A 56833-nucleotide genomic window follows, 5' to 3' on the forward strand; every position below is an offset into this window, starting at 1 on the left:
CCCTGTGCGAGGAACTGACCGCCACCGAGACCACCTATCCCGGCACCAACCTGACGATCGTCTACACCGTCAAAGACCACCCCGACCCTTCATGAACTATCCCTCTATGTCAGGAGATCAGAGACCCTAGCGGCCATCGGCGCGTTGTTCATCACCGCCGGGTCGGTCGCTATCGTCGTCGCGGTGCAGCTCAGCTCGCCCAGCCTGTGGCTCTTCCTGCTCGGTGGCGCCGTGCTCGGCTTCGGCGGGGGCTCCTACTTCAAGAGCTCCCTACGCACAGTCATCGCCACGGGCAATCCCGGCAGCCGCGCCGGCGCACTGACCCTGTTCTTCCTCGCCGGCTACCTGGGCCTCAGCATCCCCGCCGTCGGCCTCGGCCTGCTGGCCCAAGACGTGGCGGCCAAGACGGCGCTGCTGATCTTCGGCGCACTGCTCGTCGCCGGCGTTGCCGCCAGCGCCGGACTCCTGCTACGCCGCCCGCAGCAGGCCGCACCGGCCCACACGCTCTCGACTCCCGATTCACATTCAGTCCACGAAGGTAGGCACGCAGCATGAGCAACGTCAGCATCATCGGAGTGGGAAACATGGCCCGCGCCATCGGCGCCCGTGCACTCGAGGGCGGTAACTCCGTCGAGCTCATCGGCCGCGACCAGGCCAAGGCCGACGCGTTGGCTCGCGATCTCGGATCCGGCGCCACGACGCGAGCATTCGGCTCCGCGCCGAGCGGCGACATCGTGATCCTCGCCGTGCTCTACGCCAGCGCCGTTCCCATTGTCCGCCAGTACGGCGACGCACTGGCCGGCAAGATCATCGTCGACATGGCCAACGCGTTCGCGCCCGGCGCCACGGGCCTGCTGACCCCTGATGGCAGCTCCGCCGCCGAGCAGATCGCCGACGTCGCTCCCGCCGACGCGCACGTGGTCAAGGCGTTCAACACCCTCTTCGGCCATGTGCTGGAGGCCGGTTCGAACCAGCGCCGTCGGCTGGACGTCTTTCTCGCGGGGGACGACGCGCCGGCCAAGCAGGCCGTGTCGTCATTCATCGACAGCCTCGAGCTCCATCCGTTGGACGCCGGCCCGCTGACGATGGCGCGCAGCCTGGAGCACGCCGGGCTGCTGATGATGGGTCTGGCCGGCAACGGTGTGGGGCACTACAACTTCGCCCTCGCCATCACCGATCTGACCATCTAGCACGGGTGCAGCTGGGCGCAGTCCCATTCCCGTTCGAAACCCATCAAGGTGTGAAAGGAGTTTCTGATGGACAAGGTGACGCTGACGGATGAAGCCGCGACATTGACGGAATTCTGGTCACAGAAGGTCGTGGCGGCCGGCAATGGTCAACTCTTCAAGGTTGCCAAAGGTATCGGCTCGACCAGGTGGCACTCCCACGAAGACCAGGACGAGGCCTTCCTGATCATTCAGGGGCAACTACGCATTCAGCTCCGATCTCACGACGTGGACCTGGGCCCCGGCGACCTGTTCGTGGTCCCTCGCGGGGTGGAACACCGTCCCGTCGCTGCCGAAGAAACACGCTTCCTCATCATCGGACCAGAGGTCACCTCCACCGTCGCCGGCGGCAAACCGGAGTGGAGCTACGGCGGTGGCACACCGCCCGAGTCGTCCTGAACCTCCGGGCGGAGCGGTGAACGTGCCGACGGCGGTGAGCCCTGCAGGCCGCGACCGCGAGAGCCTGGCGCCCACGAAGGCAGCACGGCGGGCCACGAGCCCCGTGGCCGCTCCACACGTGGACGGCGACCCATCCGCCGCGGCCTATCTTGGGGTGATCGGCTCCAGCCTCACGGCGATCATGTTGACACCGCTGCTGTCCCACTTGGAGTCAACAACCACCAAATCCTCGATCGCGAGCTCCTGCTGCCCGACGCTGGACACCTGAAGCCTCCCGATCTCGCTGCGAATAACCTTCCAGTAGTGGAGGATCGGATAAGTCTCGTCGCCGTCTCGGTGCAGCGTGAACGGCTGCCGGTCAGCGCCCGCAACAAGGTTTCCCGTCATGCCATCGGCCCACCATTGCGGGTTGGCGTTGCTGAACGTCTCCTTGCTGAGCAGCACCACGCGGTAGTCGCCCGGCGTCGCCATGGTGAAGTTCCAGCGCACCGATCCGTCGCCGCCGGTTTCCCCTGTCCAAACATCAAGACGGAGGGCGCACCCGGGAATCTGGACCAGGTTCCGGGCGACTGTGGGTGCGTGGCGGAACGTGAGCTCGATGGTTCGCGGCAGCCCATCGGTGGGCGGTGGCAGTTCTAGGCTGACGACGGTGGCGGTGCCGTCTGTCGCAGCGTCGGCCACAGTGAAAGGCACCGGGGTTTCGGTGGCACGGTCCAGAACGGCCGTGGGCGCCGACGTGAGGCCGGGCAGGGACAGCTCGCGCGCTTCATGATCGGCGACGTGCAGGAAGAGCGAGGATCCGGCGGTGGTGACGTAGCCCCAGTCGAAGCTTCCCGGGAAGGGCGAGGCACCTGCGGCGCGGATGCCCGGTGCGGCTCGATCCATCCATGCACCGATACCGCCGAACTGGTCCAGCGTCTGTTGCGGCATCGAGCCGGTGGCGTCAGGTCCCGCGTTGAGCAACAGATTTCCGCCACGACTCACCGTGTAGGCCAGCGTTTCGCAGAGGCCTGCCACCGGCTTCCAGCCCGCGGCCCGCTGGGAGTACGCCCAGCTGTCGTTCGTGGTGGCGGCCGTTTCCCAGTACCGGGCCGGTAGAACGTTGTTGAAGTAGTTGTCATCCATGGAGTTGTAGTCGGCGTCCGCGCCGCCACCGAGACGACTGTTGATGACGGCACCCGGTTGCAGCTCTCTGACCAGGTCAAAGGCCTCGTGGGCGCATTCCTCCGGGATGCCACTGGGCATGTCGAACCACAACAGCCCGAGATCTCCGTAGTTGCTGAGGATTTCACGCAGCTGCGGCACCGCCTTGCGGCGCCAGTAGCGGTGAAAGTCCCCCTGCGCGGGATCGAAGTCCCAGTCATTGCACTGTGGCCCTACTGCATCCGGGTCCTCCCAGTCGATGGTCTGGGAGTAGTAGATCCCGAGCATGATCTCGTGCTCGGCACAAGCCTGCGCAATCTCGGCCAGCGGGTCGCGACCGAACGGCGTGGCATCCACGACGTTGTATGCCGACGCCTCCGAGTGAAACATGGCGAACCCGTCATGGTGTGTCGCCGTGTACACGAAATACTTGGCACCGGCCTCGGACGCCATGCGCACCCAGTCGCGCGCATTGAAGCCAGTCGGGTTGAAGGACTTTGCCAGATCACCGTATTCGGACAACGGAATCTTTGCCTTGAACTGGATCCATTCGGCCAGTCCTGCTATGTGCCGGCCGGCCCAAACTCCGGCCGGTATCGACGAAATACCCCAGTGCACGAAGACACCGAACTTTGCGTCTGACCACTCCTGGCGCCGCTGAATGTCCTGCGAGGTCTGCTGAACCACGGACGGGCCGTGAACTCCCTCGTCGGCGGTGGGCGCCTGAAATGCAGACTTACGGGAGGGCGTGGGGGTCGTCGGAGGCATGGCCACGATGTTACCTGCGCTGTCTTGGCCCATTGAGTTCACTCGTGTGAAGGCGCCTCTGGTGATGGGTCGTCTCAGGAGAGTGCGACACGAACCTTCTTCCTGAGGGCGGATGAAGCCAGCAGGAAGCTTCTGTCGTGTAGGACGACTCAAGAAGAGTGGCCGTTCGGACAAGGTCTTTGACAACTGCCTGATCTCGAACCTTGCAACAGGTCACGCAAAAGCGGCACGGGTCCAACCTGCGACACCTGGAGTGCAGTCGGCTGCGGCGATTGCGAATCCGACGGATCAGGCGCCAATGCCCGTGCTGCCGGTTTGTCTCGAAGGGTCGGTCGGCCGGACGGGCTGATCGGCCGGCGGCTGCGGACCAGCGGTCTGACCTGACGCGGTCTGACCGGACACTCCGCTCCTGGCTTGGTTCTCGGCCTTGAAGTCGTCAATCTCGGTCTTGAGGATGCGTGCTGACCGGCCCAGGCTACGTGCCGCGTCGGGAGCCGTTTCCAGCCGAAGAGGATAACGACGAGCAGCACAAGGATGACGATGTGCCACCCATCAAAAATGTTTCGTCCCACAAAGATGGTCCCTTCTTGTCATCCTGGTTGACGATGGGCTGGATCATGAGACCAGCCGAGGTGGAGTCAGCCGCGATCGGCGACTGACTCCACTCGGCTCACCTGCTGGTCAGGCCTTCGTCAGGTCCAGCTCGGTGGGCAGGCCGTCGGCGCACTGGACGGTGACCGACGTGGTGCCGTGGCCGGCCCGGGTGGTGACACCCTGGGTGGCACAGGTCCACCCGCCTTCCAGCTCCACGGTGATTGCGCTGCCCTGACCGGGCGAGTCTCGCCATGGCACGTCGTACGGTGAGGCGGTGGGTGCGGACTTGTCCGGGCCGGTGTAGAACCGCAGGTCCGGGTCGGTGACCGACAGGGCCAGCCCGTTCGAGGTCGGCTGCACGAGCACGACCGAGGGAGTGTCCACCGCCCGCACCAGCCTATCAGTCAGCCGGTGCGATCGCTCGAAGACCGCGCACCCGGTGATCCCGGTGGCCCGGTCACTGACCACGTGGGCGGTGGTGTCGTGCCGCAGCACCGCATACGGGGCCGTGGACCGATCCTGCATGTCCGCCGCGAACGTCGTCATCGTCTCCGCCGTCGCCCCGACCACCAGCGCGTACTCGTAGGAGCCTCCGCGCGGTTTGGTCCCGTGATCCAGCACCGCGGTCGCGTACGGCTGCGAGGCCGTGGTGGTGTTGCCCTGGTCCGGGGCGGTCTGCACCGCACGAGAGACCACCAGCTGCTGACCCTTGGGCACGTAGTACCCATTGCTCTGCGGGTCGATCAGCCAGACCGCGCTGCGGGTCTTGCTCGCGTTGCTGTACGGCAGCGTGCTGATCGACCCGTCGCGCGAGTCCACCGTCGGCACACTGGTGTCGGCCAGGTAGCACTGGAACAGTGTGGTCTCGGTGTGATGCGACCGGTCGTTGTTCACGATGCCCTCACCCAGGGCGATGACCCGGTTGTCGAAGAGGAACACCGACTTGCGGGCGTAGAACGACCCGTTGTACTCCGCGTTCTCGTGCAACGACATCAAGAACGCGCCGTTCTGCCCACCAATCGTGCCGCCACCACCAAGGCGCTGATCGGTCAGCAGCATCTCTTCACCCACGGGGGTGATGTTAGAGATCAGCTGGTCGTAGGGCAGGTTGATGGAGGTGGTGCCCGGGTAGCGATTCCAGTCCCATCCGGGCTGTACGAAACCCGAGCCTGCATTGCTGATCGGGTCTCCCCCGGCCATCACCTGCACATGACCATAGGTGACGTAGCGGCCATACATATTGCTGGCCCAATACATCTCGGTGGACCACAGGTAGCGGTTGTGGCCACGCACCGACACCAACCAGTTGTCCCGCCGGTGCGAGACCAACGGTGAGTGGTTCATCACCTGACACCCGGTCGGGGCCGGCTCGGCGACCACCCCAGCCTTGGCCAAGGCCGATTTCAGCTCCAGTTGCGCCGAGTATGCGTGGAAGTTCGGCAGCAGCCGCAGGAAGGCCGCACCCATCTGCGGGTCCAGCGCATGCTTGCCGTCGGGGCTACCCAGCTGAGTCATGGTCTGATATCCATTGAGCGAAAGGCCATCGACGCCCGTGGGGTGCCGGTTCGCCAGTGCGATCGGCCAGTTGATCTCATTGGCGTAGAAACGCATCGCCAGCAGCGCGTCGACCCACCGCTGGTGCGTCTCCTGGGACACCGCGAACCCGGTCCCGGACAACGCCAGCAGGGCCGGTGACCCGCCGCTGAAGCCGTCCCGCGAATAGGCCGGGTAGTGACCCATGTGGTGGAAGGTCGACAGGTCCGGCTTGAACCCGCCCTCGGTCCCGGCCGAGAACTTGCTCGCGTTGTCGATCCACTGCTGCACCAGCTTGACCCTGGCGACCTTTTCCGCGTCGCTGTCGGACAGCAGGGCACTGCCCAGCATGCCCATCAGCGTGGTGTTGATGATGTCCATGATGCCGTTGTAGAACTTGGCGACATCCCTCGTGCTCTGCCTCATGCGGCCCATCCCGACCATCCACGCCAGCATCGCCTTGGCATGCGATAGCAGATTGCGCTGAGCTAGCACGTCGCGCATCAGCCAGACTGAGGTGTAAAGTTCCCCGGCCTGGTAACCGAGGTGGTGGATCGTGCCTTGCACGCTGCCGTCGTCCCAACCCTCGTCCCACAAGTGCTGCAGCATCCGCACATACAGGTCGGCCAGCTGGCTCTGCAGGGTCGAGTCCGTGGTCGAGGTGTAGGCCGCCGCGATCGTCTGCATCTCCTTGGTGTACTTCTCCAACGGAGCCTCCGGCGCCAACCGGGCAAGGTCGGTGGCGATTGCCGCCGGCCAGATCGCATTCTGATGACCCAGGATCGGCCGGCCAGTGCCGCCCTTGCTTCCCGCGGCGGGCACACCGAAGCCGTCGACCGCCTTCGCGATGGCGGCGACCGACGCGGCAGTCACCGTCGTGTTGTGCTCCACCGCGACCGTGTAGGCCTGCTCGATCGTGGCCAGGTCCGCCAGCTGCGCGGTCGTCGGAGTGGGTGTCGGCAGTGGCTTGGCGTCCTGCTGCGAGAACCACAACAGGTCCAGCCAGTGCTCATTCGCCCCAGTGGACACTTCCGGATTGGCGAATGGCACCTGCCGGTCCCGAGTCGGGAAGTTCGATCGCACCGGCTGGTTGACGAGAATGTAGTCCAGATAGATCGTGCCGGCCCGGCGCGGCGCCACGAACCGCAGTGTGTCCATGTCGCCTCGCACCCGGCCGTTCATGTCCTCATACCGGATCCAGACGGTGCGCCACCCGGTGAAATCCAGATGTACGTCACACCACGCATCGGTGTGCGACCCGCGCCCCGCCTCGATCCGCATCGTGTCCGACGATGGCGTGAACTGGTACATCCAGAACGCCAGAGTGTCCACGTTTGCGCCGATGTCGGCGCCGTTGCCGCCGGTAGGAGGCCCGATCTCCAAGGGCGCGTTGATCACAAGCCGACCCCGTGAGCCGTAGTTCCATTGCAGGCTCGACGTCCCGGTGTGGTAGACGTCGCTGGTGATGCTCATCGTCGAAGCGGGGGACACGCTGAACTGCTTGGGAACCGTCGTCTCCAGCAGGAACACCGGTGGCTGGAGGGCCAGGGCCTGGGCCTCCAGCTCGGGCATGGTCGACGCCGTGGGGGGCGTGACCGCCAACGGCGCCCCGGTCGGTGGACTGACCGGGGCAGCATTCGCGCGTGGGGCCAGCAAAGCAGTCGCCGTACCCGCAGCGGCGACCGTCAGCAGCGTGCGACGACTGAAGTCGTGGGACGAGAGTGACATTGAGTCTTCTTCCTTGAAGGGGGCTTCTTCCGAAGTAAACTGCTGCTGCGCAAGACGATTCAAGAAGGATTGTGATCTATGCCATGAACTTGGGCAAACGCTTACCAACTTGGCGGAACCTTTACCATTGGTGCATTCAACTCAGAACGGAAGTGTGTCAGTGAAGTTCGCCTTGTCGACCCTTGGTTGCCCCGAACTGTCCGTGTCGGAGTCGGCGGCATTGGCTCACGCTCAGGGATATTCGGGCCTCGAGCTGCGGTCGGGGCCAGCTGCCACGGTTTCCTTCGAAGCAAAAGCGGAGGACCGCCGGGGCTGGCGCGCCCAGCTCGATCAACACCGCGTGCAGGCACTGTCCATCGCCTCATATGTGAAGCTTTGTGACACCAGCGTTGAGGATGCTGAGGTGATCGAAAGCGGTCTCGCCCAGGCCCGGCTCGCGCATGACCTCGGCGCGACCTGGTTGCGGATCTTCCCCGGTGGCACACGTGGCGTGCCATGCCCGCCCGACGTCGAAGAGCGCGCAGGTCGCCGACTCGCCGGAATCGTCTCGGCCTGCGAGGGGCTCAGCGTGCGGCTCGCAGTCGAAACGCACGACAGCCACCCGACGGCTCGTGACGTGCTTCGCCTGATCGACTCCGAGGGATGCGGTGACGTATGCGTCATCTGGGACATGCTGCACACCTGGCTCGGCAATGAGGCACCCGAGGAGACCGTTCGACTGCTCGCCGGTCGACTCGCCTATGCCCAGGTCAAGGATGTTGCCGGACACGACGAGCTAGCGCCACTGGCGCTCGGCGACGGGGTCCTTCCGCTGCAACGGGGTCTTGACCTGTTGCGCGACCACGACCTGACCGACTGGGTGTCGTGGGAGTACGAACGCGCATGGCACCCGGACGCGCCATCTCTTGCCGAGCTGGGCGAACCAGGCCGACGCTGGCTCACCCGGGCGCTGTCAGAGCGGAGGTGACCGCGAAGCTCAGTCGCGGGACTCGCCCGCAGTGCTGTCCCAGAGCGGCCCCTGGAAAGCGCCCGGCTGACCCGCCGGTGCGGCCTGTCCGGTGCCGATCACGGGCAGCCGCTGGCCGTCGTGCTCGGGCCGGATGTACTGACTGAACCAGTCCGCCAGCTCGTCGGAGAGCTGTCGACACCTGTCCTGCTGGCCGGCCTCTTCGACCAGATTGACCGTCTCGCCAGGGTCGTTCGCCAGGTCGTAGAGCTCATTCGGGCCGTCGGGCCACCGGTGGATGTACTTCCAGTCCTTACTGCGGATCATCCGCGCGGGCCCGTACTCGTCGAACACCACGACGCGGGCGGAGTCCGCATCTGCAGCCGACTGCCGATCACCCGAGGCAAGCAGCAGCGACGCAAATGAGCGGCCAGGACCGTTCTCCATCGGCGTGGGGTCGAGGCCGGCGAGCTCGAGCAGTGTGGCGCCCATGTCATACGCCGAGAGAAGCTCGCTGCGAACGACGCCCTCGGCGATCCGCCCGGGCTGGCTCACGATGGCCGGCACCTTGACCGAGCTGTCGTACATGTTGAGTGGCCAGGTGCCGTTGCCCTTGCCCCAGATGCCGTGGTGCCCGGCGTTGAATCCGTTGTCACTGCTGAAGACGATGACCGTGTTATCTCGCACGCCCGCATCTTCGAGGGCATCGACGACCCGGCCCAGTGCGCGGTCCATCGCGGTGACCGAGGCGAAGTACCCGATCAGCGCGGCACGGGTGTCGGGCTCACCGCCCAGGGGTGACCCGTCGCGCAACGTGGTCCACGGATGCAGCTCTCCCTGCGGGCAGCTGTCGAAAGGACAGTCGGCATACAGCGCCTCCACCTCGGGCGGGTGCTGTCCCTTCCACGGACTGTGCGGCGCGGTGAAGTTGAGGGAGAGGAAGAACGGGTCGTCCTGCGCCGCACTCTCGCGGATGAACTCGACGGCGTCGTCTGCGAGCGCGTCGGTCAGGTATCCGGGCGTCGACTCGCGCTCACCGCCACGGAACATCGGGGCATCGTGGTAGGCGCTACCGCCGGCCTCATGCGCATACCAGTGCGTGAACCCATGCCGGGGCGATCGCTGGCGCCGAGGTGCCACTTGCCCGACAGCCCGACCCGGTATCCCTGATCGGCGAGCACATCGGTCACCATCAGCTGACCCTCGAGATAGTCGGTGGCGGTGGGGCCGACATGCGTCCCCGTGAGGTAGTCGTGCACACCGTGGGCGGAGGGAACCTGCCCGGTCATCAGGCTGGCGCGGGCGGGCGAGCAGACCGGCGAGGTGCAGAAGAAGCTCTCCAGCCGCGTTCCCTTCTGCGCAAGCTGGTCGAGCACAGGCGTCTTGATCTCCTTGTTTCCGGCGCATCCCATGGCCCACGCGCCTTGATCGTCGGTCAGGACGAAGAGAATGTTCGGACGAGCCGGGTGTTCACTGGTCAAGAGCAGACTCCTTCGGGTTGTGGCCACTTCCCTCTGAGGATGCATTGGAAAGCGCTTGCTGGGTATGCTACCTGTGCCAGTCCGGCGTGCGGCACGAGTGATCGCAGAATGCTCGGGCGCCACGCAGCTCGAGCTCTACACTTCAGGTCACGTTGATCATCCCTGATCGCAGAGGAGACGTAGTGGTGCAATCGGGTGGGTCGGTGACGTTGAGCGATGTTGCCAGAGAAGCAGGAGTCTCGGTCGCTACGGCGTCGCGTGCCCTCAATGGCAGCTCGCGCACCGTGCGGCCCGACCTCAGTGCACGGGTGGCGGCTGCGGCAAGACGCCTTGATTACGCGCCCAACGCGCAGGCTCAGGCCATGGCCAGGGGCGCGACAACCATGGTAGGGCTGATCGTGCACGACATCGCCGACCCGTACTTCTCGGCGATAGCCGCTGGGGTCTCCCGTGCCGCCGACGATGCCGGTTTGCTGGTCATGCTGAGCAACACCCTCGGACGGCCGGAACAGGAGCTGCGCTACCTCAAGGCGCTTCGCGCCCAGCGCGGCCGGGCCGCGATCCTGGTCGGCAGCCAGCGCACCGATCGGGATCACTCTGCGGCAGTCAGCTCCGAGGTCGCCGCCTTCGAGCATGCAGGTGGTCGAGTGGTCGCGATAAGCCAGGCCCGACTACCCGTTGACACCATCGTCATAGAGAACGCCGCGGGGGCGGGCGCACTCGCACGCAAGTTGGCCGAGATGGGCCACTCACGCTTCGGGGTGCTGGCGGGACCGAGCGACCTGCTGACGGCTCGCGACCGCCACCGAGGTTTTCAGCGAGGAGCCGTCGATGCGGGTTGCGCACCGCCCATCGCGGTGCACGGAGCATTCACTCGTGATGGCGGGCACTCGGCCATGGCGCAACTTCTGGACAGCGGCTGCCAGATCGACTGCGTCTTCGCCGTCAACGACGTCATGGCGGTCGGAGCGATTGCTGCGTGCCGCGACCGCGGGTTACAGCTGCCCAAGGACCTGGCGATTGCGGGCTTCGACGACATCGCCACCCTGCGCGACATCACTCCCTCACTCACCACCGTCCGCCTGCCGCTCACCGAGCTGGGCAAGCAGGCGATGGAACTGGTCACCGCGCCGCCTGGAACCGCGCCCAAGAGATCGCGGGTCAAGGGCACCGTGGTCATCCGGGACTCGACCCCCGCCCATCGCTGACTGCAGCCCTCCTAATAAGTCTCAACATTGCATAATTAGTCCACCTCGGGCAGGCTAGTTTCCGTGACCGACACCAAAAACGCACGCCGCAACGGCTCCGAACAGCGGATCATCCGCGAGATTCGGCGCTCAGGCGCTCTCGGGCGAGGTGAACTGGTCCGCCGCACCGCGCTGCCCCGATCCTCCGTGTTCGCCATCGTCGGCGACCTCGTCGAGCGCGGTGTGCTGGTCGAGACCAGCCGTCCCGGCGATGCTCGCCGCGGTAGAGGCCGGCCAGGTGCCCTGGTCTCGCTCGATCCGGCCGCAGGTCTGATCGTCGGCGTCGATGTCGGTCGCGAAGCCACCCGCCTGGTGGTGGCCAATGCGGCTCACCAGATCGTCGCCGCCGGAGTGAGCGAGGAGCCCGCAGCGGAGGATGCGGGGGCCTGCGCGGTGCAGATCGAGACGTTGATTCACAGCGTTTGCGCGGTTGACGACATCGATCTCGATGCTCTGGAAGCGGTGGGCATCGGCGTCTACGGGCTCCCCGAGATCCATGAGTCGGCCACCCGGAGTCCGCGGGATCTGACCTCGGAGCTTTCGAACCGCCTGGAGGTGCCGGTGGCGCTCGGCAACAACACCCGGCTAGCCGCCCTTGCCGAGGCGACCTGGGGCGCCGGGCGGGGGGTGGATGACCAGGTCTATGTGCGCTGGTCCGTCGGCGTAGGCGGTGGCTGCCTCGTCGGTGGCCGCCTGCTCGTCGGAGCCAATGGGGCTGCCGGTGAGATCGGCCATGTGTGCCTCGACCCGAACGGGCCGCGTTGCGACTGTGGTGGACACGGCTGTCTCGAGACGCTTGTCGGCGGGCCGGCCCTCCTCGAAATCTGTCGGCAACGGGGCCTCGACCTGCGCAGTCTCGACGATCTCGTCGAGGCCGTGCAGGCACGCATCGCGGTGGCGAGTGATGTGGTCGTCCAGGCCGCCCGTCGACTGGGGGTCGTCCTCGCCGGAACAGTGGCCCTGCTCGACCCGCAGCGAGTGATCATCGGCGGCGAGCTCGGCCAGGTCGGCAGCCTGGTCCTCGAGGCGATCCACGAGAAGATCGACGCCCTGTCCATGCCCGGGCTCGGGCGAACCGTCGAGGTGGTGCGGGCCGACCTCGGGATGAATGACGGCGCACTGGGTGCCGTCGCACATGTCCTACGCAGCCGTCAGCCCACCACCACTGCCGGGTAGTCGAGTCTGCGTGCGCGCCTTGCGCTCGAGGTCCAGCTCACTCTATTGTCTTAAATTAGACTAATTACTGTAGTCCCACGAGAGGTGCTCGATCACCATGACTGAGCGTATGAACGTCCTGTTCCTGATGACCGACCAGCACCGGACGGACACGCTGCCGTGCTACGGCAACACGGTCATCCACACCCCCAATCTGGACCGCATTGCCCAGAGCGGCACGTGCTTCGAACGGTTCTTCACCCCCACCGCGATCTGCACCCCGGCGCGCGCATCGCTGTTCACCGGGCTCCACCCCTACCGCCACGGGCTGTTCGTCAACCCCGAGCGCAGCGGTGGCGCGCAGGTCGAGATCCCCGAGGACCTGACGGTGCTGTCCAATCCGTTGCAGGACGCGGGATACCGGGTGGGCCATGCGGGCAAGTGGCACATCGGCCGGGACCGTGGGCCCGAGTTCTACGGCATGGACGGTGTGCACCTGCCGGGTGCACTCAACCCGTTCGACCACCCCACCTACCAGCAGTGGCTGGCCGACAATGACTTCCCCCCGTTCTCCGCCAGTGACGCGATCTTCGGGGTCGCCGAGAACGGCAGCGGGCGCGGACACCTGCTGGCCGGACGTCTGAACCAGCCCGAGGAAGCGACGATGGAGCGATTCATCACCTCCCAGGCGCTGGATCTGCTGCGGCAGTATGCCGAGCGCGGGCGCACCGACGGTTCACCGTTCTGGCTGACCAGCAGCTGGTTCGGACCGCACCTGCCATACCTGATCCCGAGCAAGTACTTCGACATGTATGACCCCGCGCTGGTCGAGCTGCCGGCCTCGATGGCCGAGACCTTCGACGGCAAGCCACCGATTCAGCGTCGCTACAGCGAGTACTGGTCGACCGACGCCTTCGACGCCGACCAGTGGCGCAAGCTGATCGCCGTGTACTGGGGTTATGTCACGATGATCGACAACTGCATCGGCATCCTGCTCGACGAGCTGGAGACCCTCGGCATCGAAGACTCCACGGCAGTGATCTTCACTGCCGACCACGGGGAGTTCACCGGCGCACACCGGTTGAACGACAAGGGGCCGGCCATGTACGAGGACATCTACCGCATCCCGGGACTGATCCACGTGCCGGGAAAGCCGGCGCAGCGGCGACGCGAGTTCGCCTCTCTGGTCGACCTGGCGCCGACGATCCTCGACCTCGCCGGTGTTGAACCGGTCGAGGCCCACGACGGCCGCAGCCTGGTGCCGATCCTGTCCGGCGACGACGTCCCGGACTGGCGTCAGCAGCTTGTGGCCGAATTCCATGGCCACCACTTCCCGCACTCCCAGCGCATGCTGCGCGAGGACCGGTACAAGCTGGTCTACAACCCCGAGAGCACCAACGAGCTCTACGACCTCGAGATCGACCCGCACGAGCTGCACAACGTCTTCACTGCACCGTCGTATCGCTCCGTGCGCCAGGACATGGAGCTTCGTCTGTATCGTGAGCTCGTGCAGCGGGATGACCCCGCGAGTGCCTGGATGACCTACATGACCTACGTGGGCGAGGATCGCGCACCGGACGTCGACGGGGTCGCCGACCAGGTCACGCCGAAGTCGTAAAGGGGATCAATGAGCCTCTCCAGTGGGCCGCCTCGCGCCGGCACTCCTTCGCACCCAGAGGCTGCCCGGCCATGAAGCGCGTGCCCTTCAAACGTTCGGTCACTCGTGAGAACGAGCGTGAGCGAGTGCCGGCGCCGCTGCTGAAGCGTCGCCTGCCGTCCGGGCAGGGCGCGATGATGCAGCCCAACGTCACCCACGACGGCGATGCGGCGCTGACCCCCCGCTTCTGGGTCGCCATCGTGATCACCGGTGTTTCGGCCGGCGTCGTGGGCGACCTGCTGATGATCCTGCTGAAGGCAGTGCAGCGGGTCGGCTTCGGCTCGCACGGGTTCGACGAGTACGCGGCGAAAGTGGCGGCCGCCGATGCCTGGCACCGGGCGACACCGTTGCTCGTGGCCGGGGTGATCGCCGGCGTGGGGTGGTACTTCCTGCGACGCTTCACCCCCGGTCGCAAGTCCGAGGTCGACGACGTGGTGTGGACCGGCAAGGGCCGGCTGTCGTTCCGCCGCAGCCTGGGCACCTCCATCCTCTCGGAGATCGTCGTCGGACTTGGCGCCTCTCTCGGCCGTGAGGCCGCGCCCAAGCTGATGGGCGCAGTCTCCGGCAATGTCGTCGCCACCGCCCTTCACCTGTCCCCGGCTCAGCTGCGACTACTGGTGGCCTGTGGCGCCGGCGCCGGGTTTGCTTGTGTCTACAACGTGCCCCTCGGCGCGGCGCTGTTCACCGCAGAGGTGCTGGTGGGCACGGTTGCCCTGCCGGTGGTGCTGCCCGCGCTCGGCTGCGCGGGCGTCGCGACAATCACCGCGTGGGCCGCGCTGCCCGATCACGCGATCTACGTTGACATCCCTCAGTATGCGTATGCACCCAGGCTGATGGTCTGGGCATTGATCATCGGGCCGATCGTCGGCGTTGTGGCAACGGTCTATGTGCGACTCATCGGTCTTGTCTCGCACTACCGCATCAGCGGCCGCTGGGCGCTCATCGCACCGTTGGTCGCCTTCGCCGTGCTGGCGGTGGCCGGACTGCGGTATCCCCTGCTGTATGGCAACGGCTCCGACATCGCCCACCTGGCGTTCGCATCTGGCGGGACCCTGGCGCTGTTCGTCGGCCTCATGGTGCTCAAACCCATTGTGACGCTGCTGTGTCTGGGCAGTGGTGCAACCGGTGGGCTCTTCACGCCCGTGCTGTCCACCGGTTCCGCGCTTGGAGCGGCACTGGGGATCCTGTGGACCATGGCGTGGCCGGGGTCGCCCATCGGTGCCTACGCGATGATCGGGGCCGCTGCGATGATCGGAGCGGCCATGCAGGCTCCCCTTGCGGCGCTCGCGCTCGTGCTCGAACTGACCCACAGCGGATTCGGGCTCATGGTGCCGATGGTCATCGCGACGGTCATCGCGACGGCCATCACTCGATGGATCGACGGCTACTCGATCTACTCCGCTCGACTGTCCGCTCCCGCGCACGTCTGACTGGGGCTGCCTCCGCGGCCACTCACCATCAACCAAATAGTCGGGTTGCGTCGTCTCCAAGGGCAGTTCAACAGCTACGGGGCATGACGGCTCCGCGGTCAGTTGTCGACCCTGTGCGGTCACGACCACGTTGTCGACTCGAGGTTGGGCCTGTCCTGGTGCTGCCGCCGCTGTGTCTCTACTCACGTACCGACCTGGTGGCGGGCGTCTGGTCAGTGCTGCGCGCCTGCCTGAGCGAGTGGCAGGCGTCGCCGATGGAGTTGCGGTCGGGGTCCGGACATCCAGGGACTCTTCTGCACAACGAACGCCTGCACGTGCATGCCCCCCGTTCGGTCGGCCCGACAGAACGCACCGCCTCGACGTGCACCGCACCGGGGCGGTCCACGCACACCAACTCGTCGCCATCGGACTGCGGCTGCCCAGGCCCACGATTCCCCACCAATCCCGCAGCCGGGTCACCCCCGAGGGAATCGTCAGGCTTGCAGACGAGGCACCACCGCAGCCCCCTATCGGCCCCGGCCATGACCCCCGCAACCAGCAGAGCAGCGCACTGTCTGAGCATCCGCATTGCGGCCTTCAGTAGTAGTGGTGGATCTCCACCGACGGTGACTGGATCGGGCCGTTGATGTCTGTCCCCGCAGACTGGTGACAGCTCTTGACCGCGAAGCTGTCGTGGACGCTGGTGCCGTAGCCGGACTGGGCGGAGACGCTGATCGGACCGACCCCGAACCCGGTCGACCAGGTCGCGTTCTTCTCCGCCCTCCCGTGGGGCGACCCGGGGCCTCGGTCGGAACCGCGACCGGTCTGGCTACGCTGACCGGCCATGGCACTCTCCGACGCACAGCAGCAGACCGTCGACGGGTGGTTTCCCGGAGCCGTGGTCGTGGCCGATCTGAGCTGGGGACTGGTTGACACCGTGGTGCTGCACCTGAGGCACGACGGTGGAGAGGCCGTGGTGAAGGCGGCCGGACCGAGCGACGGCCACCTGCCCCGCGAGATTGCGGCACACGAGCGGTGGACCGGGCCCTGGCGCACCACCGGCCGGATCGGTCGGCTACTGCACGCAGACCGGGACCAGAACGTGTTCGCGCTGTCCTACCTGCCCGGCGTGCTCGTGCAGGACAGCCCGGCCGCGGATGACGCCGACACCTACCGGCAGGCGGGCGCGCTGCTGGCGGCCTACCACGCGCAAGCGGCCCGAGTCAGCCAGAGCTATGAGGCGCAGATGGACGCCCGAGCGATCACCTGGCTCGACGGTGAGCATCGGATCTCCCAGGGGATCGTGACGCGGCTACGGGAGGTGATTGCCTCCCACGATCAGCCGGCGGTCGAGCTGGTGCCGACGCACGGCGACTGGCAGACCCGCAACTGGCTGGTCAACGACGACGGGCAGATCCTCGTAATCGACCTGGGCCGGGCGGACTGGCGCCCCGCATTGACCGACTTCGCCCGGTTGGCCCGTCGCGAGTGGGAGGGTCGACCGGGGCTGGAGCGGGCCTTCATCGAGGGCTACCGTGGCGACCCGCGGGAGTCTGCGGCGTGGCAGCGGACACTGTTACGCGAGGCCATCGGCACCGCATGCTGGGCCTACCAGGTCGGCGCGGAGGACTTCGAGCAAGAGGGCCACCGGATGATCAGGCAGGCACTGGCTGCGGCCTGAGGGGGCCGATGTGGAGTGCCACTAGTCCGAGATGTCCGGCCAGCCGGAGCGTCCGACGGGAGCTCGGGCCGCCCCGATCGGCTCAACATGCCGTACGCCGTAGGCCGAGAATGATCGTCAACCCCACCACCAGGTGCAGGCACAGCAGTCCGACCCCGGCGGCCACCGAGGCGGCCTCGAGCGGGCCGAGCAGCGAGACTGTCAGAACCGCCAGCGCCAGCGCCGTCCACGGACGTCGCGAGTGACAGCGCCGGCGCTCGATCAGCCCCATCGAGGCCCACCCAGCGCACGCGGCGAGCTGTGCGGTCAAGACCACTCCGACCCACCCAACCGAGGCCGGTGAGGACCCGGTCTTCACCAGCAGGTCGACCCGCAGCAGTAGATGCAGAACCGCCCATCCCGTCACTGCGCACACGACCGCCGCAACCACTACCGCGGCCCGGCCCATGACGCGCGTGCGCAGCCGTCCCAGTGTCGAATTCATCGCTGTCGTTGACATCCGTAGCTCCCTGTATCGATCCTCTTGTGATGCCACGAGAGTGATGCACGGCACCGGCACAGTGCATCGGCTGAAAGGCCGGATCCGGACCATCGAACGGCGGCCGCAGTACCGACTTTCGGCGGTAGCGCGGCCGCCGCGACGCTGCATACTCTCAACTCGTGCAGACCTCGATGTGCCAGGAGATGCGGCCCCCGCTGCTGCAGAACGTTCGCGGCGCCGAAGCCGGCATGATGCTGGTGACCCTCGTGCTCGCAGGAGCCACTGTCCTGGGGGACGCCAGCGGCGGTGAGGCCACCCGCCTGCTGATCATCGACAGCGTCATCGGGCTGCTGAGCGCCGGCCTCATGCCGTTGTTGGTGCGCCGCCCGACCCTCGGCGCCACCCTCCTGGTGGCGCTGGCCGTGGCGTCACCCGCTGCCACGCCCGGCGCGAGCATCGCGGTGATGCACGTCGGGTGGCGCCGGCCCTTCGGCCGCGCTGCCGCCGTCGCAACCCTCGCCGCCGCGACCCACCTGCTGCGCTGGGTCTGGCTGCCCTATCCCGGCCTGTCGTTCGGCTGGTGGGTCGTCCTCGTCATCACGGCGGATGGCGCTCTGCTGGGCTGGGGGGCCCTCATGCGAGCCCGCGGTGCGCTCGTCGCCTCGCTTCGCGAGCGCGCAGTCCGCGCAGAGGCGGAGCAAGGCAGGCGGGTCGCCGAAGCGCGGGCCCAGGAGCGCGCCGCCATCGCCCGCGAGATGCACGACGTCCTGGCCCACCGGCTGTCTCTTCTCGCGACCTACGCGGGGGCGCTGGAGTACCGTCCCGACGCACCTCCGGAGCGGCTCGCCGAGGCGGCCGGCGTCATCAGGGGTGGCGTGCATGACGCCCTGGACGAGCTACGGGACGTCATTGCGGTTTTGCACGACACCGAGGCCGACGCCTCCGGAGCGGCCGGCGACCGACCACAGCCGACCCTGGCAGACATCACCCGCCTGGTCGACGAGTGCAAGGCAGCCGGTATGCAGATCACGCTCGTCTATGCCGCCGCGGGCACGCCGACACCGACGATCGGTCGCACGGCATACCGCCTCGTTCAGGAGGCACTCACCAACGCGCGCAAGCACGCCCCCGACCAGCCGGTTCACCTGTCCATCAAGGGTTCTGCCGGATCAGCACTGGAGATCGAGGTCTCCAACCGCGTGGCCGCATCGTCGTCGACCGTCCTGCCGAGCGGTGGCACCGGGCTGGTCGGCCTGACCGAGCGGGTGCGTCTTGTCGGTGGCCGACTGGACCACCGGGTGACGGGTGATCGAGTGTTCGTGCTGCACGCACGGCTACCGTGGCCCACATGACTCTGCCGATCCGGCTGATGCTCGTCGACGACGACCCCCTGGTGCGTGCCGGGCTCGCTATGATGCTGGACGGCACGGACGGCATCGGCGTGGTCGCTCAGGTCGGCGACGGTGCCGATGTGCCGGCGGCGGTCGACCAGCACCATCCCGACATCGTGCTGATGGACCTGCGAATGCCGCGAGTCGACGGTATCCGGGCCACTGCGCGGCTGCGGGCCCGGCCCGAACCTCCTGAGGTCGTGGTGCTCACGACGTTCGACTCCGACGACAACGTCCTGCGCGCCCTGCGCGCGGGAGCCAGTGGATTCCTCGTCAAGGACGCCCCTCCCGCCCAGATCGTCGAGGCGATCCGACGTGTCGCGGCCGGCGATCCGATGCTGTCTCCACAGGTCATGCGCCGGCTCATGGACCGGGCGGTCACGACATCGGCCGCGGTGCAGGACGCTCGAGCGGCGCTCGACCGGCTCAGCCCCAGGGAGCGCGAGGTGGCGACCGACGTCGGACGCGGCCACTCCAACACCGAGATCGCCGCCGCGCTCTTCATGAGCACGGCCACCGTCAAGGCGCACATCTCGCGCATCCTGGCCAAGCTGGACCTGACCAATCGCACTCAGGTCGCGCTGCTGGTCCACGAGGCCGACCCCAGTGACTGATCGGTGCCCTCGACAGAAGTCGCTACGGCATACGCTGAGGTCCGACCGAACAAAGGAGTGACATGCCGCCTCTGTCCCTGACCGTGGTCAACGGCCCCAACCTCAACCTGCTCGGCACTCGCGAACCGGGCATCTACGGCCATGAGACGTTGGCGGACGTCGAACGACGTTGTGCCGCAGTTGCCACCGAGGTCGGCCTGTCGGTCGACTGCTTCCAGAGCAACAGCGAGGGGGCGATCGTCGACAAGCTGCACAGCGTGCGCGAGTCGACCGCTGGGATCGTCATCAATGCGGGAGCCTACACGCACACCTCGATCGCGATCCGCGACGCCCTGGCCAGTGTGGCTGCCCCGTTTGTCGAGGTGCACATCTCCAATGTCCATGCCCGCGAGTCGTTTCGGCACCACTCCTACCTGTCGGATGCGGCGGCGGCGGTCATCGTGGGGTGCGGCACGCAGGGGTACGACTTCGCGATCCGCCGGCTCGCCACGCTGCTGGGCTGATCGCTCTCAGGTGATCTGCCGGTGGGAGCCGACGATCTCACCTTCGCGGTAGTGCATCAGTCGGGTTACCCGTGAGCTCGGATCGACGCCCTCGAGGTCGTCGGCCAGGCCCAGGTGGGTGAGCACGCCGGCAGCCTCGTCACTGATCCAGATCACGTCGCCTTCGCGCTGCCGCAACACCTCATGCACCCGGCCCGGCTGCTCGACGCTGCAGAGGAAGGACACTCCGAACACCACCGGCACCGCGGGCGCCGTGACCGGGGCGGCCGCCGCCCGGAACGCGTCCCGCTGGTCGACCACCACACCCTCGTCCACCAGCAACTGGGTGGCCCGCATCGTCCGGACCTGCCCTGCGACATCCTCCGGAAGCCGGAACGACAGCAGCCAGTCCAGCTGATCCTGCCGGGCCACATCAACCGGTGCGAGATCGACGCCCAGCCGGCGCACGACCTCGTGTCCGCGGAGCAGCCCCTCTGCCGGATCCAGCCGGTCGGCGACCAGCTCCAGCCCGGCCGCGGCGCCCACACAGAGCAGATCGACCGGGACCGGATCGGCGTATGCATGACGCAGATAGTCCGTCAGCAATGCATAGACCCGCGTGCCGCCGGCAGGATCGTTCAGGACCGCAGGTCGACCAAGTCGCAGGGCTATGGTCGAACGACGGTCCCGCAGGAACTCGCGGAACAGCTGGTACGCCCGCTCGTCCGGCGGTCGATGGCCGCCGAGCACCGGGAAGTACTCCGCCAGGTAGTCCTTGCCACCGCGCTCACGCAGCAGCGAGTGCGTCGCGGTCAAGACCTTGCGGGCGTCCTTCCACGTCTCCAGCGGCGCCCCCTCCCGCACGAAGTACGCGAAGGTGCCCTCCTCGTAGAGCCGGTCTTCGGCGACTCGCCGGCACAGCAGGTGATAGAGCGGACTGTGCTCGAGCCGCTCGGCCGCATTGGCAAATGCCGCCCGGTGGCTGACCTCTTCTTCTGACTCCGCCATACGTACAACCTAACGAAGAGGCAAGATGGACCCGTGACCCCTCATGCAGCCCTGAACGCACTGACCGGCATCGACGGACTTCTGTCCGAGGAGGAGCGCGACCTGGCATCGATGGTCCGCAAGTATGCCGATGACCGACTTCGTCCCCACCTGGCCGACTGGTTCGAGGCGGGTGACCTCCCGGCTCGCGAGATTGCCAAGGACCTCGGTGGTCTCGGGCTGCTCGGGATGCACCTGGACGGCTATGGCTGCGGCGGTTCGTCTGCCACCGCATACGGCATTGCCTGCCTGGAGATGGAGGCTGCCGACTCGGGACTGCGCAGTCTGGTGTCCGTGCAGGGCTCACTGGCGATGACTGCGATTCACAAGTTCGGCAGCGAGGAGCAGAAGCAGGAGTGGCTGCCCAAGATGGCGGCCGGCGACGCGATCGGCTGCTTCGGCCTGACCGAGCCCGACTTCGGCTCCGACCCGGCCGGCATGCGCACCCGAGCCCGGCGAGACGGCGATGACTGGGTGCTCAACGGCGCCAAGATGTGGATCACGAACGGCACCGTGGCCGACGTCGCCATCGTCTGGGCGCAGACCGACGCAAGAATCCGCGGTTTCGTCGTGCCGACCGACACTTCGGGTTTCGAGGCACGCGAGGTCAAGCACAAGATGTCACTGCGGGCGTCCAAGACCGCGGAGCTGTCGTTCACCGACCTGCGGCTGCCCGGTTCGGCGATCCTGCCGGAGGTGAAGGGTCTACGCGGTCCACTGTCGTGCCTGTCCGAGGCCCGGTTCGGCATCGTCTTCGGAGCGATGGGCGCGGCACGCGACTGCCTCGAGACGGCGCTGGAGTATGCCGACACCCGCAAGGTGTTCGACAAAGCCCTCGGCGGCTACCAGATCACCCAGATGAAACTCGCCGACATGGCGCTCGAGCTGACCAAGGGCGTCCTGCTCGCGCTGCACCTCGGCCGGTTGAAGGACGGCGGGGGCATCACCAATGAGCAGGTCAGCCTCGGCAAGCTGAACAACTGCCGTGAGGCGATCAAGATCGCGCGCGAGTGCCGCACGATCCTCGGCGCCAATGGGATCACCTTGGAGTACCCCATCATCCGGCACGCCAACAACCTGGAGTCGGTGATGACCTACGAGGGCACCTCGGAGGTGCACCAGCTCATCATCGGGCAGGCGCTCACCGGGTCCTCAGCCTTCCGCTGAGCGAGCTTCGCCGGCCTGCGCGATCACGCCCGCAAGCTGATCGGCCCAGGCTTCCGCGACGTGCCGGCGGCGTCGCGAGTCGTCGCTGAGCACGTCCGCCAGCCCGAACCCGCGGGCCATGTCGAGGGTGGCCTGGATCATCCGATGAGTCGCCGGGTCCGAGTCATCGGCGCCGAGGAGCCGGACCGCGGCCGCGTGCACCTCCCTCGCAAACTTGCGTTCCAGAGGAACGATTCGCTCGCGCAAGGTCTCGTCGGCCGCCGCGGCGGTCCACACCTGCAGCGCAGCCTTGAACAGGTCTCCGGTGTAGTACTCCACCAGTCGCAGTACAACCGTGCGAGCCCGGCCCTCGGGCCGGCCCTGCACCTCACCGACGTCGACCTGCGCGATCCGCAGCTCAAACATCCGCTCCAATGCCGCGAGGATGAGGTCTTCCCTCGTCGGAAAGTGGTGTTGAGTCGCGCCTCGGCTGATGCCCGCCTCCGCCGCGATCACCGACACCGTCGAACGACTCCAGCCGTCGCGGGCCAGACAAGTGATGGCAGCCTCGATCAGGCGCTGCCGCGTGGCTCGGCTGCGATCCTGCTTGGGTGCTCGAGCATCAACGGTGGTCTGGTTCATCAGCAGAACCGTAGGCGCTGTCGGCCCGATAAGCGAAGACCGGTCACTGCGACCACTTCGGCGATCGCTTCTCCAGGAAGGCAAGCATCCCCTCGCGAGCGTCCTCACTGGCGAACAGCCGTGCCGACTGCTCGACGACCCGGTCGGTGGCCGCATCCAGCTGCTCGACCAGATCGTGGTTGACCAGGGCCTTCGACTCGCGCAGGCCCTGGGGGGATGCGGCTCGCAACTTCTTGGTCACGGCGGCCAGGACCAGATCCGGGTCGTCCGCCGCCCAGGTGACGAGGCCGATCTCGGCGGCCTCGGCCGCATCAACCTTGTCGGCTGCCAGGAAGAGCCGCGACGCCTGCCGGCCGGACAGTCGGGGAAGCACCACCACGGAGATCACCGATGCCGCGAGGCCCAGCCTCGCCTCGGTGAGGGCAAAGGTCGCCGCCGGTCCGGCGACGACCAGGTCGCACGCGCCGACCAGGCCCATACCGCCCGCCCGCACATGGCCGTCGATCCTGCCGACGACCGGCGTGCCGAGCGTGACGATGGTCCGCAGCACCGACAGCAGCGAGCGGCCTCGCTCCGTCACCGGGTCGCCGGCGTCCGATGAGGAAGCCTCGCTCAGATCCGCTCCGGCACAGAAGGTCCCGCCGGTGTGGGTTAGCACCACCATGCGCACCTCCGGGTCCCTGTCGGCCCGGCCCAACCCGTCGAGCAGCTCACGGACAAGCTGGGTGGACAGTGCATTCCGGTTGCGCGGAGAGTCCAGGGTCACCGTGGCGACGGCGTCCGCGACCGCATACTGCACCAGCGCTGGATCGGCCATCACGCATCCTCCTCCTGCTCCCCGGCGCCCACGACGGCCAGCACGGTGCCCGGTTCGACCTGTTGGCCTACACTGACCGCAATCTGCTCGACCACACCGGCCTCGACGGCCCGCACAACGTGCTCCATCTTCATGGCCTCGAGCCACAGCAGGGGCGCACCGGCCTCGACCTGTTGGCCCTCCTCCACGGCAATCCGCGTCACGGATCCCGGCATGGGAGCCACCAGGGACCCTGCCGCGACCGCCTGGGACGGGTCGACGAAGCGAGGGACCGGCCGCAGTGCGACCGCGCCATCCGCGGTGTCCACGACCACCAGCTCGGTGCCGTACCGGGTGACGGTGAGCCGCTGCTCGACCCCGTCGACCTCCAGGGTCACCACGGACGGTTCCGCCGCAACCACTTGCACGCCCGGCTGGTCGTCGAGCTCGATCCCGTGGCGCCCCCATCGATAGGAGACGACGTGTTCGTTCTCACCAACTGTGTAGGTCCGCGTGGCCGGGCCCGCGGGCACGTTCCGGAACCCCGCGGGGATCCCCGCAGGCAGGTGCAGCCGCGAATGATCGCGGACCGCGTCGGCGACCGCAGCAGCCAGCGCGGCGATGCCGGGGTCACCGGCCGCAGACCCGGCCAGACCGGCCGGTTCGTGCCCGCCGAAGTATCCGGTGTCGAAGTGCCCGCTCAGGAAGTCCGGCTCGCGCAGCACACCGACCAGCAGATCCCGGTTGGTGATCAATCCGTGGATGTGGGCGCGCTGCAGGGCCGATGCCAGAATGCGCGCCGCCTCCGTCCGGGTCGGCGCGGTGGCGATGACCTTGGCCAGCATCGGGTCGTAGTGCGTCGACACCTCACTCCCGCTGACCACACCGGAGTCGAGGCGGATGCCCCGCTCCGTCAGGGGTGCGAACTCGGCGCGCACCTCCGGGATCTCGATCCGGTGCAACGCGCCAGACTGCGGCTGCCAGTCCGCGGAAGCGTCTTCGGCGTAGAGGCGGACCTCGATCGAGTACCCGTGCAGCGTTGGCTCGGGGCCTTCCAGTGGCAGACCGTTCGCCACATCGAGCTGCATACCCACCAGGTCGAGGCCCGTGGTGTTCTCGGTGACCGGGTGCTCAACCTGTAGGCGGGTGTTCATCTCGAGGAAGAAGAACGAGCCGTCATGGTCGGCCAGGAACTCGACGGTGCCCGCGCCGACGTAGCCGATGGTGCTCGCTGCGGACCGTGCGGCCGTGAGCATCTCGTCGCGCAGGTGCTGGCCGATGCGCTCGACCAACGGCGACGGGGCCTCTTCGATCACCTTCTGGTGGCGTCGCTGCACGGAGCACTCACGCTCGCCCAGCGCCCAGGTCGTGCCGTGCTGGTCGGACATGACCTGCACTTCGATGTGCCGGCCGGTCTCGACGTATCGCTCGCAGAAGACGGTCGAGTCGCCGAACGCCGACCCCGCCTCACGTGCGGCGCTCTCGATCTCTTCGGTCAGGTCGGCGAGCTTGCGCACGACCCGCATGCCGCGGCCGCCGCCACCGGCGGAGGCCTTCACCAGCACCGGCAGCTCGGCCTCGGTGATCTGGTCGGGGTCCAGCCGGCTCAGCACCGGCACGCCTGCATCGGCCATCATCTTCTTGGACTCCACCTTGGAGCCCATCGTCTCGATCGACGCAGGCGGCGGGCCGATCCAGGTCAGGCCGGCATCGGCCACCTGGGTGGCGAACTTTGCGCTCTCCGAGAGGAACCCATAGCCGGGGTGTATCGCGTCGGCGCCGGCCGCCTTGGCCGCCGCGACGATCAGGTCGCCGCGCAGATAGGTGTCGGCGGGCGCATTGCCCGGCAGCCGGACCGCGCGGTCCGCCTCGGCCACATGCGGGCTGTGCGCGTCCGCATCCGAGAAGACCGCCACGGTGGCAAGTCCGCGGGCACGGCACGTCGCGAAGACACGACGGGCGATCTCGCCGCGGTTGGCAACCAGGACACTGCTGATCATCGAAGTCATCCTCAATCACATCCGGAAGACACCGAAGGCGTCAGTGCCTTCGACAGGGGCGGTATGGATGGCGGACAGGGCCAGGCCCAGCACCGCCCGGGTGTCACGGGGATCGATGATCCCGTCGTCGTAGACCATGCCGGAGAGCACCAACGGCATCGACTCGGCCTCGATCTGCTGCTCGATGGCCAGGCGGACGGCCTGTGCACCGTCCTCGTCGAAGGGCTTGTTCTGCGCCTGAGCCGAGGCCTTCGAGACGGTGTACACCACTTCGGCCAACTGCTGTGGACCCATGACCGACGACCTGGCGGACGGCCAGCTGAACAGGAACCTCGGGTCGTAGGCCCGTCCACACATCCCGTAGTGCCCGGCGCCGTACGAGGCACCCATCAGCAACGAGATGTGCGGGACGGTCGAGTTCGACACGGCGTTGATCATCATCGAGCCGTGCTTGATGATGCCGCCCTGCTCGTACTCCTTGCCGACCATGTATCCGGTCGTGTTGTGCAGGAAGAGCAGTGGGGTATCCGACCTGTTCGCCAGCTGGATGAACTGCGCCGCCTTCTGCGCCTCCGCACTGAAGAGGACACCGCGTGCGTTGGCGAGGATGCCGATGCGGAAGCCGTGCAGCTGGGCCCAGCCGGTCACCAGTGAGCTGCCGTAGAGCGGCTTGAACTCGTCGAAGTCGCTGTCGTCGACGATCCGGGCAATGACCTCGCGAGGGTCGAACGGGGACTTGAGATCCTCCGGGACGATCCCGATGAGCTCCTCGGGGTCATACCGCGGTGGGAGCGGGTTCGCGGTGTCCGGCTGAGACTGCTTCTTCCAGCCGAGCCTGGCCACGATGCGACGCCCGATCCGGATGGCGTCCTGCTCGTCGAGTGCGTAGTAGTCGGCCAGGCCGGACTGTCGCGCGTGCATCGAGGCACCACCCAGTGACTCGTCGTCACTCTCTTCGCCGGTCGCAGCCTTCACCAGCGGCGGGCCGGCGAGGAAGACCTTCGACTGTTCCTCGATCATCACGACGTGGTCACTCATGCCCGGCAGGTAGGCGCCGCCTGCAGTGGAGTTGCCGAATACGATGGAGATCGTGGGCACCCCCGCGCGTGACAGCCGTGTCATGTTGCGGAACATCGCCCCGCCGGGGATGAACACGTCCTTTTGCGTGGGCAGGTCGGCACCGCCGGACTCAACGAGCGTGATCAGCGGCAGTCGGTTCTGCTCGACGATGGCGTGCAGCCGCTGTGTCTTGCGCATCGACCACGGGTTGCTCGCACCGCCGCGGACCGTCGGATCGTTGGCGATAATAAGGCATTCGACGTCGTTCACGACTCCGATGCCCGCAACGATGCTGCCTCCGACCGCGAAGTCCGAGCCCCATCCGGCCAAGGCGCAGAGCTCGAGGAACGGGCTCTCCCGGTCCAACAGCAGCTCGATCCGCTCACGCGCGGTCTGCTTGCCTCGCGAATGGTGCCGGTCGATCGCCTTCGGTCCGCCACCGGTGACAGCCTTCGCCTGCTCACCCGCGATCTCCTCGAGCTTCGTGGTCATTGCGGCGGCTGCCGCCTGGAACTCCGCGGACGACGAGTCCACCATGGTGGGTAGCCGTGTCATGACGCACGTCCCGTCAGGTGGCGTCGATCTACCTCAGCGTGACTCATGTCTCTCATTTCCTCGCAGCCTGGCAGACTCATTACTTGGCTTCCTGCAACAGCGTTTTGGGTACGTCGACGTATCGGGAACGCAGCCACTCCCCCAGGCCCTTCGCCTGCGGGTCGAATCGAGCGTTGTAGGCGACGCCCTCGCCAAGGATGCCGTCGACCACGAAGTTGACTGAACGCATCGTCGGCAGCACGGTTCGTCGAACGGTCAGCGAGGCGGTCTCGGGCAACAGCTCCTGCAATCGGGAAACCGTCAGGGTGTTCACCATCCAGGCGAAGGCTGCGTCACTGCGAGCCCACACACCGATGTTGGCGCTGCCGCCCTTGTCTCCGCTCCTCGCACCGCATACCGCGCCCAACGGAGCGCGTTCGGTCTCGCCGGTGGGGGCCTCGGGAAGGGTGGCGTCCTCGCCGGTCAACGGCTCGACATGCTGCGTCTGGGTCGGCGCGTCGATCGTCACGCGCGTGCCGTCCGGCAGCACCACATGGTGATCGGGAGCCGACTGCGGCACATAGCCAGGAGTGAAGACTCCGTAGGCCTGACCGCGGGTCGGCGGAGTCGTGACATGGAACCCAGGGATGCTGCCCAGCGCGATCTCCACGGCTGCATTGGAGAATGCCCGCCCGACCTTGCGCTCGTCACTGTCCCGGGCAACGACGCTCAGCAGCGCAGTTGCAGCCTGTTCGGTGTCGGCATCCGGGTGCTCGGTGCGAGCCAGATCCCAGGTCACCTGCGCCGGCTGCACCTGCAGAGCATCCTCGAACTGCCTACGCACCAGGGCAGCCTTGGCCTCGATGTCGAGGCCGGTGAGGACGAAGACCATCTCGTTGCGGAAGCCGCCGAGTGCGTTGCAGGACACCTTGACGTCGGCAGGCGGGGCCTCGCCACGGGCGCCGCTCAGGCTGACCCGGTCGGGCCCGACCTGGGCGACCTTCACCTGGTCGAGCCGCATTGTGACATCGGGTCCGGGATACCGCGCGTCACCGATCTCATAGAGCAGCTGAGCGAGCACGGTGTCGGTGGTCACCGCACCGCCGGTGCCCTCGTGCTTGGTGATCACGCTGGTGCCATCGTCGTGAATCTCGGCGATGGGGAAGCCCGGTCGGATCATCTCTCCGACCTCTTCGAAGAAGGAGTAGTTGCCACCGGTCGCCTGGGTGCCGCACTCGATGATGTGGCCAGCCGCCGTCGCACCGGCCAGTGCGTCGAAATCCGTACGTTGCCAGTCGAAGTGCGCAATTGCGGGACCGATGATTACCGAGGCGTCGGTCACTCGCCCCGTGATCAGGACGTCCGCTCCGGCTCGCAGGCCCTCGGCGATGCCGAAGGCTCCGAGGTAGGCGTGAGCAGCCAGCGGCTCACCGAGCTCGAGCTCACCGGCTCGGGAGGTCAGGTCATCGCCGGCGACGTATCCGATCCGAGGGGAGAGACCGAGCTTCTTTGCGGTCTCGACGAGCGCCGTGGCGAGGCCTTCGGGGTTGACGCCTCCCGCATTCGCGACGAGTGTGACGCCCCGCTCCATCGCGAGACCGAGGCAGTCCTCCACCTGGCGCAGGTAGGTCTTTGCGTAGCCCGTCGATGGATCTTTCGCCCGGTCACGAGCAAGAATCAGCATCGTGAGCTCCGCCAGGTAGTCCCCCGTCAGCACGTCGAGATCGCCACCCTCGAGCATTTCGCGCATGGCGCTGAAGCGGTCTCCGTAGAAGCCGGAGCAGTTGCCCACCCGCAGCACGTCGGCGGTACGCCCTATCGAAGTCATGCGTCATTCCCCGTTCGGTGGTGCGAGCGATGCATCGGGTCCATGCAACGAACAGTGGCACATTCCAAGAAATCAATCAAGCATGCTTGATTGTTTCGATGGTTCCCGGCTACCGTTCGATCATGCAGTTCACTGATGATCACCAGGCCTTCCGAGCTTCCGTACGGCAACTGGTCGATACCGAGATCAATCCGCATGTCGACGAATGGGAGGATGCCGGGGCCTTTCCTGCCCACGATCTCTTCCCCAAACTCTCGGCCGTCGGCCTGCTCGGACTCGAATACGAGCCGGAATACGGTGGCGAAGGCGCGGACCACTCCTTCACGATGATCGCCTGCGAGGAGCTGGGCCGGATCAACGCCGGTGGCATCCCCATGGCCATCAATGTCCAGTCCAACATGGCCACGCCGTCCCTGGCCGAGTACGGCACCGCCGAGCAGAAGCGCCAGTTCCTCGCTCCGGCGATCGCCGGCACCGCGGTCGCCGCCATCGGCGTCACCGAGCCGGATACCGGTTCCGATGTGTCCGCGCTCCGCACGAAGGCAAAGCGCGACGGGGATGACTGGGTCATCACCGGACGCAAGCTCTACATCACCAACGGCACGCAGGCCGACTGGATCTGCCTGCTGACGCGCACATCTGACGAGGGCGGCTTCCGCGGCATGTCGCAGATCATCGTGCCCACCGACTCCCCCGGCTTCTCCGTGTCCCGCAAGCTCGACAAGCTCGGCAACCGCTCGTCCGACACGGCCGAGCTCATCTTCGACGAGGTCCGCGTGCCCGTGGCCAACACGATCGGCACCGAAGGTCGCGGATTCCAGCAGCAGATGAAGCAGTTCGAGATCGAGCGGATGTCCTGCGCCTACGCGGTCGTCGGCCAGTGCGACGTCGCCCTGGAGCGACTGCGCGAATATCTCCACCAACGCACGACGTTCGGCAAGTCACTCGCGTCCAAGCAGTACGTCGCATTCCGCGTCACCGAGCTCGCCGCGCAACTGGACCTGCTGCGCCATCACAACTACGCCACCTGCGAGGCTCTCGTCGCCGGGCAGGACATCACCCGCATGGCCGCGGTCGCCAAGCTCACCGCAGGGCGCCTGGTCCGCGAGGTCGCCGATCTATGTATGCAGTTCCACGGCGGCATCGGCTACATGGAAGAGACCTGGACGGCACGATTCTTCCGTGATGCACGCCTGGCGTCCATCGGTGGTGGCGCCGACGAGGTCATGCTGCAGGTGCTTTCTCGCCTCGACGGTTTCCCGACCAGCTGATCCTCAGCTGGACAGGAACCGTCAATGGACTTCGGAATCGGCAGCTGGCTGACCTATCTGCAGCTTGAAGCGCGCACCAACGCTCTGGCGGATGCGCTTCGCCGGCACGGGGTGCGACCGGGCGACCGGGTTGCCACGCTGACGTTGAACAGCCCGCAGATGCTGGAGATCCTGTTCGCCGTCGCCAAGCTCGGCGCCATCTGCGTGCCGATCAACTTCCGGCTCTCGGCTTCCGAGGTCCATTACATCCTCGCGCCCTCGGGCGCATCGGTCGTCTTCGAGTCGTCGTCCCTGACTTGCACCGTCTCGGCCGCGCCACTTTCCACATCGGCGCACTCGGCGTGCACACTGTGCCCTTCGCCTACCTCGGCGCCTGCAGCGTGATCATGGAGTCCTTCACCCCTGAGAGGTGGCTCGATGTGGTGGAGACGTATCGCGTCACCAAGGCCTTTCTGGTGCCCGCGATGTGGGCTGCGGTCGCCCAGTCGCCGTCGCTGGCAGCAAGAGACCTCGACTCGTTGACCTTCGCGATCTCGGGCGGCGCGCCCTGCCCGATAGTCGTGATCAAGGCGCTGCAGGCTCACGGGATGGCCTTTGCCGAAGGCTTCGGGATGACCGAGACGGCCCCGGGTGCCGCCTGTCTACAGCCGGAGGACGTGCTGGAGCACTCCGGCTCGATCGGCCGACCGGTGCCGCACATGGACTTCCGTCTCGTCGACCAGTCGGGGCACGAGGTGCCGGTCGGCGAAGTAGGCGAGCTGACGGTGCGCGGACCGAACGTCTTCGTCGGGTACTGGGATGACCCGGTGGCCACGGAAGAAGCCTTCGACGACGGCTGGTTTCACACCGGCGACCTCGGGGTCGTCGACGAAGATGGGTTCTACCGCCTCGTAGACCGGTTGAAGGACATGATCATCACCGGCGGCGAAAACGTCTACCCGATCGAGGTGGAGCAGGTCATCTACGAACACCCCGATGTCGTCGAGGTTGCGGTCGTGGGCGTTCCCGACGACCAGTGTGGTGAGCTGGTGATAGGCATCGTTGTCACCACTCAAAACAGTGACCTGACCGGCGACACCCTGGTTAGATGGACGCGTGAGCGAATCGCTCACTACAAGGCTCCTCGACGCATCGAGTTCGTCACCGAGCTCCCCCCGCAATGCGACTGGCAAAATACTCAAACGCGAACTGCGCCGCACGGTTGGCGGCGGCCCTCACTCTGTGAACAGGTGACCTCATGAAACCCGACCTCTCCCTTCTCCAGCCGCTCGACGTGAACCTCGCGACGCGGGTGAATGTCGGCGACTCGCTCAGCCGTGGCGCTGCGCAGTTCCCGAGCCGCGCAGCGATCATCGACCAGGGCACCTCGGTCAGCTACGGCGCGCTGAACGATGCGGCCGAGCGCACGGCTGCGGCACTGCTCGACCTCGGCATAGAGCACCAGGAGCCCGTGGCGATGGTCATGAGCAACTCGTGGCAGGTCCTCGCGGTGTACTACGGATGCGCGAAGGCGGGTCTGGTCGCTCTGCCGATGAACTTCCTGCTCGCGCCGACCGACCAGCGGTGGATTCTCGCAGATGCAGGCGCCCGGATCGCGGTGGTATCGGCCGATCTGGTGCCGACCCTCGAAGAGGTGCTTGCCGACGCGCCGGGCATCGAGACGGTCATCGTCGTGGGTGACGGACCGACGCAGGTTGCAGGGCGAGACACCCACGACTGGCAGCGCCTGCTGGATGCGCGTGACGGGCACACCGTCGAAGTGGCGGTCGACGACCGCGACACGGTGCAGTGCCTCTACACCTCCGGCACCACCTCTCGGCCGAAGGGCGTGCTGATCAGCCATGTGAGCCTGCAGATCGCCCTGCTCAGCAACGCGATCATCGCCAATCATCGCTGGGGCCATGACTGGACCGTGCTGCTGAACGTCCTACCGATGTTTCACACCACGGCGCTCAACACCATCTGCATGCCGACCCTGACCGTCGGCGGCACCATCGTGCTTCCGGGCCCCTTCAACCCGGACACCGTGCTGGACGCCATCGAGCAGCACCGGGTGACACACGTGATGATGCTGCCGGTGATGCACGGCGCCTGCCTTGCCGCCCAGCGCGGCAGGGCTCGCGATCTGAGCAGTGTGCGCACCGCGCTTTACGGCATGACCCCGATGCCTCCGTCCCTCCTGGACCAGGTCGATGACCTCTATCCGAATGCGGAGGTGATCCTGGGCTCTGGGCAGACGGAGGTTGTTCCGGCCACCGTCATGCAGTGGACGGAGCATCGACACACAGCTGCCGACTCGTGGGGCCCGTCGGCTCCCACCGTCATGACCCAGATCATGGATCCCGACGGTGCGGTGCTGTCCGCCGACCAGACCGGCGAGATCGTGTATCGCGGACCGCACGTGTGCAGCGGCTACTGGAACAATCCGGCGGCGAATGCCACGGCCTTCGCCCACGGCTGGTTCCACAGCAGCGATGTCGGTCACCTCGACGAGGCGGGCGTGGTGTGGTTCACCGACCGCCTCAAGGACATCATCAAGTCCGGCGGCGAGAACGTGTCGTCCGTCTCGGTCGAGAGCGTCGTGGCCGACGCGCCGGGCGTCGCCGAGTGCGCCGTCATCGGGCTGCCGGACGCCCGCTGGGGCGAAGCAGTGTGCGCCGTGGTCGTCCCGGACGGCACCGTTCCGGCAGAAGATCTCGAGGCCGGGGTCATCGCCTACGCCAAGGCACACCTGGCCGGGTTCCAGGTGCCCAAGTCGGTGCGGACCGCGCAGGTCCTGCCGAAGACCGCGACCGGCAAGATCATCAAGCACATCGTCCGCGAGAACCTCAACAAGTAGCGACCCGCGAGTTCCGGCACCTCGACCCGCTCGGCCGAACGCTCCGCCCCGCTGATCGAGTAGCGCGCGAGGCCCCAGGCCGAGCGGGCGTGTCGAGATCCGGTTGCCTTGCCGTGTCAGTCCTGCGTGCGCTCGTGCCGACTGAGCCAGCCCGGGCGGGCGACCCTCAGTCGCAGCACTCGCTCGGACTCGTTCGCCTCACGCACATCGCGCACCCGACCCTCGAGCAGCATCGTCAGTGACACCAACCCCACCAGTCTGGTCGAGTCGTCCCGGTCGACCACCGGCATCTTGTCGACCTCGTTGGCCGCCATCGCATTTGCCGTTTCACGCAGCGTCTGGTCGGCATGCGTCACGAGGGGCGCGGTGATGCAGAGCTCAGCCACGGGTCGGTCGCCCTGATTCTTGTGCACCGCAGTCTCCAGCTGCGTGCGGGTGACCACACCGACCAGGGTGTCCACACCGGTGACCACCGGGTAGAGCATCTGGCGACGGCTGTCCGTCTTGTCCGGATCCACACCGCTGATTTCGGCCAGCGCGTCCACGGCGCTCAGATCGCTCTCGTAGCTCAGGATGTCCCTCGACATGACCTCGCCGACGAAGTAGATCTCCAACGGGTCCACGTCGTACTCACGGGTGAGGTGATACCCGCGCCGGGCGATCTTCTCGGTGAGCACCGAGCGCTTCAACAGCAGCGCCGAGACCGCGAATGCCGTTGACGCCCCGATGATCAGGGGCAGGATCGCATCGAACCGGCCGGTCAGCTCAAGCGCAAAGACCACGCCGGTGAAGGGTGAACGCATCACCCCGCCGAGCACACCAGCCAGCGCCACCAGCGCCCAGAACCCGGGTCCCACGTGCGGAAAGATCTGTGTCTCCAGCGCGCCGAGCGCGCCGCCGATCATGAACATCGGGGCGAGCACACCGCCGGAGGTCCCCGATCCGAGCGACAACGACCAGATCAGCGTCTTGACGATGAGTATGCCGATCACCAGCTGGGTCGTGATCGACCCGTCCAGCTCGGAGCCGATGATGTTGTAGCCCACGCCCAGTGCTTGCGGAACGATCATCCCACCGATACCGATGATGACTCCGCCGATGGCCGGCCACCACATCCAGTGCACGGGCAGCCGCCGGAATCCGTCCTCTGCCGCATACACCAGGATGGTCGCGACAATGGCCAGCAGACCGGCGATGACGCCGGACAGGACGCAAAGCAGTTCGGCCAGCGGCGTGATGTGCAACGCTCCGTGCACCGGGAAGAGCACCCCAGAGCCCAGCAGCGGATGGCGCACGACAGTGGCAACGCACACCGCGGTCGCCACCGGCACAAAGCTGCGCGGGCGCCACTCGAAGAGCAGCAGCTCGACCGCGAGCATGATGGCGGCGAATGGCGTGTTGAAGGTCGCCGCCATGCCCGCAGAGGCACCGGCCACCAGCAGAGTCTTGCGCTCATCGGCGGTGAGCCGCAGGAACTGCGCGAACAGCGATCCCACCGCACCGCCGGTCATGATGATCGGCCCCTCGGCACCGAACGGGCCACCGGTGCCGATGGCGATTGCTGAGGAGATTGGTTTGAGCACGGCAACCCGCGGCTGAATCTTGCTGCCGCCCAGCAGGATTGCCTCGATCGCCTCGGGCATCCCGTGACCGCGGATCTTCTCGGACCCATATCGCGCCATCAGGCCGATGACCAGGCCACCGATGATCGGCGCCAGCAGCACGATGTACCAGTGGTCGTGCCCTCCGCCGGGCGCCACGAGCTTGGTGTCAACGCGCTGATAGAAGATCGCGTTGGTGATCAGCCCGATCAGGCGCAGCAGCGCCCAGGCGACCACGGCGCTCACCGCACCGATGGGAACCGCAAGCGCGGCGATCAACACCAGTCGTGGTGTCGCCCGGAAGTCGCCCAGGTGATGGATGTCGCGCGGCACATCGTTCGGCGCGATCGGCGTGGCGTTGCTCAACAGGTCACTCGCAGTCGGTCTCGTCTTATGTCGTGTCACGACTATGTCGTGCCACGACATAGTATCGTAAAGACAGACCTCTACGAAGGGCCTCATCCGTGACCTCGCGCACGCGCATCACCGATGCCGACTACGCACGCCTCCTTGCCGTGCGGACCCGGCTTCGCAAGTTCGAGCACTGGAGCGCCGGGCAGGCCGCCGCAATGGGCCTCACGGGCAGCCAGCATCAGCTGTTGCTCGCCATCCGCGGTCACCGCGGACCGGAAGGCCCCACGATCGGCGAGGTCGCCGACTATCTCCTGGTGCGACACAACACCGCCGTCGAACTGGTCAACCGCACCCAGGAGCTGGGGCTGATCGAACGAGTCCGGGACGACGTCGACCATCGAGTCGTGCGTCTCACTCTGACCGATGAGGGCCGTAAGCGACTGAATGCGTTGTCGGCCGAGCACATTGAGGAACTGGCCCGCCTGGCGACGGTCGTCGACGAGCTGATCGACACGCTACGCACGGCGTGACCACCCGGGCACCATCGGCGCCAGACCGTCGCCGATCAGTCCTGGATGGCCAACTCGGCAATCTGTAGGAGATTCAGACCCGAACCCTTGCGCAGGTTGTCCGAGCAGATGAACATGTCGACCGACCTCGGGAAGTCCTCCGACTGACGGATCCGCCCGACGAACGTCGGATCGGCACCGACCGTGTCCGCCGGTGTCGGCCACTCCGCATGCCTCGGTTCGTCCAGCACGACAACGGAGTTGGAGTCCTCCGTCAGCACCTGCGCGGCATCGTCGCGCGTGAAGGCTTGCTCGAAGGTCGCATGGACCGTCATGGAGTGCGTGGTGATGACCGGCACCTGCACGCACGTCGTGGCCACCCGCAGATAGGGCAGGTTCAGCAGCCGACGCAGCTCACGTCGCACCGTGGCCTCGGCGGTCGACCACGGGCTCCCGGACGACGGGGGGCCTACCCAGGGCACGACGTTGAACGCGATGGGCGCCGGAAACGGTGAGGTCTCGTCCAGCTCGGACAGCAGTCGACGAACGTCACCGGGCGTCTGTCCGACGCTGCGGTTGCCGGACAGCTCGACCACCTCTTCATACAGCTGCCAGACACCGGCGACGCCGGCGTCCGAGACGGCCTGGTAGGTGGAGATGACGACCTCGGTGAGATGCCAGTGATGATGCAGTGACGCCAACACATTCACGGCCATCAGGGTGGGCGCGGACGGACTGGCCAGCACGGTGCCGGTGGGCACCCCGCGCGCCGCGTTCGGGTTGATCTCCGGCACGACCAGCGGGGCATGACCGTCCGCGGCGGCGCGGCCGGATCCATCGATCACCACCGCCCCGTGCTCGGCTGCGACCGGCGCCCACTTCGCGGCCACCTCCGCGGGCACGGCGAGGATGGCGACATCGACGTCCACGAACACGTCCGAGCACAGTTCCTGGACGTACTGCCCCTCGCCTCTGGCCGAGACCTCGTGGCCCTCCGACCGGTCCGAGGCGACCAGACGGATCTCACCCCAGAGGTCCTCGCGGGTGCTGAGCATCGACAGCAGAACCTGGCCTACCGCACCGGTCGCACCGACCAGCGCGAGCGTGGGCTTTGTTGAAACCATGGTGGACCAATCAGCGATTGGCCGCGATCACCTCGGCGATCTGGACGGTGTTGAGCGCCGCACCCTTGCGCAGGTTGTCACCCGAAACGAAGAGCACCAGGCCGCGGCCATCCGGCACCGACTGGTCCGTACGAATGCGCCCGACCAGCGACGAGTCGGTGCCCGCGACGGCCAACGGCGTCGGCACCTCGGCGAGGGTCACGCCGAGGGCGCCATCCAGGATCTCGCTCGCCTCCTCCGGAGTGATGCTGCGCTCGAACTCGGCGTGGATCGCCAGCGAGTGGCCCGTGAAGACCGGCACCCGCACGCAGGTGCCGGCAACCAGCAGGTCGGGAAGTCCGAGGATCTTGCGCGACTCGTTGCGCAGCTTCTGCTCCTCGTCGGTCTCCAACGACCCGTCGTCCACGATGGAGCCGGCCATCGCCAGCACGTTGTAGGCGATCGGCGCGACGTACTTCTTCGCCGGCCCCAGGTCGACTGCGCGGCCGTCGTGTGTCAGCTGTTCGAGGTTGTCGGATGCGGCACCACGCCGGGCCTGGCTCGCCAGCTCCTCGACGCCGGCGAGCCCGGAGCCGGACACGGCCTGGTAGGTCGAAATCTGCAGGCGCTTCAGGCCTGCGGCATCGGCCAGCGGCTTCAGCACGGGCATGGCGGCCATCGTCGTGCAGTTGGGGTTGGCGATGATGCCCTTGCTCGCCCTGGTGATCTCACCCGGGTTGACCTCGGTGACGACCAGCGGCACGTCGGGGTCCATCCGCCAGGCAGAGGAGTTGTCGATCACCGTCACACCCGCGGCCGCGAACTTCGGGGCCAGGTCACGCGAGGTGCCGCCACCGGCGGAGAAGATCGCGACGTCCAGGCCGCTCGGGTCGGCCAGCGTGGCGTCCTCCACCGTGATCTCGCGGTCCTGCCAGGTCACCTGCCTGCCCGCAGAGCGCGCCGAAGCGAACAGTCGAAGGTCCTTGACGGGGAACGAGCGCTCGGCCAGCAGCCGCAGCACCACACCCCCGACCTGCCCGGTCGCTCCCACGACGCCAATGTTCAGGCCACTCGCGCTCATCGCCCCGTCCCTCCGTACACCACGGCCTCGCCGCCCGCCGAGTCCAGGCCGAATGCCGTGTGAATCGCTCGCACCGCGTCGTCGAGCTGGTCATCACGGGTCACGACCGAGACCCGAATCTCTGAGGTCGAGATCATCTCGATGTTGATCCCATTGTCGGCCAGCGCCTGGAAGAGCGTGGCACTTACGCCGGGATTGCTCCGCATGCCGGAGCCGACCAGGGAGACCTTGCCAATCTGGTCGTCGTACTGCAGCGACTCGAAACCGATCATCTCCTGGGCGGCGCGCAGCGTGTGCACCGCGCGCTGACCATCGGTCTTCGGCAACGTGAACGACACGTCGGTCGTGCCGGTCTCCAGCGCCGACACATTCTGCACGATCATGTCGATGTTGATCTGCTCGCTGGCCACGGCCTTGAAGATCTCCGCGGCCTTGCCGGGCGAGTCGACAACGCCGACAACGGTGATCTTGGCCTCGCTGCGATCGTGGGCGACGCCGGCGATGATCGGATCTTCCATGGCTCCCTCTTCCTCACTGTTGCTCTCGACAACCCAGGTGCCCTCGCGATGGCTGAATGACGACCGCACATGGATCGGCACCCCGAAGCGGCGGGCGTACTCCACACATCGCAGCATGAGGACCTTGGCACCGGACGCGGCCATCTCCTGCATCTCTTCGTTGCTGATGCGGTCGACCTTGCGCGCGGTGGGCACAATGCGCGGGTCGGCGGTGAAGATCCCGTCGACGTCCGTGTAGATCTCGCAGACATCGGCCTTGAGGGCCGCGGCGAGCGCGACGGCGGTCGTGTCGGAGCCGCCCCGACCCAGCGTGGTGATCTCCTTGGATGCCTGGCTGACGCCCTGGAATCCGGCGACAATCACTATGTGGCCCTCGCTCAGGGCGGTTTGGATGCGGCCGGGCGTGACGTCGATGATCCGCGCATGGCCGTGCGCGTCGTCGGTGATCACACCGGCCTGCGACCCGGTATACGACCTGGCCGAGTCGCCGAGGTCCGCGATCGCCATCGAGAGCAGCGCCATCGACATCCGCTCACCGGCGGTCAGCAGCATGTCGAGCTCGCGATCGGGTGGATCGGGCGACACCTGGGCCGACAACTCGAGCAGCTCATCGGTGGTGTCACCCATGGCGGACACGACAACGCACACTTGGTTGCCGGCTTTTCGGGTGTCGACGATGCGGCGGGCTACTCGCTTGATGCTGTCGGCATCGGCCAGCGAGGACCCACCGTACTTCTGGACAACTAGGCTCACAGCGCAATCTCCGTGGTTGAGGAATGCGTACGGAGATCCAAAGTTTAATCCCGTAACCCGGCAAAGTGCCGGGTGCCCGCATCCCGGACGGTGGGATCGCACGTGCTATCCGCGCACGCGTGAGCAAGTCGGGTGCCGGCAGGTCGACCATACTGGCGCGATGGGGATCTACGCGGACAGCATCCTGCCGCGCATCATCGACCGGACCATGCGACACAACGAGTTCAGTGTGATCCGTGCACGAGTCGCGTCCGGCCTGAGTGGTTGCGTGCTCGAAGTCGGCTTCGGTTCGGGCCTCAACGTGCCGCACTACCCATCGGCGGTGACCCGAGTGCTCGCCGTGGATCCCTCCCGCACCGGTCGCAGACTGGCGGCCGGGCGAATCGCGGCAAGCCCGGTGCCGGTCGACAGCATTGCTCTCGATGGCCAGGCGATCCCGCTCGATGACGCGTGTGTCGACCACGCCCTGACCACCTGGACCCTGTGCACCATCCCCGAGGTCGATCAGGCGATGATCGAAATCGCCCGGGTGCTGCGCCCTGGCGGGTCGCTGCACTTCGTCGAGCACGGACGCTCGCCCGACCCGGCTGTGGCCCGCTGGCAGGATCGGCTCACCCCGATCCAGCGACGGGTGGCCGGCGGGTGCCACCTGAACAGGCCGATCGACCAGATCATCGGGCGTTCCGGGCTCCGCCTGGACACCTTAGAAACCTCATACATGGCCGGCCCGAAGGCGTTCGGCTACCTCTACGAGGGCATCGCCACCAAGCGCTGAGCGTGCCAGATCGCGGCGCGTCCGGTTCGAGCGACCGGGTCTCCCGTCGGCCGCGACGGGGCGACATCCGCTACGGATGCAGCGCGTCGAACTCCGCCTCGGCGACCGTCTCCTCGTCCGCGTCCATCCGCAGGTGCCCCAGGATCGTCTGCAGCACGCGCAGGACGGCGGAGGCCCGCACCCCCCACTCGGACAGATAGCTGAACTGCCACCACCACATGGCCTCGGTCAGCCGCCCGTGCTCGTAGTGCGCCAGCCCGTGCTCCAACGCGCCGACGATTCCGGCCAGATCGTCCGACAGGGCGCCCCTGGAGATCTCCATCGAGGTCACCGGGTCGACCAGGTCGGTGAAGTCGTCAATGCCCTGGAATGCGTTGGCGAGCGAGACGCGCAGGCCGTCCAGGTCGGTCTCCGGGCCGCTGTCCGCCTCGAATCGCTCCGCCGGCACGACGTCCTGGATCGCACCGAGACGTGCCCCGGTGACGGACAGCTGGGCCACCGCGATGAGCAGCAGCGGAATCACCGCATCGGGGGTGGCCCCGGTCGCCATGTCGCGGATTGCGCCGCTGAAGTCGTGCGCATCCTTGGCCGTCTCGTGCACCAGTTCCTTGAGCTGCACCTCGGCCTGCTGGGTGGTTGTGGCCCGTGACTCAGGCATCGACAACCCTCCTCCCCTCGAACGCACGACCGAGGGTGACCTCGTCGGCGTACTCCAAGTCTCCCCCGACCGGCAGCCCCGAGGCCAGTCTGCTGACGGTAATGCCCATCGAGCGCAGCAGCCGGCTCAGATAGGTCGCGGTGGCCTCACCGTTGAGGTTGGGGTTGGTGGCGAGAATCACCTCGTCGACCGGCTCCGCCCCGAGCCGGCGCACCAGCTCGGTGATCTTCAGGTCGTCCGGGCCGATGCCGTCGATCGGACTGATCGCACCGCCGAGCACGTGGTAGCGACCGTGGAACTCCCGGGTCCGCTCCATCGCGACGATGTCCTTCGGCTCCTCCACGACGCACAGCAGCCGGACGTCCCGTCGCGGGTCCAGGCAGATGCGGCACTGCTGCGCCTCGGCGACGTTGAAGCACGTCTCGCAGAAGCGCACCTTCTCGCGAACCACCGTGAGCACCTCGGTCAGCCGGCGCACGTCGGCGGGGTCGGCCTGCAGCAGATGGAACGCTATCCGCTGGGCCGACTTCGGGCCGACGCCAGGCAGCCGGCCGAGCTCATCGATCAGGTCCTGGACCACACCTTCATACACAGCAGTCGAGCCTATGCCTCTCGCGCCACATCACGCGGACGGCGGGCGCTCGTTGTAGGTGCCGGCCTCTTCCTGCCCGGACAACCGCGCGATGGCCGACATGATCTCGTCGGTGGCCTCCCGGCGCGCTCGACCGCCGGGCACCCCGGCATACCTGCCGGCGAAGTCGATCGGCTCGCCGAACCGGACGGTGACCGGCGCCAGGTGCGGACGGTTCTGCCCGACCGGTTGCACTTGCTCGGTGCCCGTGAGCCCGACCGGCACAACGGGCACACCCGCGGTCAGCGCCAGGTATGCCGCCCCGGTGCGGCCGCGGTAGAGCCGGCCATCTCGTGAGCGGGTGCCCTCGGGGTAGATCCCGAAGGCGTCGCCGCGGCGCAGCACCTCCAGGGCCGTGTCGAGTGAGTCGACCGCGGCGCGCGAGTCGTCGCGCTCGACCGGGATCATGCCCATCGAGGTGAACCAGGCGCGCGACAGGGCGCCCTTGAGGCCGGGGCCGTTGAAGTAGTCGGCCTTCGCGAGGAAGAACACCGGTCTCGGCGCCACCATCGGGATCACCACACTGTCGACGAACGAGCGATGGTTGCTGGCCAGAATGACGCCACCGGTGCGCGGAATGTGGTGCCGCCCGGAGACCTTCGGCCGCCAGATCGCCCGCAGGGCCGGGGCCACGACCATCCGTGATGTCAGATACAGCATCTGCTACTCCACCTGGTCGTCGATGATGGTGCCGCCAAGCACACTGGTGATGACGGGGATGCCGACCTCGCCGAGGTCGTCCACGTCCTCGTCGTCCATGGACTCATCGGTCGGCACATGGGCCGATGACGGCTGCGGTGCGTCAGCGCTTCCGGCAGATCCCGACGAGGTCGCCCAGTCCGGTGGCGGAGCGCTCACGGCACCCCACCCGCCGTCCTGATGGTCCTGCTGCCGGCGCTGCGCGGCCGCCTCCCGAGCCGCCGCACGGGCCTTGCCCGACGCCGCCGGGGGTTTCGAAGGCGCGGGCTGCTCGGTAGGCGGTGCGGGCGCTCCCTCAGTGGGCGCCGGCGCGCGATGCTCATCGCGCTGCTCGGGCTGTGCCGGATGCTCATCGGGCTGCTCGGGCTGCTCGGGCTGCACCGTGGGAGTGGGTGCGCTGTCATCCGCCTGCGCCTCGACCCGCACATCCAACCCGACGGCCTCAACCAACGCACGCCGCACCACGTCCGGGTGCTGTCCGCGGCTGAAGGTCTGTGCGAGCCCCGGACTGCTCGTGCCCAGCAGCAGCCGCTCACCGTTGAGGTCCAGGACGTGGGCGTGCTGGCTCAGCAGCGCCCAGGTGACGCGCTTGGCCCGGAAGATCCGGTCGAGGACGTCCGGCCACGCCCGGCGGATCGCGTCGGTGTCCAGGCCACCCCCGGGGGCCGTTGCAGTCGGCCGAACCGGTGCGTCGCCTGTTCCTCGATCGCCGACGTCGTCGGATGGGGGTGCGTCCGTCGCCGGATCTCGATCCGCCGATCGGCCTTCGGCCGCCCGCGCTACTCGGTCAGCGGGGGGTCTGACACCTGGCGCGGACTGCGGCGCCTCCGGCACCGGCGCCTCAGGCGTAGCAGCCGCGGCGGTCGGCGCCGACTGTGCCGGTGGAGCCGGAGCCGGTGGAGCCGGTGCCACCGCCGTTGCGGAACCACCACCGGCTCCGATGTCGAGCCGACGTTCAAGTCGGTCCAGCCGCGCGGCATACCCCTGCTCGCCGGAGGCTGCGGGCAGCAGCACTCGGGCGCAGATCAGCTCGAGCTGCAACCGCGGACTGGTGGCACCGGTCATCTCGGTGAGACCGGTGTTGACGATGTCGGCGGCACGCGACAAGGTGCCCTGGCCGAAGGCCGCCGCCTGCTGACGCATGCGCTCCAGCTGATCCTCCGGCACCCCACGCAGCACCTGACCGGCACCCTCCGTCAGCGCCGCGACGATGATCAGGTCGCGCAGCCGTTCAAGCAGGTCCTCGACGAAGCGGCGCGGGTCGTGGCCGGACTCGATCACCTTGTCGACCTGCCGAAAGGTCGCCGCGCCGTCGGAGGCCGCCACCGCGTCGATCGTCGCATCGAGCAGCTCGGCGTCGGTGAACCCGAGCAGAGCTGCCGCCCCGGCATACGTCAGTCCATCGTCGGCCGACCCGGCGATCAGCTGGTCCAGCACGGACAGCGAGTCACGCACGGATCCGCCGCCGGCGCGGGTCACGAAGGACAGCACGCCCGGCTCGACGGTGACACCCTCCGCATCGCACAGCTGCTGCATGTAGTCGGCCAGCCGCTGCGGTGGCACGAGCCGGAACGGGTAGTGGTGCGTGCGGGAGCGGATCGTGCCGATGACCTTCTCGGGCTCGGTCGTCGCGAAGATGAACTTCACGTGCTCCGGTGGCTCCTCGACGATCTTCAGCAGGGCGTTGAATCCCTGCGGGGTCACCATGTGCGCCTCGTCGATGATGTAGATCTTGTAACGGCTCTGCGCCGGGCCGAACGAGGCACGTTCACGCAGCTCACGGGCGTCGTCGACACCACCGTGACTGGCCGCATCGATCTCGATGACGTCGACGGTGCCAGAACCCCCGCGGGCCAGCGCAACGCAGGACTCGCACTCACCGCAGGGGTCCGGGGTCGGGCCCTGCGCGCAGTTGAGACACCGCGCGAGAATGCGCGCGCTGGTCGTCTTGCCGCAGCCCCGTGGACCGCTGAAGAGGTAGGCATGGCCCACCCGGCCGCTGCGCAACGCCTGCATCAACGGCTCGGTCACGTGTTCCTGACCGATGACGTCGACGAACGTCTCCGGGCGGTATCGGCGGTAGAGCGCGGTGGGGGTACCACCCGCTTGCGGGGGAGTCACAGAACCCAACTTAGTCGGGCCCGGTGTCACGGCGAATGCCGTCCACAGATGAGATCGCTGAGATCCCGCCGCGCTCAATCACGTCGCTCCTGCCGAATCCGCTCTGCCCAATCATGACGAAAGCGGCAGACCCACTCGCTGCGCTCGAGGTCTGCCGCTTTCGTCATGGCGGAGGATAGGGGATTCGAACCCCTGAGGGCGTTAACCCAACACGCTTTCCAAGCGTGCGCACTAGGCCACTATGCGAATCCTCCTCGGCGCAGGATGCTACCGCTCCAAGGGCACTGCTGCCCAATCGGCGCCATCCACCACCAGGATTCTGCACCGCCACCCAGGTGATCTACAGTGGTGCCAGATCCCCCACGCGGTGGTACCTCACCAAACTCCCCCAGGGCAGGAATGCAGCAAGGGTAGGCGAGCTCTTCCAGGTGCGTGGGGGGTCCCTTTTGTGTCGGGAGTCGATGCTGGGGAGGCACCGCCACGGGCGCTGAAGCATCACGATCCGATCTCAACCGGGCAAAATCAGGTGACACCGACCTGACCTGCACGGATCACCCAGCGAGACCGCTTATGGTGAGGCATCCGTGATCACGGAGGAACCGGGCGTGGGGCACAATACGCCCGGAGACATGGGCAGGCGCCAGAAGTGGGAGAGATGGCAGCACACGCACGACGACAGGCACTCACCGTCGTCGTCGCGCTCACGTTGGGGGTGACTCTCGCGGGCTGTGGCGGCGATGCGCCGGCGAAGCGCAGCAGCGCGGTGTGTCCCACGCTGCTGCCCCGACCGACGATGTCGATTCCGCTGTCCTCGATCCATCTCAACGTCTATAACGCGGCCGGCAGGAACAATTTTGCGTCGCAGATCTCGACCGAGCTGAAGTGGCGCGGGCTGAAGATCATCTCCCTCGGCAACGACCCGATCTCCGATCAGCGATCGACCCCGAAGACGGCGGAGATCCGCTACGGCAACGGTGGCAAGCAGATCGCCCTGACCCTGGCGACACAGGTCAAGGACGCCACGCTCTACAACGACCACCGCACGAACCCCTCGGTCGACCTGGTGCTCGGCACCCACTTCCAGTTGGTGCCGGTGCCGCCCCCGCCGGCCTCCAAGGTCACGATCAACGTCTACAACACCACGTACCACTCCGGCTTGGCGACGCAGGTCGCCGGCGAGATGAGAAAGCGCGGCTTCACCGTCGACTCCTATGGTAATGAGCCGCAGGGCAGGTTCTGGCCGGACGACGTCGCGGTCATCATGTATGGCGCGCAGGGCGAACCGGCGGCGCGGCGGGCTGCCCTGTCGTTCAAGGGAGCACGCCTGCTGCCGATCCAGCGGACCGGGACCGTGGTCGATGTGGAGCTGGGCAACAAGTACACGTCACTGGTGCCCGTTGCCCAGGCCACACCGAAACCCACGCCGAAGCCAACCGCCCCTGCGTGCAAGTGAGCGGTCGGCCTACGGACCGGGCGCCTATCGCCGGGCGGTTCCGAAAAGGCTGCGAGTCACCTGCCGAGTTCCGGCGCGGACCAGCGACTTGAACGCCGGCGAGTGCATGACCTCGGACGCCAACTCGGCGGCAACGCCTCGACCGCCGTCCTTGGTCTTGGCCGGCGCCTTGGCCGGCTCCGGCGGTTCCGGGTCACCGGCCGTCGGCGCCGGCGCCGCCTCGATCTTCTTGTTGAGCAGCTCGTAGGCAGACTCCCGGTCGACCTCCTTGCCGTACTTCGGCTGCAGCGGCGAGGCACCGATGATCTTGTCCATGTCGGCCTCCGGGGTGGGGCCCATCAGCGACTGCGGCGCACGCATCCGCGTCCACGCCACCGGGGTCGGCGCGCCCGTCTCGGACAGCACAGTGACCACCGCCTCGCCGGTCCCGAGGGTGGTCAGCAGCTCGTCGAGGTCGTAGGCGCTGTGCGGGAAGGTCTGCACGGTCGCCTTCAGCGCCTTGGCGTCCTCCGGCGTGAAGGCCCGCAGAGCGTGCTGCACCCGGTTGCCCAGCTGGGCGAGCACACCGTTCGGCACGTCCTTCGGCGTCTGGGTGACGAAGAAGATGCCGACTCCCTTGGAGCGGATCAGCTTGACCGTCTGCTCGATCGCCTGCAGGAACGCCTTCGACGCGTCCTCGAAGAGCAGGTGCGCCTCGTCGAAGAAGAACACCAGCTTCGGCTTGTCGGCGTCGCCGACCTCCGGCAGGTCGTGGAAGAGATCGGCGAGCAGCCACATCAGGAAGGTCGAGAACACCGCCGGCTGGCTCTGCACGCCCGGAAGCTCCAGGCAGGTCACGACGCCCAGCCCGTCGTCGGTCGTCCGCAACAGGTCCTTGGTCTCGAACTCGGGCTCGCCGAAGAAGACCTCGGCACCGTTGTCGCTGAAAGCGATGAGGTTGCGCAGGATCACGCCGGCCGTGGAGCTGGACAGTCCACCGAGGGCCTTCAGATCGTCCTTGCCCTCCTCGGAGGTCAGGTGCTGGATGACCGCCCGCAGGTCCTTCAGGTCCAGCAACGACAGGCCGTGCGAGTCCGCATAGTGAAAGACCAGCCCGAGGCTGGACTCCTGGGTCGCGTTCAACCCGAGCACCTTGGACAGCAGCGTCGGGCCGAACGAGGTGACCGTGGCGCGGACGGGCACACCCTTGCCCTGCCCACCCAGGCAGAGGAACTCCGTGGGGAATCCCTTGGCGGACCAGTCCTGTCCGACCTCTTTGGCGCGTGCGGTGACCTTGTCCCCGCCCGCGCCGGCACTGGCGATGCCGGACACGTCGCCCTTTACATCTGCCAGGAAGACCGGAACCCCGTTGGCCGACAGCTGTTCGGCGATGAGCTGCAGCGTCTTGGTCTTGCCCGTGCCGGTGGCACCCGCCACCAGTCCGTGCCGGTTCATCATGGCGAGCGGGAGCCGCACCGGGACGTCGGCGTGCGCCGCGCCGTCCGTCACTGCGGCTCCCAGCTCGAGCCCACCGCCGGTGAATTCGTAGCCGGACTTGATCTGGTCGAGGGGGTCTGCCTTGGAGTCGCTCACGCTGCCGACAATAGCCACCTCGCCACGCGAATGGCAGCAATCTCGGCCTCTCAGGGAAAACGAAGTCGGGCACGTACACTCAGCCCGTGATCTTCAAGGCGGTGGGCACGGGGACGCCCTACCCGGACCACGGGCCGACACAGGGGTCTGATCTGCATACAGGGGTGCTCGTGGCATGAGCTACTCGCGTGACAACGGTCTGGATCGCGCCCGCCAGCGGCGGCGGCGGAGGGCCACGGCGATCGCGGCGTTGGTCGCGATCGTGGTGTTCGCGGGCTTTGCGTATGCCGTGTCCTACTTCGCCGGGTGGGTCCCCGGCAGCCGCCCACCTGCTCCCCCCGCGTCGTGCACGGTGACGCCTCCCCCGCCACCGCAGGCCGCCGTCGTCCTGAACGTCTACAACGCCTCGGGCGACACGGGGCAGGCGACCGACGTGGCGAATGCGATGACGAGTCGCAACTTCAACGTCGGCGTGGTCAGCAACGACCCCTACCAGGAATCTCTCGACGGAGTCGGCCAGATCCGCTTCGGCCCGGCCGGCAAGGCGTTCGCCGAGAAATACGTCAAACCCCTCGTGCCGGGCGCGACGATGGTGGAGGACGGACGCACCGACTCGTCGGTGGACCTCGCCCTCGGCAAGGCGTTCCCGCACCTGGCGACGGCCAAGCCGACGCCGACGCCGACGATCCCCGGCTGCTGACATGCGAGTCGTGTCCCTGCTGCCGTCCGCGACCGAGATCCTCTTCGCGGTCGGCGCCGGCGCCGATGTGGTCGGCGTGACGTTCGAGTGCGACGAGCCGCCGTCGGCTCGCCGCACCGCGCAGATCGTCTCGACCTCCGCACTACCGGAGGGCCTCTCCCCCGCACAGATCGACGCCGCGGTGTCGGCGAAGCTGGCGGCAGGCGAGGACATCTACCATCTTGACCGGGCGGCGCTCGTCGGGCTCGACGCGTCGCTGGTGGTGACGCAGGACCTGTGCGCCGTGTGCGCGGTCGACGTGTCTGAGGTGAGCGCCGCCCTCGACTACCTGGGATGCACCGCCGAGGTGCTGACCACCGACCCGCATACGTTGCAGGATGTCTGGGCGTCGGTCGAGGAGATCGGACGGGCCACCGGACATCTGTCGAGCGCACAGTCCCTTGCTCGATCCTTGCGCGCCCGGGTGCAGGCCGTGCGTGACGAGGTCGCCGGCCGGCCCGGGGTTGCCTGCCTGGTGCTGGAGTGGACGGATCCGCCGTTCGCGCCGGGTCACTGGGTGCCCGAGATGGTCGAGGCCGCCGGTGGCCGCAGTGTGCTCGGCGCCGCAGGGCACAAGTCCGTGCGCGTCCAGTGGCAGGCGGTGACGCAGTCCGCACCGGAAGTCGTGGTGGTGGCTCCGTGCGGTTACACCCTGCCCCGGTCCCGAGAGCTCGGGGTCGAACTCGTGGCAGCCGGCCGGCTGCCGGCTGACGTTCCGGTGTGGGCAGTGGATGCGAACGCCTCCTTTGCCCGCCCCGGACCGCGGCTGGCCGACGGTGTCGAGGCCCTGGCCCGCATCCTGCACCCCGCCGTCGGGGATCCGAATCCGGCAATGGCCGCCCGCATCCGCTAACCATCACGCCGAGAGGCATACCTACGCACCCACAGGTCCACTATTTTGGTATGCCGCTCGGCGGGTTGGTATGCCTCTCGGCGAACAGCGCGCGGCCTAGAGTTGCCGCATGACGACTCCCGACTCCTTCGGCCGCCGCATCCAGTCGAGCATCTACGAGAACGGGATCTTCGGCATCCGACCGGCGGTCCCGACCGCGCCGACGGTGCTGGAACGCAAGGCGCTCGACCACCTGAGCGCCGATGCGCGGGCGTATGTCGAAACCGGCGCCGGCTCGGGTGCCACGATGGCGGCCAATCGCGCGGCCTTCGACCGGTGGCGGATCGTGCCGCGGCTGCTGCGCGATGTCAGCGACCGAGACACCTCCATCGAGCTGTTCGGTCGCCGCCACCCGTCGCCGTTTCTGACCTGCCCGATCGGTGTGCTCGAGCTGGCCGACACCGGCGCGGACCTGGCGGTCGCGCGGGCGGCGCGGCAGGCCGGCACACCCATGATCATCTCGTCGCAGGCGTCCTATCCGATGGAGCAGATAGCGGGCGAACTCGCGGATCACGAGCGCTGGTTCCAGCTCTACTGGAGCAATGAGGATGCGGTCGTCGAGAGTTTCGTGCATCGCGCCGAGCAGTGCGGCTGTTCGGCGATCGTGGTGACCCTGGACACGATGGTGCTGTCGTGGCGGACCGGCGACCTGGATCGCGCGTACCTGCCGTTCGCGCGGGCGATGGGGATCGCGCAATACACCTCCGATCCGGAGTTTCAGCGCATCGTGCAGGAGCGGCTGGATCAGGGCGAGATACCGGACGTAGCCGCGAAACCCACTCCGGCTGCGGTCAAGTCGCTGTTCACGATGGCGCGTAGGCACCCCGGCGAGTTCCGGGAGAACCTCACCTCGCCGTTGCCGAAGGCCAGTGTGCGCACGTTTTTGGAGGTGTTCTCACGGACCACGCTGACCTGGCAGGACCTGGCGTGGCTGCGCGACCGCACCTCGCTGCCGATCCTGGTGAAGGGCCTGCAGTCGGCGCAGGATGCGGCGCTCGCTCTCCAGCACGGTGTCGACGGGATCATCGTGTCGAACCATGGTGGCCGACAGCTCGATGGCGCGCTCGGCTCACTCGATGCCCTGCCGCCGATCGTGGCGGAGGTGGGCGGACGGGTGCCGGTGCTCTTCGACAGCGGCGTGCGGTGCGCGTCGGATGCGTTCAAGGCGCTGGCTCTCGGAGCCGACGCCGTATGCCTGGGCCGCCCGTTCGTCTACGGCCTCGCCCTCGCCGGTGAGCAGGGGGTGCGCGAGGTGCTGGAGCACTTCCGCGCCGAGCTCGACCTGACGATGGCGGTCGCCGGCGTGACCGCCATCGACCAGATCACCCGCGACACCCTGGTCGAGGCGCCCACCGGCTGACTTCGGCGCGCAGTCGCCCCATGAGGGGGCAGACGAGGCGCGCGGCATCCCGCGCGCTTCGTCTGCCACTGTGCGCTCGTGGCCGCGGTTTGGCCTGCGCTTGGCGGTCCTGTAACCTCGTCGGCGGTGGCGTGTCCGAGCGGCCTAAGGAGCACGCCTCGAAAGCGTGTGTGGGGGAGACTCCACCGTGGGTTCAAATCCCACCGCCACCGCCAAATGAGTCAGGCGCGGCATCCCGAGCGAAGCGAGCGGGTGCCGCGCCTGACTCATTTATTGGGTATGAGGGATTTGGGAGGAGTGACGAGCGCAGCGAGGAGCGACGGTTCCCACCGCCACCGCCAGTCACCAGTGGAAACGCCGGTCCGAGCCTCAGGGCTCGGACCGGCGTTTTCCGTTGTGGTCTCAATAGTGGTCTCAATTGGCTCCTCGTTGGTCGCCCCACAGCAGGCCTCCGAGCTGCCGGGCGACGTCCTGGCGGATGGGTGCGATGACGTGGGCGTACCTCTGGGTCATCGCCGGGTTCGACCAGCCCATGACGCTCATGATGGTGGGCTGGCTGACGCCGAGAAGGAGCAAGACGGTAGCGGCCGTGTGCCTGGCGTCGTGAAGGCGGCTGTCCCGGATGTCGGCCTCCTTGAGGAGCTCCTTCCAGTGTGCCCAGTCCGTCCGGGGGTTCAGCGGCTCGCCGGTCTCGGTCGCGAAGATCCAGCCACCTTCGTGCCATGCGGCGCCGGCGTGGCTGCGTTCAGCTGCTTGGGCGTCTTGGTGTTGGTCGAGAAGCCAGACCAGCTGATCGGGTAGTCCGATCTGACGGCGGCCTGCACGGGACTTGGTGGTGTCGGTATCGGCGTTCGTTTTCGTCCGGGCCGGGCAGTAGCCGGCGTATCGGCGCCCGCACGTTCCGCCGCAACCATGTGCGTAGTCGGGCCGGAGGCGGCTTCTCCGGATGGTCAGGACGTGGGTCTGGAAGTCGACGTCGGACCATTGCAGGCCCAGAGCCTCCCCCTGGCGAAGGCCAAGGGCCAGAGCCAGCACCCACCGGACTCCGTTGCGTCGCTTCGCCGCCGTAAGAAAGAGTCTCTTCACTTCGTCGACCGCGAACGGCTCGACGTCATGTGGATCCACCCGTGGGGGTCGGGCGATGGTGGCCGGATTCTGGGACAGGTGGCCACGCCTGACAGCCTCGTTGAGGGCCGTTCGGATCGTTCTGTGGACCTGGTGGACGGTAGCGGGCTTCGTCTGCTCCCCGAACTTGGTCGGCTGGGCCAACATGCGCCGGTACAGGGACTCCAGGTGTTCGGGTTGGAGCGCGTCGAGTTTGTGTTTCCCGATGCCGGGGATGAGGTGGTGGTGCACCGCCACTCGGTATGCCGACAAGGTGGTCGCCTTGACGTGGCTGGCGGCGATGTTGTCGAGCCAGTGGATGAGCCATGCCTCGACGGTCCACTTGGCCGAGCCCGGGAGAGGGACAGACTTCTCGTCTCGAAGCTTTTCCAGGGCGCGGACCTTCGACGTGACCACCGCCTTGGAGGTACCCCGTACGTGTCGCCGGTCGGCGCCTCCGTCGTCCCGGACCCCGATGCTGACTCGACCGTGCCACCAGCCATCGACGCCCTTGTAGATGGATGACCTGCCGTGCGGCTGCTTGGGCCGCTTCGGATCTGCCATTAGTGATCGCTGGGTTCCGGGAGATCGCGCGCGAGACTTCTGAGTCGCTCGACGAAGTCATCGAGCGCGTCGCACGGGATCCGGCGCAACCGCCCGATCGAGATCGACTCGATGTCTCCGCTCTTCACGAGCGCGTAAACAAGTGTCCGGCCGACCCCAAGGCGCTCGGCCGCTTCCTCGACGGTCAGCACAACCCGCTCCGCATGGACTGTCATGACTCCTCCTGAATTCTTGCGGTGTCACTGTGTTTACGACCACGAGGGGGCACTCATGGGCCGCGCCGCCGTCGAAGAGTCCATTCGCAGCCTCAGCGCGACCGGTCGAATGTGGAGCCGGCTGCCGTGTGCCATGGGCCGATGGTGCCCCGCTGACGACTGGTGGCCCGCTCGGGGCGTGTTCGAGATGACCTCGATTCATCTCCCGGGAAGGTCTCATCGTGGACTCGACGCCGTATGCCGCTCAGGCTCAGATCCTGTCCTTGGCCGTGGTGGCCCATCAGAACTTGCTCCGCGACGACGGGCCGCACCGGGCCACCCTGCGTGGGGCTCGGGATGCGTTCGCAATCGCGGCCGCGACGATGGCCGTGGGACATCCCGGTCAGGCCGCTCTTGACCTCGCCGACCGCATCACCGAGCTTCTGGACGCCGGAAGAGACAACCTCCAGACCCTTGTCGACCAGATGCCCCCGACCCGGACACGCGGGCTGGAGTGGATCGGGCCGATGGCGTTCCAGCGCCGGGCGACGGGCGTCGACGGTATCGACCACGACCACGGCGACCACTGGGGCAGAGACCACGACATCCGCATCTCCCACCGCCGCCCACACGACGGCACGACAGGTCTGCTCTACGCGTACAGCCGCGGGTGGGACGAGTACACCGTCCTGGGGGAGCGGGTCAGTGTCTCGACGGTCGATGCGGCCCGTCAGGCCGCGTTGGAGTCCGACCCGCGGATGGGGGAGTCCGCCTGGCGCCTGTTCATCGACCAGGCCCGGCTGCTGGGGCGCCCTGCTGTCGACCGCGGTATCCACACGAGTTGGCTCCTGTGATGACCATCGACGTCGAGCAGGTCCGCCGCGACCACCCCATCGCGATCGCCGTTGCTGACGCCGGCGTGGACCTTCACCGGTCCGGCCGGGGGTGGATGGGCCGGTGCCCCTTCCACGAGGACCGCACCGCCTCCCTGTCTGTCGATGGTGTCCCCGACCGGTTCCACTGCTTCGGTTGCGGCGCCCACGGCGACGTCATCGACTTCGTCAAGCTCAGGTACGGGCTCAACTTCCTCGAGGCGATCGCCACTCTCGAGCATCGCCACCCGACGGCTCACCAGGTGTCGAAGGCGCATGGTCCCCATCCCGGGCCGGTCCCTGCCGTGCCGGGCACGGGGCCATCGGCGACCCGGGCCTTGGAGATCAACGGCATGGCCTGGGAGCACTTCACCGGCCCGGTGGCCCACGCCTTCGCCGAATCCTGGCTACGTCACCATCGCGGCATCGACATCGGCGGTCTCGAACGATCTGTTCAGGACCGGGTGGTCGGGCACACCGGCCACGGCTGGACCGCCCTGGCTCAACACCTGCTCGAAAAGGGCGTGACCTCAGTCGAACTGGTCGCCATGGACCTGGCTCGACCCACCCGGCGCGGCAACCTGATCGACACCTTCCGCGACCGCCTCATCCTGCCCATCCACAACACCGCCGGGAACCTGACCGGGTTCGTCGGCCGCGACACCGGCACCTCACCCGGGTCGCCGAAGTACCGAAACCCCACCAGGACACCGACATTCGCCAAGGCAACCGCCCTCTAACAGCCGACCGGCGACCACCCGTCACCGGTCACGATCGTCGTCGAAGGCCCAATCGACGCCCTCGCCCTGTCCGCCGCCGCGGCGACCGTCGACCGCGCCGGCCGGTACGCGCCGGTCAGCGCCCTGGGCGCTCACCCCACCCGCGACCAAATCTGCGCCGTCCTCACACAAGCCACCGGCGATCTCGTCATCGCCCTCGACGGCGATCCCGCCGGAAGAGCCGCCACCGCAACGTGGCTCCAGGAGGCGGCGCGCTCGAGCCGACCCTGCGTCGTGGCCGAGCTACCCGACGGAGTCGACCCGGCCGACTGGATCGCCCGCCATGGCCCCACGGGGCTGTTCGCCTTCGACCCCGTCACCCGCGGCCGGCCCGGGAGCTTCATCCGCGGACACGAATCGACCGGTCCCGCAGCGTTGCCCGATCAACCCGCGCGCGCGGCATACGCCCCGAGCATCATCTAAAGAGAACGAGATCTCGACATGCCGACTGACGTTGCCCCGCTCGACCTGGCCGCCGGGCACCTGATGACGGCCGCCGATCTCATCGACGGCCCAACCGCGCTACCGGACCTGTACGGGCTGTCCGGGCTGACCCGGCTCACCGCAGGCCGCGTCTCACCGACCCCGGCCACACCCGACCCGACGGTGCCGGCGAGGTCCTTCATCGAGGACGTTAGAGCAGCTCTGGAGGTGCTCGACGCCATGGACCCAAACGATGGCCCGGCCGACCTCGCACTCCTGGCCTGGCATGTCCACGAGCTGCACCAGATCGCGCTCAATCAGGGGCTGTTATGAGCACCGCCAGTCCCTGGGCACTGCTGGACCGCGCCCAACCGCTGTGCACCGACCTGCGGGGCGATCCGTCCCCGACTTCGCCGGACCTGTGGAACGCCTTCGGCGACACCATCCACCGCGCCCTGACCAACCTCCTGGGCCCCAACGGCCGTCGCGTACCGCAAGGCACCCGTGACTCCGCCCTGCTGACCAGGATCGCGAGCAGCTACCCCGACCCGATCCGCCCACCGGCCGATGCCTTCAACACCAGCCCCCGCGACGACGGGCCGCAGCCGGGACAGCCCGTTGTCCTCCACCGCCGACTCCGGGTCGTCAACTCGGTCGACCCTTGCCCGCCGGCCGTGCCCGATCTCGACTTACCCGAGTCGACCGACGGCCACCCGCTCGCTCGGCTCACCTGCGCGCTCGGGACTGCGGCGGATCTCCTCGCGGATCCCGACCCTGACCGATGGGCGAGCGCACCCGCCGACCAGCTGACCATGGCGGGGCGGGTGCTGGCCATCGGGGTGGTTGGTGCCCGCCATGCCCTGGCCACCGGTGACCTGACGAAGACCGGACGTCCGCTCGCGCTGGCGGCGTGGGCCGAGAAGTGCCTCGACCGGATCGCGGGCCCGGACCCCGGAATGGCCGTCGCGCACCGGTTGGTCACGCTCGGGGGGCGCGCGGGCTCCCGACTCAACGCCCAGCTCGAAACGGCCCGAGACGACTGGATGGCCGCCGCCCAGCGGGAGATCCACCGCACCGTCCCGAGTGCCGACGCACTGCGCATGCTGGCGAACATGGGAGCCAACGCGCTCATCGCCTTCGAACACCTCGCTGCGCCGTCGATCAACGACGCAGCCGACTTCCGGCAAGGCTTTGCCGAGGCTTTGACCGCGTCAGCCCGCGAGTTGCAGGACGCGGAGCGCGCATGGAAGGGCCTGACCACGTTGGTCCAGCCAAGCCATGAGTTCCTCGCAGCCAGCAGGGCGCTGCACACCACCTTGGTGGACGTCCTTCGGGCGGGCGCCTCATCGTCGCCGAACCTTGACCCGGCCCGGGTCAATATAGAACTTCACGTCCTCGTCGGCGAGGTCGCTCGGCTCACCGCGGCAACGGCCACCCTGCCGACCCGGCTCCTACGGTCCGGCCTGGTCTTCGGTCCCGGCACGCGATACATCGACCCCCTGCAGCGGCTCCAGCGACACACACCCAACTTTGTGCCCGTGTCTCCGCGCGACGCACCAGAACTGCAGACCGCCTGGTATCGAGCGGTCCAAGCCGTGGGCCACGCAGACCACGCCTTGGAACTTCACCGCACACGCTCGCCCGAGTCCATCGGCGCACGGCGCGACGCATCGCGTGCTATCTGACTCCGCCGGCGGTGACAATAGATTGAAGGGGTCCAATCTCCCGATCGACAATCGGAAAGGCCGACGGTTCGACCCTCCCCCTGGGTGATCCGTCCGGACATGCCGATGAGCGCTAGTTCGTTGATGGGGCTCCCGCAGCGCGCCGGCGGGATCGGCGGCTCATATGTGGCACGTGCTGGTGGCCGGCTTTCCGTTGAAGCGGTCGGCGGTCCAGGCGAGGAGCTCCGGGATGGCTGGCGAGTCCGGTTCGACGAGGGACAGGTGGTCGCGGCCGGCGCAATTGCCGTAGTCGAGGTGGTAGCGCGGGCCCTGCGCCTGGTCGGGTTGAAGGACTACGTGACAAACGTTCCGGCGACCGTGATGCCGGCCGGCGTGGTCATCGCCAGCTACCACGACCTGTGGCACGTCGAGACCTCACGAGTGGCACGAGTCAGGCCGGATGACGACGTATACCCACGCGACTGGCATTTTTCAAGGGCTGACGCAAGCACCGGGCAGGTGCGCGCCAAACTGATAAAAGGCGGTTAGTTTCCGGCCACGGGATACCAATGCGTTGATTGACGAACGTGCCCTATAGCATTAAAGGCGGAGCTACGGGGGCTGTTGCGCTTTAGTTGTCGTGCGCGCGCGGAGCGACGTTGGCCCTGTGAGCGGCGTCGCGGGTCTGGCCACGCGTGTCGCGACGTTGGTAGGGCCCGGGTATGGGCTGGCGCTGCACTGCGCCCCTGCCGGAGGGGCTGGCTATGCGGTCTGTAGCTGGGTGGCGGTGACGCCCTTGGTGGCGAGCTTGAGCAGGTTGGTGACCGCGCAGGCCAGGCACAGCTCGGCTTGGACCGCGTCCAGGCCGCGGCGGGCGAATCTGCGTAGCCCGCGACCATCTTTGAGCCAGGCGTTGGGTGTTTCGATCATCGGGGACCGCCGCTTGTACAGGTCGTGCCCGTCGGTGGTGCGTAGCCGGTGGTTCATCTTCTCCCGGGCTGTGGCGTTCTCGGGTGGGTCGCCGGTGGCCGGGTCGGTGGCGACTCGAGCGGCGATCTTATGGCGTTTCCCGTCGGCGATCAGCCGGTCGGGCCCATCGGCGGCGAGATTGGCATCGAAGTCGTACCCGGCATCGGCGAGCAGGGTGCCGATCTGGTTCAGCTCCTGGCGGCCGGTGCGGGTGGCCAGCATCTGCGCGGTGGAGGTCACGGCGTTCATGGTCGGGATGAACTGGGCGAGATCGTTGGCGTCCTGGGTGGCGCGGGCGTAGAGGATGAACTCGTCATCGCTGGCCGCGGTCTGGCAGTTGTAGCCCTG

At 67.3% G+C, this 56833-nt stretch carries 51 protein-coding genes, 2 tRNA genes, 1 other RNA gene and 1 pseudogene (1 of these 55 cut by a window edge); 31 read left to right on the forward strand and 24 right to left on the reverse strand.

The window, feature by feature from the left end:
• Positions 1 to 183 precede the first annotated feature (183 nt).
• The 3 genes from FGL98_RS19045 (at position 184) to FGL98_RS19055 (ending at position 1625) form a co-directional block, all read left to right on the forward strand.
• Positions 184 to 555: a hypothetical protein gene (locus tag FGL98_RS19045; RefSeq protein WP_146319437.1), complete on the forward strand. Its 372-nt coding sequence runs from the start codon at positions 184 to 186 to the stop codon at positions 553 to 555.
• Positions 552 to 1190, forward strand: coding sequence for an NADPH-dependent F420 reductase (locus tag FGL98_RS19050; RefSeq protein WP_146319439.1), 639 nt, complete (start codon positions 552 to 554; stop codon positions 1188 to 1190). Before FGL98_RS19045 ends, FGL98_RS19050 begins: the two co-directional genes overlap by 4 nt.
• 66 nt (positions 1191 to 1256) lie before the next feature.
• Positions 1257 to 1625, forward strand: coding sequence for a cupin domain-containing protein (locus FGL98_RS19055; protein ID WP_146319441.1), 369 nt, complete (start codon positions 1257 to 1259; stop codon positions 1623 to 1625).
• A 144-nt stretch (positions 1626 to 1769) separates the two neighbouring features.
• Here the strand turns inward: FGL98_RS19055 and FGL98_RS19060 are convergent, their stop codons facing one another.
• Together FGL98_RS19060 and FGL98_RS19070 are read right to left on the reverse strand one after the other, a co-directional pair.
• Positions 1770 to 3536 carry an alpha-L-fucosidase gene (locus FGL98_RS19060; protein WP_186526260.1) on the reverse strand — a complete coding sequence of 589 codons (1767 nt, stop codon included), beginning with the start codon at positions 3534 to 3536 and terminating at the stop codon, positions 1770 to 1772.
• A gap of 681 nt (positions 3537 to 4217) precedes the next feature.
• On the reverse strand, positions 4218 to 7391 hold the full coding sequence (locus FGL98_RS19070; RefSeq protein ID WP_146319445.1) for a chondroitinase family polysaccharide lyase: 3174 nt from the start codon (positions 7389 to 7391) through the stop codon (positions 4218 to 4220).
• 202 nt (positions 7392 to 7593) lie between these two features.
• Between FGL98_RS19070 and FGL98_RS19075 the strand changes: the two genes are divergently transcribed.
• On the forward strand, positions 7594 to 8358 hold the full coding sequence (locus tag FGL98_RS19075) for a sugar phosphate isomerase/epimerase family protein (protein ID WP_246136647.1): 765 nt from the start codon (positions 7594 to 7596) through the stop codon (positions 8356 to 8358).
• Between the two features lie 9 nt (positions 8359 to 8367).
• Here the strand turns inward: FGL98_RS19075 and FGL98_RS19080 are convergent.
• A pseudogene (locus FGL98_RS19080) lies at positions 8368 to 9863 on the reverse strand (sulfatase family protein).
• Between the two features lie 137 nt (positions 9864 to 10000).
• Between FGL98_RS19080 and FGL98_RS19085 the strand changes: the two are divergent.
• From FGL98_RS19085 to FGL98_RS19100, 4 genes are all read left to right on the forward strand, one after another.
• Positions 10001 to 11026, forward strand: a complete 1026-nt coding sequence (locus tag FGL98_RS19085; protein ID WP_146319449.1) for a LacI family DNA-binding transcriptional regulator — start codon at positions 10001 to 10003, stop codon at positions 11024 to 11026.
• A gap of 63 nt (positions 11027 to 11089) precedes the next feature.
• Complete coding sequence (locus FGL98_RS19090) at positions 11090 to 12241, forward strand: ROK family transcriptional regulator (RefSeq protein ID WP_186526262.1); 1152 nt, start codon at positions 11090 to 11092, stop codon at positions 12239 to 12241.
• Positions 12242 to 12338: 97 nt separating this feature from the next.
• Positions 12339 to 13838, forward strand: coding sequence for a sulfatase family protein (locus tag FGL98_RS19095; protein ID WP_146319451.1), 1500 nt, complete (start codon positions 12339 to 12341; stop codon positions 13836 to 13838).
• 71 nt (positions 13839 to 13909) lie between these two features.
• A complete protein-coding gene (locus tag FGL98_RS19100) occupies positions 13910 to 15307 on the forward strand; it encodes a chloride channel protein (protein ID WP_146319453.1) in 1398 nt (465 codons plus the stop codon).
• A 576-nt stretch (positions 15308 to 15883) separates the two neighbouring features.
• Here the strand turns inward: FGL98_RS19100 and FGL98_RS19105 are convergent.
• Positions 15884 to 16132, reverse strand: coding sequence for a hypothetical protein (locus tag FGL98_RS19105; protein WP_146319455.1), 249 nt, complete (start codon positions 16130 to 16132; stop codon positions 15884 to 15886).
• Here FGL98_RS19105 and FGL98_RS19110 point away from each other — a divergent pair.
• Complete coding sequence (locus tag FGL98_RS19110) at positions 16131 to 16967, forward strand: phosphotransferase (protein ID WP_146319457.1); 837 nt, start codon at positions 16131 to 16133, stop codon at positions 16965 to 16967. The genes FGL98_RS19105 and FGL98_RS19110 overlap by 2 nt on opposite strands.
• Before the next feature lie 82 nt (positions 16968 to 17049).
• Here FGL98_RS19110 and FGL98_RS19115 read toward each other — a convergent pair whose 3' ends face one another.
• The gene (locus FGL98_RS19115; protein ID WP_146319459.1) at positions 17050 to 17466 is read right to left on the reverse strand and encodes a DUF6069 family protein; all 417 of its coding nucleotides are present in this window, start codon (positions 17464 to 17466) and stop codon (positions 17050 to 17052) included.
• 161 nt (positions 17467 to 17627) lie between these two features.
• Between FGL98_RS19115 and FGL98_RS19120 the strand changes: the two genes are divergently transcribed.
• From FGL98_RS19120 to aroQ, 3 genes are all read left to right on the forward strand, one after another.
• Positions 17628 to 18800, forward strand: coding sequence for a sensor histidine kinase (locus tag FGL98_RS19120; protein WP_222432257.1), 1173 nt, complete (start codon positions 17628 to 17630; stop codon positions 18798 to 18800).
• Positions 18797 to 19453, forward strand: a complete 657-nt coding sequence (locus FGL98_RS19125; protein ID WP_146319461.1) for a response regulator — start codon at positions 18797 to 18799, stop codon at positions 19451 to 19453. Before FGL98_RS19120 ends, FGL98_RS19125 begins: the two co-directional genes overlap by 4 nt.
• Before the next feature lie 62 nt (positions 19454 to 19515).
• Positions 19516 to 19956 (forward strand): type II 3-dehydroquinate dehydratase, encoded by a 441-nt coding sequence (gene aroQ, locus FGL98_RS19130; RefSeq protein ID WP_146319463.1) that lies wholly within the window; start codon positions 19516 to 19518, stop codon positions 19954 to 19956.
• Between the two features lie 6 nt (positions 19957 to 19962).
• Here the strand turns inward: aroQ and FGL98_RS19135 are convergent, their stop codons facing one another.
• On the reverse strand, positions 19963 to 20943 hold the full coding sequence (locus tag FGL98_RS19135) for a DUF2332 family protein (RefSeq protein WP_146319465.1): 981 nt from the start codon (positions 20941 to 20943) through the stop codon (positions 19963 to 19965).
• Positions 20944 to 20976: 33 nt separating this feature from the next.
• Here FGL98_RS19135 and FGL98_RS19140 point away from each other — a divergent pair, with 33 nt between their 5' ends.
• Positions 20977 to 22149, forward strand: a complete 1173-nt coding sequence (locus FGL98_RS19140; RefSeq protein WP_146319467.1) for an acyl-CoA dehydrogenase family protein — start codon at positions 20977 to 20979, stop codon at positions 22147 to 22149.
• Here FGL98_RS19140 and FGL98_RS19145 read toward each other — a convergent pair.
• The 5 genes from FGL98_RS19145 to FGL98_RS19165 all read right to left on the reverse strand — a co-directional run bounded on the left by FGL98_RS19145 (position 22135) and on the right by FGL98_RS19165 (position 28987).
• Positions 22135 to 22770 (reverse strand): TetR/AcrR family transcriptional regulator, encoded by a 636-nt coding sequence (locus FGL98_RS19145; protein WP_146319469.1) that lies wholly within the window; start codon positions 22768 to 22770, stop codon positions 22135 to 22137. The genes FGL98_RS19140 and FGL98_RS19145 overlap by 15 nt on opposite strands.
• Before the next feature lie 43 nt (positions 22771 to 22813).
• Complete coding sequence (locus FGL98_RS19150) at positions 22814 to 23587, reverse strand: enoyl-CoA hydratase family protein (RefSeq protein WP_146319471.1); 774 nt, start codon at positions 23585 to 23587, stop codon at positions 22814 to 22816.
• The gene (locus FGL98_RS19155) at positions 23587 to 25566 is read right to left on the reverse strand and encodes an ATP-binding protein (protein WP_146319473.1); all 1980 of its coding nucleotides are present in this window, start codon (positions 25564 to 25566) and stop codon (positions 23587 to 23589) included. The genes FGL98_RS19150 and FGL98_RS19155 overlap by 1 nt, the downstream gene beginning before the upstream one ends.
• 15 nt (positions 25567 to 25581) lie before the next feature.
• Positions 25582 to 27180: an acyl-CoA carboxylase subunit beta gene (locus FGL98_RS19160; RefSeq protein WP_146319475.1), complete on the reverse strand. Its 1599-nt coding sequence runs from the start codon at positions 27178 to 27180 to the stop codon at positions 25582 to 25584.
• A 79-nt stretch (positions 27181 to 27259) separates the two neighbouring features.
• A complete protein-coding gene (locus tag FGL98_RS19165; protein WP_146319477.1) occupies positions 27260 to 28987 on the reverse strand; it encodes an acyclic terpene utilization AtuA family protein in 1728 nt (575 codons plus the stop codon).
• A 122-nt stretch (positions 28988 to 29109) separates the two neighbouring features.
• Here FGL98_RS19165 and FGL98_RS19170 point away from each other — a divergent pair, with 122 nt between their 5' ends.
• Genes FGL98_RS19170 through FGL98_RS19180 form a run of 4 tightly spaced genes read left to right on the forward strand, consistent with a single transcriptional unit; the run spans position 29110 to position 33097 of the window.
• Positions 29110 to 30258, forward strand: a complete 1149-nt coding sequence (locus tag FGL98_RS19170) for an acyl-CoA dehydrogenase family protein (RefSeq protein ID WP_146319479.1) — start codon at positions 29110 to 29112, stop codon at positions 30256 to 30258.
• Between the two features lie 24 nt (positions 30259 to 30282).
• Entirely contained in the window at positions 30283 to 30642 is a 360-nt protein-coding gene (locus tag FGL98_RS25895) for an AMP-binding protein (RefSeq protein WP_222432259.1), read from the forward strand.
• Positions 30600 to 31499: an AMP-binding protein gene (locus FGL98_RS19175; RefSeq protein ID WP_222432260.1), complete on the forward strand. Its 900-nt coding sequence runs from the start codon at positions 30600 to 30602 to the stop codon at positions 31497 to 31499. The genes FGL98_RS25895 and FGL98_RS19175 overlap by 43 nt, the downstream gene beginning before the upstream one ends.
• Positions 31496 to 33097 (forward strand): AMP-binding protein, encoded by a 1602-nt coding sequence (locus FGL98_RS19180; RefSeq protein ID WP_146319481.1) that lies wholly within the window; start codon positions 31496 to 31498, stop codon positions 33095 to 33097. The genes FGL98_RS19175 and FGL98_RS19180 overlap by 4 nt, the downstream gene beginning before the upstream one ends.
• Positions 33098 to 33213: 116 nt before the next feature.
• On the opposite strand, the gene FGL98_RS19185 is transcribed toward FGL98_RS19180, so the two are convergent.
• Positions 33214 to 35064: a chloride channel protein gene (locus FGL98_RS19185; RefSeq protein ID WP_222432261.1), complete on the reverse strand. Its 1851-nt coding sequence runs from the start codon at positions 35062 to 35064 to the stop codon at positions 33214 to 33216.
• 98 nt (positions 35065 to 35162) lie between these two features.
• Here FGL98_RS19185 and FGL98_RS19190 point away from each other — a divergent pair, with 98 nt between their 5' ends.
• A complete protein-coding gene (locus FGL98_RS19190) occupies positions 35163 to 35582 on the forward strand; it encodes a MarR family winged helix-turn-helix transcriptional regulator (protein ID WP_222432262.1) in 420 nt (139 codons plus the stop codon).
• A gap of 35 nt (positions 35583 to 35617) precedes the next feature.
• Here the strand turns inward: FGL98_RS19190 and FGL98_RS19195 are convergent, their stop codons facing one another.
• The 3 genes from FGL98_RS19195 to FGL98_RS19205 are packed head-to-tail and all read right to left on the reverse strand — an operon-like array spanning position 35618 to position 39016.
• Positions 35618 to 36685 carry an aspartate-semialdehyde dehydrogenase gene (locus tag FGL98_RS19195; protein WP_146319484.1) on the reverse strand — a complete coding sequence of 356 codons (1068 nt, stop codon included), beginning with the start codon at positions 36683 to 36685 and terminating at the stop codon, positions 35618 to 35620.
• A gap of 10 nt (positions 36686 to 36695) precedes the next feature.
• A complete protein-coding gene (locus tag FGL98_RS19200; RefSeq protein WP_146319486.1) occupies positions 36696 to 37745 on the reverse strand; it encodes an aspartate-semialdehyde dehydrogenase in 1050 nt (349 codons plus the stop codon).
• Positions 37742 to 39016 carry an aspartate kinase gene (locus FGL98_RS19205; RefSeq protein WP_146319488.1) on the reverse strand — a complete coding sequence of 425 codons (1275 nt, stop codon included), beginning with the start codon at positions 39014 to 39016 and terminating at the stop codon, positions 37742 to 37744. Before FGL98_RS19205 ends, FGL98_RS19200 begins: the two co-directional genes overlap by 4 nt.
• A 160-nt stretch (positions 39017 to 39176) precedes the next feature.
• Here FGL98_RS19205 and FGL98_RS19210 point away from each other — a divergent pair, with 160 nt between their 5' ends.
• Positions 39177 to 39791 (forward strand): class I SAM-dependent methyltransferase, encoded by a 615-nt coding sequence (locus FGL98_RS19210; protein ID WP_146319490.1) that lies wholly within the window; start codon positions 39177 to 39179, stop codon positions 39789 to 39791.
• A 70-nt stretch (positions 39792 to 39861) separates the two neighbouring features.
• Here FGL98_RS19210 and FGL98_RS19215 read toward each other — a convergent pair whose 3' ends face one another.
• From FGL98_RS19215 to FGL98_RS19235, 5 genes are all read right to left on the reverse strand, one after another.
• Positions 39862 to 40449, reverse strand: a complete 588-nt coding sequence (locus FGL98_RS19215) for a DUF5063 domain-containing protein (protein WP_146319492.1) — start codon at positions 40447 to 40449, stop codon at positions 39862 to 39864.
• Positions 40442 to 41041, reverse strand: coding sequence for a recombination mediator RecR (gene recR / locus FGL98_RS19220; protein ID WP_146319494.1), 600 nt, complete (start codon positions 41039 to 41041; stop codon positions 40442 to 40444). Before recR ends, FGL98_RS19215 begins: the two co-directional genes overlap by 8 nt.
• A 30-nt stretch (positions 41042 to 41071) precedes the next feature.
• Positions 41072 to 41740, reverse strand: coding sequence for a lysophospholipid acyltransferase family protein (locus FGL98_RS19225; protein WP_146319496.1), 669 nt, complete (start codon positions 41738 to 41740; stop codon positions 41072 to 41074).
• A gap of 3 nt (positions 41741 to 41743) precedes the next feature.
• Positions 41744 to 43900 (reverse strand): DNA polymerase III subunit gamma and tau, encoded by a 2157-nt coding sequence (locus tag FGL98_RS19230; RefSeq protein WP_146319498.1) that lies wholly within the window; start codon positions 43898 to 43900, stop codon positions 41744 to 41746.
• A 166-nt stretch (positions 43901 to 44066) separates the two neighbouring features.
• Positions 44067 to 44154, reverse strand: a tRNA-Ser gene (locus FGL98_RS19235).
• Positions 44155 to 44251: 97 nt separating this feature from the next.
• On the opposite strand from FGL98_RS19235, the gene ffs reads away from it, so the two are divergent.
• Together ffs and FGL98_RS19245 are read left to right on the forward strand one after the other, a co-directional pair.
• Positions 44252 to 44348, forward strand: an RNA gene (gene ffs / locus FGL98_RS19240) — signal recognition particle sRNA small type.
• Positions 44349 to 44555: 207 nt separating this feature from the next.
• Positions 44556 to 45353 carry a LytR C-terminal domain-containing protein gene (locus FGL98_RS19245; RefSeq protein ID WP_146319500.1) on the forward strand — a complete coding sequence of 266 codons (798 nt, stop codon included), beginning with the start codon at positions 44556 to 44558 and terminating at the stop codon, positions 45351 to 45353.
• Positions 45354 to 45377: 24 nt separating this feature from the next.
• Here the strand turns inward: FGL98_RS19245 and FGL98_RS19250 are convergent, their stop codons facing one another.
• Positions 45378 to 46925, reverse strand: coding sequence for a helicase HerA-like domain-containing protein (locus tag FGL98_RS19250; protein WP_146319502.1), 1548 nt, complete (start codon positions 46923 to 46925; stop codon positions 45378 to 45380).
• A gap of 175 nt (positions 46926 to 47100) precedes the next feature.
• Here FGL98_RS19250 and FGL98_RS19255 point away from each other — a divergent pair, with 175 nt between their 5' ends.
• From FGL98_RS19255 to FGL98_RS19270, 4 genes are all read left to right on the forward strand, one after another.
• Positions 47101 to 47625, forward strand: a complete 525-nt coding sequence (locus FGL98_RS19255) for a LytR C-terminal domain-containing protein (protein ID WP_146319504.1) — start codon at positions 47101 to 47103, stop codon at positions 47623 to 47625.
• A 1-nt stretch (position 47626) separates the two neighbouring features.
• Entirely contained in the window at positions 47627 to 48517 is an 891-nt protein-coding gene (locus FGL98_RS19260; protein WP_146319506.1) for a TroA family protein, read from the forward strand.
• 109 nt (positions 48518 to 48626) lie between these two features.
• Entirely contained in the window at positions 48627 to 49916 is a 1290-nt protein-coding gene (locus FGL98_RS19265; RefSeq protein WP_146319508.1) for an alpha-hydroxy-acid oxidizing protein, read from the forward strand.
• Positions 49917 to 50041: 125 nt separating this feature from the next.
• Positions 50042 to 50131 (forward strand) — tRNA-Ser (locus FGL98_RS19270).
• Between the two features lie 199 nt (positions 50132 to 50330).
• On the opposite strand, the gene FGL98_RS19275 is transcribed toward FGL98_RS19270, so the two are convergent.
• Both FGL98_RS19275 and FGL98_RS19280 read right to left on the reverse strand, forming a co-directional pair.
• The gene (locus tag FGL98_RS19275) at positions 50331 to 51584 is read right to left on the reverse strand and encodes a tyrosine-type recombinase/integrase (protein WP_146319509.1); all 1254 of its coding nucleotides are present in this window, start codon (positions 51582 to 51584) and stop codon (positions 50331 to 50333) included.
• On the reverse strand, positions 51584 to 51799 hold the full coding sequence (locus FGL98_RS19280) for a helix-turn-helix domain-containing protein (RefSeq protein WP_146319511.1): 216 nt from the start codon (positions 51797 to 51799) through the stop codon (positions 51584 to 51586). Before FGL98_RS19280 ends, FGL98_RS19275 begins: the two co-directional genes overlap by 1 nt.
• A gap of 221 nt (positions 51800 to 52020) precedes the next feature.
• Here FGL98_RS19280 and FGL98_RS19285 point away from each other — a divergent pair, with 221 nt between their 5' ends.
• The 6 genes from FGL98_RS19285 to FGL98_RS19310 all read left to right on the forward strand — a co-directional run bounded on the left by FGL98_RS19285 (position 52021) and on the right by FGL98_RS19310 (position 56065).
• The gene (locus tag FGL98_RS19285) at positions 52021 to 52632 is read left to right on the forward strand and encodes a hypothetical protein (RefSeq protein WP_146319513.1); all 612 of its coding nucleotides are present in this window, start codon (positions 52021 to 52023) and stop codon (positions 52630 to 52632) included.
• Positions 52632 to 53390, forward strand: coding sequence for a CHC2 zinc finger domain-containing protein (locus FGL98_RS19290; protein ID WP_146319515.1), 759 nt, complete (start codon positions 52632 to 52634; stop codon positions 53388 to 53390). Before FGL98_RS19285 ends, FGL98_RS19290 begins: the two co-directional genes overlap by 1 nt.
• Positions 53391 to 53423: 33 nt before the next feature.
• The gene (locus FGL98_RS26810; protein WP_146319517.1) at positions 53424 to 53852 is read left to right on the forward strand and encodes a toprim domain-containing protein; all 429 of its coding nucleotides are present in this window, start codon (positions 53424 to 53426) and stop codon (positions 53850 to 53852) included.
• A gap of 18 nt (positions 53853 to 53870) precedes the next feature.
• A complete protein-coding gene (locus FGL98_RS19300) occupies positions 53871 to 54185 on the forward strand; it encodes a hypothetical protein (RefSeq protein WP_146319519.1) in 315 nt (104 codons plus the stop codon).
• Positions 54182 to 55537 carry a hypothetical protein gene (locus FGL98_RS19305; protein ID WP_146319521.1) on the forward strand — a complete coding sequence of 452 codons (1356 nt, stop codon included), beginning with the start codon at positions 54182 to 54184 and terminating at the stop codon, positions 55535 to 55537. The genes FGL98_RS19300 and FGL98_RS19305 overlap by 4 nt, the downstream gene beginning before the upstream one ends.
• A gap of 105 nt (positions 55538 to 55642) precedes the next feature.
• Positions 55643 to 56065, forward strand: a complete 423-nt coding sequence (locus FGL98_RS19310; protein WP_146319523.1) for a hypothetical protein — start codon at positions 55643 to 55645, stop codon at positions 56063 to 56065.
• A 213-nt stretch (positions 56066 to 56278) separates the two neighbouring features.
• Here the strand turns inward: FGL98_RS19310 and FGL98_RS19315 are convergent, their stop codons facing one another.
• Positions 56279 to 56833: the final stretch of a transposase gene (locus tag FGL98_RS19315; protein WP_146319535.1), read on the reverse strand. 1029 nt of this gene lie beyond the right edge of the window; only the last 555 of its 1584 coding nucleotides appear in the window; the start codon falls outside the window, past its right edge; its stop codon occupies positions 56279 to 56281.

The organism is Leekyejoonella antrihumi (assembly GCF_007845645.1).
GTDB lineage: Bacteria > Actinomycetota > Actinomycetes > Actinomycetales > Dermatophilaceae > Leekyejoonella > Leekyejoonella antrihumi.

Excerpts from the sequence above, each read along its gene's own strand:
- FGL98_RS19050 (WP_146319439.1), top strand. The coding sequence starts at position 552 with ATGAGCAACGTCAGCATCATCGGAGTGGGAAACATGGCCCGCGCCATC.
- FGL98_RS19055 (WP_146319441.1), top strand. The coding sequence starts at position 1,257 with ATGGACAAGGTGACGCTGACGGATGAAGCCGCGACATTGACGGAATTC.
- FGL98_RS19060 (WP_186526260.1), bottom strand. The coding sequence starts at position 3,536 with ATGCCTCCGACGACCCCCACGCCCTCCCGTAAGTCTGCATTTCAGGCG.
- FGL98_RS19070 (WP_146319445.1), bottom strand. The coding sequence starts at position 7,391 with ATGTCACTCTCGTCCCACGACTTCAGTCGTCGCACGCTGCTGACGGTC.
- FGL98_RS19095 (WP_146319451.1), top strand. The coding sequence starts at position 12,339 with ATGACTGAGCGTATGAACGTCCTGTTCCTGATGACCGACCAGCACCGG.
- FGL98_RS19100 (WP_146319453.1), top strand. The coding sequence starts at position 13,910 with ATGAAGCGCGTGCCCTTCAAACGTTCGGTCACTCGTGAGAACGAGCGT.
- FGL98_RS19110 (WP_146319457.1), top strand. The coding sequence starts at position 16,131 with ATGGCACTCTCCGACGCACAGCAGCAGACCGTCGACGGGTGGTTTCCC.
- FGL98_RS19105 (WP_146319455.1), bottom strand. The coding sequence starts at position 16,132 with ATGGCCGGTCAGCGTAGCCAGACCGGTCGCGGTTCCGACCGAGGCCCC.
- FGL98_RS19115 (WP_146319459.1), bottom strand. The coding sequence starts at position 17,466 with ATGTCAACGACAGCGATGAATTCGACACTGGGACGGCTGCGCACGCGC.
- FGL98_RS19125 (WP_146319461.1), top strand. The coding sequence starts at position 18,797 with ATGACTCTGCCGATCCGGCTGATGCTCGTCGACGACGACCCCCTGGTG.
- aroQ (WP_146319463.1), top strand. The coding sequence starts at position 19,516 with ATGCCGCCTCTGTCCCTGACCGTGGTCAACGGCCCCAACCTCAACCTG.
- FGL98_RS19135 (WP_146319465.1), bottom strand. The coding sequence starts at position 20,943 with ATGGCGGAGTCAGAAGAAGAGGTCAGCCACCGGGCGGCATTTGCCAAT.
- FGL98_RS19145 (WP_146319469.1), bottom strand. The coding sequence starts at position 22,770 with ATGAACCAGACCACCGTTGATGCTCGAGCACCCAAGCAGGATCGCAGC.
- FGL98_RS19150 (WP_146319471.1), bottom strand. The coding sequence starts at position 23,587 with ATGGCCGATCCAGCGCTGGTGCAGTATGCGGTCGCGGACGCCGTCGCC.
- FGL98_RS19155 (WP_146319473.1), bottom strand. The coding sequence starts at position 25,566 with ATGATCAGCAGTGTCCTGGTTGCCAACCGCGGCGAGATCGCCCGTCGT.
- FGL98_RS19160 (WP_146319475.1), bottom strand. The coding sequence starts at position 27,180 with ATGACACGGCTACCCACCATGGTGGACTCGTCGTCCGCGGAGTTCCAG.
- FGL98_RS19165 (WP_146319477.1), bottom strand. The coding sequence starts at position 28,987 with ATGACTTCGATAGGGCGTACCGCCGACGTGCTGCGGGTGGGCAACTGC.
- FGL98_RS19170 (WP_146319479.1), top strand. The coding sequence starts at position 29,110 with ATGCAGTTCACTGATGATCACCAGGCCTTCCGAGCTTCCGTACGGCAA.
- FGL98_RS25895 (WP_222432259.1), top strand. The coding sequence starts at position 30,283 with ATGGACTTCGGAATCGGCAGCTGGCTGACCTATCTGCAGCTTGAAGCG.
- FGL98_RS19180 (WP_146319481.1), top strand. The coding sequence starts at position 31,496 with ATGAAACCCGACCTCTCCCTTCTCCAGCCGCTCGACGTGAACCTCGCG.
- FGL98_RS19195 (WP_146319484.1), bottom strand. The coding sequence starts at position 36,685 with ATGGTTTCAACAAAGCCCACGCTCGCGCTGGTCGGTGCGACCGGTGCG.
- FGL98_RS19200 (WP_146319486.1), bottom strand. The coding sequence starts at position 37,745 with ATGAGCGCGAGTGGCCTGAACATTGGCGTCGTGGGAGCGACCGGGCAG.
- FGL98_RS19210 (WP_146319490.1), top strand. The coding sequence starts at position 39,177 with ATGGGGATCTACGCGGACAGCATCCTGCCGCGCATCATCGACCGGACC.
- FGL98_RS19215 (WP_146319492.1), bottom strand. The coding sequence starts at position 40,449 with ATGCCTGAGTCACGGGCCACAACCACCCAGCAGGCCGAGGTGCAGCTC.
- FGL98_RS19225 (WP_146319496.1), bottom strand. The coding sequence starts at position 41,740 with ATGCTGTATCTGACATCACGGATGGTCGTGGCCCCGGCCCTGCGGGCG.
- FGL98_RS19245 (WP_146319500.1), top strand. The coding sequence starts at position 44,556 with ATGGCAGCACACGCACGACGACAGGCACTCACCGTCGTCGTCGCGCTC.
- FGL98_RS19255 (WP_146319504.1), top strand. The coding sequence starts at position 47,101 with ATGAGCTACTCGCGTGACAACGGTCTGGATCGCGCCCGCCAGCGGCGG.
- FGL98_RS19260 (WP_146319506.1), top strand. The coding sequence starts at position 47,627 with ATGCGAGTCGTGTCCCTGCTGCCGTCCGCGACCGAGATCCTCTTCGCG.
- FGL98_RS19265 (WP_146319508.1), top strand. The coding sequence starts at position 48,627 with ATGACGACTCCCGACTCCTTCGGCCGCCGCATCCAGTCGAGCATCTAC.
- FGL98_RS19275 (WP_146319509.1), bottom strand. The coding sequence starts at position 51,584 with ATGGCAGATCCGAAGCGGCCCAAGCAGCCGCACGGCAGGTCATCCATC.
- FGL98_RS19280 (WP_146319511.1), bottom strand. The coding sequence starts at position 51,799 with ATGACAGTCCATGCGGAGCGGGTTGTGCTGACCGTCGAGGAAGCGGCC.
- FGL98_RS19290 (WP_146319515.1), top strand. The coding sequence starts at position 52,632 with ATGACCATCGACGTCGAGCAGGTCCGCCGCGACCACCCCATCGCGATC.
- FGL98_RS19300 (WP_146319519.1), top strand. The coding sequence starts at position 53,871 with ATGCCGACTGACGTTGCCCCGCTCGACCTGGCCGCCGGGCACCTGATG.
- FGL98_RS19305 (WP_146319521.1), top strand. The coding sequence starts at position 54,182 with ATGAGCACCGCCAGTCCCTGGGCACTGCTGGACCGCGCCCAACCGCTG.
- FGL98_RS19310 (WP_146319523.1), top strand. The coding sequence starts at position 55,643 with ATGAGCGCTAGTTCGTTGATGGGGCTCCCGCAGCGCGCCGGCGGGATC.